Here is a 57,671-nt window from a genome sequence, read left to right on the forward strand (position 1 = left end):
CGAGATCCCGTTCCGCATCCTTCGCAAACAGAACACGATACGGCATCAGGTTTAGGGCGTCTTCAGGCGCGCGCGAAGGCGGGCGAAGGTCTCTTGCGCAGGGCGGACCTTTCCTTCCTCGACCTGCTTGTTGGTCAGCGCCAGCACCTTGAGGAGCGCCAGCGTCTCCTGAGTTTCTTCATATTGTGTGATGTCCTGAAGCACGGCTTTCGCCTCGCCATGCAAGTTTATCACCACAGGCTGCCGGTTGTCGGCGAGCTGGCGAATGACCTCCGGTGCATGAGTCTTGAGATAACTGATGGGCTTGACCTGTTTCGACAGTATCATCGATCCGATCTCCTTTTGACCAGAATATGGACCGTTATTGGTCCGACCGGAAGCAAATATTGCGAGGTTGCAAAAGAGGGAAAGGGGGGCGTTTGCGGGGTGGCGGTTGTCGGAGGGCCGGAGAGAGGGCTTCCACAATCACTTGCATCGCGGGCTTCAGCTTGACGGCGACGTTATTCATTCTTCCTTCACCAGCCCGGTTGGCCGCGAGAGCGCTCAACCGGGCTCTTTTGTTTCAGGAGACACCAGCATGAACACAATGATTTCCAACCCCTTTCAAACTCAACGATCGGGAACCGCCGGTTTAAAGGTCGACATTTCCCGCGGTGAACGTATCGGGCGGGTGTCGTCGGAGTGGTTCTCACCTCCTGACGACGAGCGTTACCTGTCGCTCACTGATCTTCATTGTGCAGTCAGCGACAGAACCGACTGCGCGCGCGTTCGCACCGTAGAGACGGCTGATATTCGCGTCGAGGCGACCCGTGATAATGCCCAAAGCCTGTCGCTCATCGTTCCCGGCGGGCGTGAAGCATTGGCCCCGACACACTGGAGCTACGGCCAACTTTGCAGCCTGGTCGGTGCACCAGTAAGCTACATGCGCCAATTGCCGGCGCCGCTCGCCGCGAGCAGTTCACGTCAATGGGGCCAAAGGCTGGACGTGTCAAAGTATTTCAATCACTGCGCGAGAATAACGGGTGAGTTCGCTGTAACCGAATTAGAAATCTCCGCAGGATCGACACCTTTGCGAATTGCCCATTCTACGAGATTCGGTGGACGGTATTTGCTGTCGTCTCGCCATCTTGCAAAAACTGAAACATCAATTGTCTCGTTGACCCTTGCATGAGTTCCACTTGCTCCGACAAATGGTTCTGGTGCGATCGGTCGATAATCTCTCTTGCTTACCCATGAATACGCGCCGCTGAGGAACTCCATGTAGGAGTCTGAGATCGCACCCAGATGTTCGTTTCCATCCAACTCAAGCTCGTTGCGAAAAGCTAGTCCCAGATTTGCCGCCTTCTCCATCATCCACCGCAGGGGCACCTGCGCCAGAGTGTCGTTGAAGCAACCGCCGCCGACGTTTGCATGAGCACCCACAAACCAGCGTTGCTCGACGCTTTCCATCGGCCTCATCGGAATTGTCGTCGGGGCGCCGGTCCTCGTTCGGATTGTCCAGGGAGTCGGCGCAAATTTTGCGCGGTGTTCATCAATCGCCAGAGCATGAAACCCGTGCTTGACCGGTTTACGGAGGCCGGTGTGATGAAATTTCAGCGTCGAAGCGCTGATACCAGCTAAACTAAAAACCGGCACACCGAGCGCACCAACCGTGTCCCAGACCCCGACCATTTCGATCGCGACGGGTCTTGAATACTTGAGCATCCAGCGCTCTTCGAGCGTCAAGCCCTGCATATCAAAGGTAGGAAGTTTGTAAATTGTACGGTCGTCGTCGTTGCGGTACCGCTGATATAGCTGGTCGACTCCCAGTGCTCCGCCCGGCTTCAGAAGTCCGCAAATTGAAATAAAGCCTGCGAGGCTTCGCGCAGTATGGGCTCCGCGACTGAACCCGAAGATAAATATCTGATCGCCATCCTCGTAATTCTCGACGAGCCAGTTGTAGGCTTCCTGCACTTTTTCAGTCAGGCCTTTGCCCCAGCCACCGCCGATTACGCCATTTACGCCACTGTCGTAGTAACGAAGTTGCTGGCGCCCTTCAGAGTCCTTATCCGCGCAAAGAGAGCGGAGGCGCCACACATTTGTATTCGTGCCGACTGCGTTCCAAGTGCCATCGAGAAACAGAGCGAGCTTCTTATTGGATGCCGACGGTAGACCAGATAAAGCCATGGATGCCCCCGTGAAATTATATTTTGGAGACTAAGCTGAGTCGGCAAAACGCCATACACGTCCCAACGAGCGCGGAAAGTTTATCCCCTATAAGTGAGATTCCCGGCTGTTGCTCTTGACTGGATATGAACCCGCGGTCCCAGTGACTGGCATCAGGCCATTGATTATATGTGATATTTCTCGTGCCACATGAGAATCTGGCTAGCGCAGCAGATGGCAATCGCCATTCGTCAATTCCGGGACGCTATCAAGCGCACTCCGCGCTGACCAGCTTCCAATCACGATGCAGGCCTTCCCTTCAATTGATCCCGTTATTTTTACGGGTTGAAGTGTCATAGTACGCTGGCAAGGGCGAGATCGATTTCATACCGGACAGCCGGATTTGCGGATCCCACGTTGGTTGTGGATAGTCATCCGTTGATACACGTTTCAATTGTGCAAATCGAATTCCTTCAAGTATCAATACAGTATGAACATCGATGACACGCTCAAAACGAAGATTGCAAGTGAACTCCAACGCCTGGAGGAAGATTGCGCGCATTCCGGCAAGGCTCACTTCAACGCGAGCGACCGATGGAACCGATTCAATTACTTGTTCGGTATCCCATCAATTGTGATCAGCGCCCTGATCGGAACGGCGTTTGTGAAGGATTACGCTATATGGGCAAGCGTCGGCTCCGCGGCCGTGACAGTGCTTACGGCGCTTGTCACCTTCCTCAAGCCCGCGGAAAAGGCAACCCTGCACAAAAGCAGTGGTGACCAGTACCTTACCCTCAAGAATGACTCTCGTGTCTTCCGGGAAATCACCCTCACTCGAAACGTCGAGGAAGGCGCCGCGCTTGAAGGTCTCGAAGGTTTGACTAAGCGACGAAATGAACTGAACCAAGCCAGCCCCCTGTTTGCAAACCGCGACTTCAAGAAGGCAAAAAAGGGGTTTGACGATGGGCAGGCCACGCACGCCGTAGACCAGGCCCCCCGATGAGTGTGAACTCCTATCTGGCCGGCCGGGCGTCATCTGCGGTCCTTTCCGAGGATGAGCGGAAGTCAATCAACACCTCAATCGCCACCCTCGGCACCCGACTGGAGAGCTGGTTCCAAGTTGACGGCGACAAGCTGCAGTCACACTTCCGGTTTGGGTCTCAGACGCGTGGCACGATACTTCCGCGACGCGACGATCCTTACTCCGATGTCGACTACATGGTGGTGTTCGAAAAGGGTGCGCGAAAGCCCCAGAGCTATCTCGATCGTCTGAAGAAATTCGTTGAAGGAAAGTACAGCACGTCGGAAGTCTATCAATCCAGCCCGACTATAGTGCTGGAGCTGAACCATATCAGGTTCGAGCTAGTTCCGGCGCTGCACTCCTTCAGCAGCACCTACCAGATACCCAATGGGCCGAACGACTGGCAGTATACCAGTCCAAACGACTTCAATGCGACGCTCGAAGAGAAGAACAAGAACAACAGCTACCTCATCAAGCCGACTATCCGTTTGGCCAAGATATGGAATGCCGCAAACGGATACGTCTTCAATTCTTATCTTTTCGAGAAATGGATCTGCGACCGAAGCTTTTTCTTCGCCAGCAATCACCGTGACTATCTATTCACGGTGTTTGACAACCTCCAAGCAACCGAGACTGCCGCTTGGAAGAACGAGCGCATCAGCCGCGCAAAAAAACTGGTGGCTGACATCCGGGAGAACGAATCTCAAGGATATCCTTATCTTGCTGAGGCAGATGCCAAGAAGCTGATCCCGGAATGATGACCATCGGTCGGGACATAGGGCTTGTAGACGTTCGCAGTTACTACTTAAAATAAATGATGAGGAGACGCGCTATGCAGGAGACCGTTGGGAATGAAGGACTGAGTACGGCGCAGGTCCGATTTCTCACTGAGTTTGCAAGCAGTCTCGTATGGAACAAGCCCGACTTGGAAATCCTCAAGCCCGATCTCGAGTGCAACGAACTTGTAAAAATCCTCCAGGACATGATGCAGAAGTCGGATCGTCGCGGCAGACTAATTCTTCCTAACCTAGCAGCGCATGGCAACGAGACGGTCGCAATTTTTTCGGACTATGCGGGTGAATCTTCGGGAGACTTTCACACCTACTCGTTCTTAACCTGCGGATATAACACGTGCGGATCTTTCATCCGCAAGATGAAGGAAATCCGAGCAGGATGGCATCTCGGGGATAAGGAGATCGCGTTCAAGGATTTCAGTATGGGCCAGATGCAAAGAGCGCTACCTGACTATCTCAGTGCCGCAGACATGCTCGTTCATGGTTTCTTACTTACCATTGTCATCGACAAGAAGCTCCTGACAGTATTTGGTGCAAACGAGAAGAAGACGCGAGCAGACCTGTCCAAAACCCTTCATGCAGCAGGCCTAGGCACCTGGAAACCAGAGAGCGCCGAAAAACTGCTCCGCGTGGTCCACACCGTCTCATTTCTCGTAGCGTTACTTGCTCGCTCAGGCCAGAAAGTTTTCTGGATGTCCGACAACGACACGATATGCGCGAACGAGGCACTCCATCGGCATGCGCTTGATCTTTTCCAGCGCGCTGTTGAGCACTATGCGCCGGGGCGTCATTTACCAGTTTTCGGTGGAGGTGCTCCGTTCAAGGATAGTTCGCTCGGGATAACAGATCTCCTCAGCCTTGCTGACATTACCGCTAGCTCTGTGGAACACTATCTGACGCGGAAAAATGCGAGCGACACGGTAGATTTTGAGGTAAAGGCCGGATCGCATTCAGTGCTACAGTGGCTCGCGCATGATGGGCTGTCCTTGTCAAAAATGACGCTCATTGTGCGACCTGGCGCCGAAGGCGGGATTGAAACGGCCAATCTTGAGTTCAAGCTGACCGATGAACCAGAAAATGTCACAGCGATTCCAGTTGTCATCTAAAACAGCACCAAAAAACACGATGCGCCGATGGTTGCCCAGATTTGACAATCTCAGTGAAAATTCTGGCACTTTAACTTCAGCGTGTCGATAAGATATCCAAAATATAGATGACCCACGGCGGCTGGACCGGCTTCTTGTATGCGCGCCGGTCGAGCCAATCGCAATGCTTGATCTGGTCGCTGGGGCTGTCGACCCAACGTCCTAATCCGGTCGCAGCCGAACTATTATTGTCGGTAGCTAGACGGTCGAGTTGAAACACATGTGGAGTTATCATGCTCCGCAAGCACAGCGGTATCGAACATTGTGACCGCGCGGGCAAATAACGCCAACTTGATGGATAGGGCCTCGTGGGCGCCCTTCGGCTGGTCAAAGCAATCCATGTCAGCGAACCGCCTTGCAGTGTCGCGGTAATCGCGCATCCACTGATCGCTTATGACCGGCCCTGTTCGCGTCATTGTTTTTATGCCCCCGTCAGTCTTCGCCCGCCGCGAACTGCGGATCATCTTCGTCCTCATCCAGATCTGTCTGGTACAGATAGGTAGGCTCCTCCTGCTCGTCATCCTCTATAGGCGACACATACCGCTCGCCCGTCAGCAACTCTCGCAGCAACAAGAGCTTGCCGAACAGCTCGTCGAACGTCACGATGCGAACATCCTTGTATTGGCTGCGCATCATTTCGAACGAACTGATCTGGCTGGTATCGGTCGGCATTTTACCGACGACGATTACGCAATCGATCGCGTAAGCCTGCAGCTCCGAAAGCTGGGGCGAGAACTGCTTGTGTAAAGGAAGGGTGAGCGTCAATTTGTGACGCTGGTCGAGAACCTGCACTACTGCGCCCATCAGCGCATTGGAAGGTTTCCAGACCCCGCCGCGGTAAGTCGAGCCACACACCGGCGTTTGCGGCGTCTTGATCTCGACAAGGGCCGCGTTGTGGCTTGAGCTATTCTTCGAGAGGAAGTCCGCAATCTTCGTGCCATTGCCCGCAATCGTACCGCCACCCACAGACGCAGCCGACTGCACCATGACGATCGGATAGCCGAATACCATCGACAAAATGAAAGGATTCAGCTCCAGCATCTTTTGCCAGTGACCTTCATTGTGGTTCCTGGCCATGCTTTTCTGGAACGAGCGTATTAGTCGGTCTAGGCTGACCAGTTCCAGATCCTTTTGAAGCTGTACGAATTCCTTGGGGTCACGATCTGCTATGGCCGTGGCGTTGCCCACAACCGTCTTGAGCAAAGCTGCGCGATCCTTACCCTTGAGCACTGTGCTTGAGGCCTCTCCGCCGCCGACAAGCTTGTAGATTGTGCCCGGCCTGTAGGGCGGCTCCCTCAGGGCGTAGTCTTCGGGGTACACTTTATGGAGCACATTGTTGTACGCAAGGATCGTGCGCTCGATGAGACTTTCCTGCTGATGCTTGCGTGTCGTTCGGTTGAACGCCATGCGCAGGTTGAAAAAATCCAGATCACTAAAATAGAAGGTGGAATGTTCATGCCTCGTGGGGTCTTTCCCGCCGATAGCGATACGAGTCACGTCTCGATTTTTTCCACCGCATAAATGATCGGCCTTAGCTCTTTGGTGAACCCGAGGCCATAAGCCGCGTCTTGGACAAAGCCACCAGGCAGATGCGTTTTCAAGAATACCACAGCGCTACTGTGGTCGGTTGGAGGATCGAAATCTTCTGTAGGCAGGTCGAACCAGATTGATTTGATATTCTCGTATTTCTGCCCGTAAATCTCGTCAGAAAAGTGGGTAATAAGAGGGAAAATGCCAGCGACATTTTTGTCCAGATCAAGGGTAAACAGCAGATTCGGCTCGTTGATGTCCACCAGGTCATAGTACGCGTTTACACAACGCACCAATCGATCATTGAGCTGAACATCGACATTGATCGTGTCCCCCAAATTGCGAACGATCAGTCGAAGCTCTCCATCCCACTCGTCCGCCATACACGCTCCCTAATAGCAAGTGTTTCCCTTTGCCTCGAAACGCAGGCTCGATGGTCGCAACTACGAGCGCGTCGGAAACTTGCTCGAACCGGCCTTTTTCGCCGCTAATCATATATTAGCTAAGGTCTTCATTTCGCGCGTGTACTCAGGACCAACAGTCAGTTCGCTTTTATAGAGGGTTGGATCGAGCATCGACGTTGTGAAAATAATCTGATGCGGAAACTTCGCCTGCTTCGATTCTTCGATCAGAATTTTCTGGAAATTATGGCTTCGGATCGGCTCCATCCCCTTGTCCTCTATATTGTCCATGAGGAGGAATTTCGGGTGCCAGAACTCACTATCGTAGCTGGCGCTCAGCAAAAGCGACAAGATGGACGTGTTCTTTAGGATGACGTTGCTGCTTTCAGCGAAGTTCATTTTCCCATCGACGAGCATGGCGTCGTCCCCGAAATTGATCGAGAACGAGGTTGGATTTTCAAAAGCCTCCTGCCGCTTCAAATCCTTCCTTAGAATGCGTTTGCCAATGGTGCTCACTAAGTTCATGGCCTTAGAAGTCCGTGCAGTCGAAGATGCCTCCAGTCGCTTGATCGTCGCCTCGAGCGAGGTGATCTCGTTATTAAGCTTTGCCCTTTCGGCCGAAAGCTCATCAATCCGCTGGAGGGTTGCACGCAGCTCCTCCATGTATTCCGCTTCGCGTTCAAGACTACCAAGCGCTTTGAAACGTTCGGCAAGATAACTCTCACGCGGCGAATTGCTGTTGTCGTATCGAGACGAGTAGTCTGTCATCGTAGAGGAATATCCGCGACGAAGCGCCCTCACCTCACTTTGAAGTTTCTCGACCTCTGCAGCCTTCATCGCCAAAAGCTGCCTCGACTCCCTGATCTGTAGTTCGTTATCGACCTTCAGCTCGAAATACCTTGAACGCACTTTTTCTTCATCAATTACTTCGTCACAGACAATGCAGTGATGGGCGTCCTTGTCCGAAAGTGGCTTCAGGCACGATGGACAATATTGAAAGTCGATGTTCCCCAGCTTCACAGATAGATCCTCAGCAGCGCTGAGCGCAAAAAGCTGCTGTTCGAGGTGTTCGATAAACTGATGGAGCTCAGCTTCTTCATCGACTAGGTCGCTGATGCGCTGCTCAGAAAGCTGGAGGTCGCCCGCCAACTTCTGCAGGCGCCGGCGCATCGTTTGGCGTTCAGAGGCAAACTGTTTAGCCTGATCGTCGCCGACGACCTCATCCACATTGCGGATCTCTTCCGAGATCCGGCTTTTATGGACTTCAAGTTCTTTTAACCGGGTGTCGAGAATTGCGACCGATGTTAATCCTTCCGAGCTTGGGAGGGACATCACCGCTGCCTTGTAAAGCCGATCCTTGTCTGAGTAGTCAGCCTTTACACCACGTAGCTTGATCAAACTCTCATAAAGATCATACCCATTGACGCCTATGAGGAGTTGCCCGACTGTCTCGCGTATATCACCAGTATCGAAGCTTTCAAACCGAAAGAGCTTTCCGGGCGGCGTCTGCTGATCGGCGTAAAGCAACCGCAGTATCTGGTGCATTGTAATATTCGAGTTCGCGACGTTAGGCGCTTCCGGGATACCCACCGCCCTGAACATGATTTGCGTGAATGAAAGATCGAGTCCACCAGATGGGCGCCGGATAGGGACTCGCTGCCACTCGTCGATCCCTTTGTCGAGCGAATCCTCCATCGATCCGTAAAATACAAGAATAGGTTCCTGCTTACCGGCGACCGCCCGATGGAGCGTGAGCGTAGATTGCTCAGTTTCAACTTCGATTCGGACGGCAGAGCAATTCTGAGCAACGTCCTTCCATCGGTCAAACTCACCGCCTAACCCATAAAATATGAAGTCGGCGATCGTCGATTTCCCCGAACCGTTCTCGCCGCGGATGATGTTCACGCCACGATGAAATCGCTCATCGTAAGCGATATTCTTTCCTTTGTTGATACGAACCCGCTTGAGCGCAAAGAAGGAAACCACGCTAAGTACCAACCCTTCTCAGTCCCGTCATCTGACGCAGACCACCTTTTCCTCTGCCGATTGCGACGTAATCGGTGACGAGGAAATTCAAAATTTTGCCTTCACCGGGCAAAACAAGTCGAGTACCTAGCGCGGAGGCGAGATGCCTCCCTTCGCTGCTTAGGCGATACTGATCCTTATCTACAAGCTCAAGCTCAACTAGCCCCCTGCCAATCAAGTTGTGCAGCGCTTGAGCCTGGATGCCGCCCATCTTTGTGTACAGAATCGGCGGAGAAGGATGCTGTATGAAGGTTTGGTCGGGCTTCGGAATAGCCAACGCATTGAAGACACGCCGCACGTCGCCGGTCATGTGAGTGAGGTGTAAAAGGCTTGGATTGACGAAATAAAAGTCGGATACGAAAAGCCTGTCCCGGTTTGGTGCCTCCGACTTCCAATGCGATAGAAGTGCCAGATAACGGCGAGCCGTGTCGATCAAATCTAGCTGTGCGTACCACATTCGATACGTCATGGCTTATCCCAGCGGATATGGCAGCGTTCAGTCAAAAAATAGAGGGCGTTCATGACCGTCTTCGCGGTTGCATTGTCGTCAGCGTATTTTTCGCTAAGGGGTTCAATAATTTGAACTTGGATAGCAGTAGCGATAGTAGCTTCGTCGGCACCTTTGCAAATCAGCGGGTAAAAAATCAAACTTTGAAAGCGTTGTTCAATATCGGCAAGCAGCTTTTTATAGGTGGTAGATATCGACGTCTTCAGCCCCGTTCGCACGAAGGGGCGTGCAAACTTGCTTTGGGAGTCGTTTGCAAAACCGTATTCATGCTCACGTCCCGCATCAATCATCTTAGTCATAAGGTCGCGTCTGTCAGTTGCCGACTGTTCATCAAGCGCATCGTCGTCAAACGCAATAGCTTTTGGTACATCGCTAGGATAGGCAGGCGGAACTAGCTTGCGCAATCGATGCCTGATGCTGGTATAGATCAGATCGTCGCGACTACTGGGTTTGCAAATATTGATGTGGTCGGCGTCAATTGGGATAGGCATCGCCCCGTTGACACCCGGATCAGCGCTTCGCTCGTCGACCACGAGGAATGATTTCTTGGTGAGATGCTTCTCGTGATAAACGGACACCGCCATGGATGTCCGGTGGCAATGAGCACGAAAGCTCTCGTTCAGCTCGGCAAGCTCCGCGTTATCCTTCAGGAGCTTTTCCACGTGCACAGATGTAAATCCCGGGACGAAGAACTTGAGCAAGCCAGCCAGGCTGGAGCCACTATGGGGTGTGGCTATGAAAATTACGCTGGCGCACCGTGCACCAATCCTTTGCCAGTCTTCATCTGTCGATTCACGCGCAGTTCTGATAACCTGCTTGACTAGGAGTCCACCGAGACTGTGGCAGATGAAGATAATCGGCCGGCCACCAAACTCGTAGCTCGCGAGCGTCTCCAGAACGTGCTTCGCTCGGTCGTATAGGTTCATCTCTTTTTTTGCCCATTGAGCAAAGACACTAGCCGGAAAACCGATGGTGTAGAGATTCAGGTGAGGAAGATCAGCCGATAGCCAGTGTGGCCAGTAGCCACCTTCCGGCTCACTCGATCCATTAAAATTCCAAGTTTCGACTGGATCTCCTGAAAGGCCATGTACGAATATAACGTCGGCAGTTCCGCTGTTCGCCGCAATGGTCGCGAAAAAGTTGGTGGAAGCTGGCACGGCATTTCTCAAATAATCAAATCACTTCTACAACCGTAGATTATGATTGAAGTATTTCAAGTGTATTGCCAGGAAAAATCAGCATTTTTGACCGCTTTTTTCATTGGTAGTATGCACGTAAGTCTGGGTTTTAGTTGTAAACACGCGGTTCTCAGAGTATGCCCCATGCCCGAAACCTCCCCCTGCCGGTCATCTCGCGCAGGCCAAGCTCGGAGACGATGCGCCGTGCGGCCTGCGGCGTGACGTCGAGAGTTTTGGCAATCATGCCGGCGGAGACCAACGGCTTTGCCATCACCAGCTCGATCAGCTCTGGCAGTTTCGACGAGGTGCGGCGCCCCAAAAGCTTGCGCTCCATCATCTGGCGGGCCAGGGCCAGCCGGTCATGTTCTTTTAAGCCGATTTCGGCTGTCGCGACAAAGCCCTCAGCGATTGCCAGCAACCGAACTTCACGACTGCGATGGCGGCGACGATCGACGGGAGTGGTTTTCAGGCCGGTATTGATCGCGGCGAGATGGTGTTGGGTGGTGATGCCGGCCTGGCGCAAAAGAGAGGCCGACAGCAACCGCCCCAACCACGGCGCGTGCTGCAACACATCGAGACTGTTCCAGGCATCGAGCACGACAATCGCCTGCAGCAGCGGCGGAAAATCTCTGGCCTGCCGCAAAACGGTGCGCCAGTCATCGAGCCGCGCGTCTTCATCCCAGTCGAGATCATAGATCAGCGGATCCCGCTCCTGCAACGTTTTGGCTGGGCCGGGCCGCATCGCATCCTCGAGTGCGGCTTCGGAGCGAGCGAGCAGCGCATCGATCTCGGCAAATTCGTCCGGCGACTGATCTGCGTCACCGTCTTCAAAAGTCCCCTGCCCTACCAGGACCGGATTATAATCCGCGATCTCATGTGCCGTCACGGGTCCTGTCTCTCCAGAAGTTGCTGCAGGCCACGCCTGCCCAGGCTCGGTCGATGCCTGCCGCAAACTGCGAATACCGTCTGGCGACAGCGCCCAGTCTGGCGATCGCGCGACAATACGCCGGCGGGTTTTCAACACGTCGCGGGCGATGGTCAGTTCATGGGTTGGGGCGCGGACGTCACGGGTGGCGTCGTGCAGCACCAGGTCCTCGAGATGCACCAGTTCTCCATCGATCCATAAGGATGCGCAGGCATCGCTAAAATTCTGGCGCTCACACCAGCCAGCGCCGACGGATGAGCGGGCAATGCGCTCGTCGAGACGACAAAACGCTGCCGTGGCATCGCTGAGCGGTTTCAGCAGGGTGTGGATGGGCAATTTGGCAAGATCGTAAACCATTGAAATCATGGTAAATGATTTGTTAAACGAACACTATAAGTATTTTAGTGTTCGCCAGAGGATATGGTTAACAGTTGGTTTATCTACCATCGATAAGTAATGCTTATCAGTGTTTAGCCATCTCCCGCGATCTTATTGCCACCTTTGTATGTGAAGCCTATGTTTCGCGCACGAATTAAGAGGAACGCGATGTCCGAACCACAGCTTTCCATCCGCAGCGGCAAAGCGAAAGATCTTGCCCATGCGCTGGCGCGCCGCACCGGACAGCCAATAAACCGTCTGGTCGAACTTGCGCTTGAACGCTACGATCAGGAACTTCGGAGGAAATCGGCGCTGACGCCGACGGATGCCTTATGGGAGCTGATGGCTGAAGGTCGGCGCTCGGTTCCCGCCGGTACCAGCTCCGGTCATGATGACCTCTATGACGAAAACGGCTTACCAATATGATTGCCATTCATACGTCGGTGAAATTGGAAACGGCGCTGAACGAGCCTGAGGCGGAACTGTTTCAGACTCTCATAAGCCAAGAAGAAATTCTTATTGTTTGGCCGACCCTTCTGGAGACGCGCATGGTGCTTCGGGCAAGAAGTTTTCGAATGCGGGAGCGATTTCCAAGCTGTTCGTTGATCTTCCGAACGTGACTGCGGTCGACTTTGGTGAACGGCATTATAAAGCGGCCGAGAAGGCTTTCTCGAAGCTTCGCGCTTTGATGACAAAGCCACGGTCTGCTCGTCCGATTATTGCGTGTGATGATCCAGTTGAAGCCTACGTTCAGGCGTGCATCGCATCTCCATTTTTCAGCTATGTTTCTCCGGAAATTTATAGTCTGTGCGACACTAGGAAAACCGCGACAGACGATTAGGCCTCTCATTCGGTTGATGAGACATCAGCACTCGGCCTGTGCTTACCACTGGCATGGTCATCTTTTCACTAAAGACGTTCTGGCAGCGATGCTTGCCTAGCTCGTGGCAATCAACTTCGATCTTCCCCGCCCCTTCTGGGCGGTTGCCACTATCTACGTCGTGGCCAACCCTCTTTCCGGTACTCGCAGCTTCAAGCCAGAGCCAGGCTACGAAGCTTCGGATGACAATTCCAGGCGTTGGTGCCATCACTGCCGTCTCGTACATTGCAGCGATCAAATATCCTGATGACGTCGCCACCTCGCACCCAGTGGGTGCCTGCCTCGGGCTTACGACGCGGCCCTACCAGTCCGGCAAAATCGATTACGATGGCCATATTTCGCGACGCGGTGACGGTCGGCTGCGGGGATTACTCTATGAGGTGGCAACCGTCCACTTAACAAGAACCACTGTAAGGACCGAATGCAGTCTTAAGATCTGGGGGCTGAAGCTGCGTGAGCGGCGGGGCTTCAAAACGTACCGCGGTTGCTGTTGCGCGAAAACTTGCGGTCATTATGCATAGCATGCTCAATCCCAGGCAAGCGATCAATCCATTGGCTGGCGCTGCTGCATAGGCAAATTGCCGGGTTACCTGCATCAGCGTCTCAATCTGACTGAGATGTTGACCGTCCCCGCTGTGGACGTGGGTCATTCCGTCGGTTCGGTCGCAGTTCCTTGAGACTGCGTCTTGAAGATAGGTAGACCCGCCCTGTGAAAACCCAAGATGCGGCGATTGCTTGTCGACCGCGGAGACAACCGTGCTCCCAGCAACGGACGAGTTTGCAGGAATAGTGAGATGTATAACGAAGAAGTGAAAAAGATGTCGCCCTCCCGACACGGCAACGAAGTACGTCTAATCCACTTGAGGCGACGCAGGCGATTAGCCGACGGAATGAAACTGCTATGCTTGGGTTCGCGTGAGGCTTCCCTTAACCAATCAATTGCAGCAGCATTGCTTTTTGGCTGCCCACTAAACATCGGCTAAGACCCCTGGCGTTTCGGACATCCTTGGAAGCAGAAACTGAGCGGACACACCTACTTTTCGTCTGCTTGCTGCATATTCTCGATCGCGGAGTCAGTCACCACAACAGCTGTCCTATTCAACAGGCCCGCGTCCTCAAGGGCTTCGATATCCGGTAAATCACGCAGTGTCTCAAACCCGAAAGCCGACAGAAAATATTTCGTCGTCACATACGTATATGGAGCGCCGGGCATGGGACTGCGCGGCCCGGTATCGAGTAAGCCGGCTCCTCGAATACTGGCAATCGTATCGCGCGAAATTTCCTTGCCGAAAATTTTGGAAAGCTCTCCACGCGTGATTGGCTGGAAATACCCAATTGCAATCAGCACCATGGCCTCATGATGGGAGATAGCGGGTGCCAGCGCACGTGTCGGTGTTTTCGATGCCTTGATTGCATGCGCATAGGCCGGTTTGGTGCGGTACTGCCAGCCTCCAGCCACGGAAACGATGTCATAGGGCCTCGGTTTCATTTCTGCACGCAGATCAGCAATCAGTTTATCAATGTCGCAGCCATTCCCCACAACGCGAGCCAGCGTTTCACGGCGAACCGGTTCTGATGCGGCAAAAATGATTGCCTCGACGCGCATCATCCACTCTCGCCACCGGAACTCGACCGGCAAATGTTCCAGTTCGGTATCCAGCGGGATTTCAATCTTGCTGCTTGACCGCCTGTCGCGACGTTCTTTTTTGGCGGAGCCGTCAATCTCCATCGTCAAATCCCGTAAACCCGGAAGGTAGAGCGGCCAGAAAGCTCTCTCACGCCGCCCATGCTCTCCAACCGTTCGAAAAATCTGCTGCTTGCCCAGCGGGACAGGTCCGTGCCCGGCGCTGAGGCTGATAGGGCATCTTCGCTCAAAAGCTGTCTGATGATCCGCTCTCCGCCCTTTGTACGAATGGTGGCAGAACTGGCTATCGTTCGGTCTGCGCGGCGGCCAATCTCATTTGCCATCAGCAACACATCTTCCGTCCCGTGAACAAGCGCCATGGAGACCGCACGATTGAATCCCTGCTCTCCCGGGGCCAAACGTCCTTTGCCAGCGGAGGTCCGAAATGCACCGCTGTAGCGTTGGGCAAGAAGAAACGGAACTGGCAAATCCCAGCCAAGACGTTTCGCCAAAACCCAATCGCCCAGCCACCACGCTAAAACCTCGACATCGGGGCGAACGGCATGAATTCTTGTCACCAATTCCGCCACAGCTATCGGTGCGGCCTGCGGTTTTTGCATGATCTCGTCGATAAGGACAGGAAGGTCAGCAAGTGTGCTGTCCCAACGTAACGCAAAAAGATCCGTCAGGGATTGCAGGGTCTTGCTGCTGATAAAATCCACCCGCGTCTTCAGCATTCTGGTCGCCAGCAGGACGTTTCCGGCTGGCCCGGCATTGTCACCGGGTCGCACCATCAATACCGCGTCGCGCAAGGCGGCTTCTTCGGTCTCACGGCCTAACATCTGGTTGGCCGAAATGGCACAGCGCAATGCAAGGCGGCTTCGCCAGCACCCTGTCCACGGGTGATCTTTTTTGATAAACCCATCCAGCGAGTTCAAAGCCGAACCCGCAAGAAAGGCCGCATCCGCTTCCGTCACGGCATTTTTCTTGTCGGAAGCCCAGGCCGGAATGATTGTGGGTGAATAGGCTACAGTCACACCCATGCGTGATGCTCTTTTCATCCGCAAAGGCTAACAGACAAGTGCACTTATTGCCATATGCGCGATAGTTTACGCACAGCATGTCTCAGATGGCATTTTTACCATTTTTGCCGGCAACGGCAAATCCTGTCGGCTGAGATTTCAGCTGAGCTGTTGCATGCGCCGCCACGCGGCGGGCGTCTGACCAGAGACTTGCCGGAATGCTTTTGTCAGATGCGCCTGATCTGAAAAACCAAGTTGGGCTGCCACACCAGCCACGCTCAAGTCGCTCTCCAGCAGCATTTTTTGCGCCAGATCAATCCGTTTTCCAAGCTGCCATTGCAGCGGCGTCTTGCCCGTTGTCTGTTTGAAAACATTGGCAAACCAGCTTTCCGAAAGCCCGACAATATTGGCCATTTCCGCCACTGTCATTCGGCAGTCGTTGCGGGCGTTTACACCGTTGATCAGCTTGTTCATTTGCGCCTGTGTCAGCCGCCCGTTGGACGGTTCACAGACATCATCTGGAATATCGAGAAGGCCGGCAACAATGCTGCCAACAAGGCTTTCAGCATAGATCGCATGACGTGAAGGCGACGAGAGTTCATCAATCACCAGACCGGCCAACAGCTCAATCGAGCGAATGTCCTGAATCTCGACCGGGCTGCGCAGAGCTGTAAGTGCCGCTGATGTGCCGATTGATGGCGACAGGAACCGCAACAGCCGATCCTTGTGCAAGTGCAGATCAAGATGAGAAAACCGGTGCGTGCCGGTGAAGTTCGTCCACAATGGCACCCCGGCGGGCACGTAGATGGCGCGCATCATCGGACGATATTGCTGGACGTCGGCGCGGTCGCGGTTGGACATGTGGATATGAGACGACACGTCATTCAGAAAAATGACGATACGTGGATCAGGAGACAGGTAATAGGCACTGGCGCCATTTTGCCCTTCAGCATCCCAAAACACACTCATGATACCATCGAGGCCACGCCATTTGACCGGCGCCGTAACCTTGATGCCGTCTGTATGGCAAATCATCGAGTGCATGTATGTCATATCAATTACATTCAACGTTTTTCATAAAACCGGCACAGACGTTAATTCGACCTCCAGGGCGTTTTCCAATACGGAGAACCGCCTCTCTAAGCTGCCATGCCATTACGGATTATCATGATAAAAATATTCATGTTTGAGTGCAATGGCAACTGTTTTATCATTCAGCTGCCGACGGGGCCGCACGCATTGTCACTCAGTCCACCCATCTCAGAATATTTATTCACAAAAGGCTTTTAATTCTAGAAGCAAGCTAATACGCGGTTGATAAGCGCGCTTGTGCGCGGTTAATGCTTGACTTATTGCCTAAATGTGAAAATATATTGATAAGTGAATATATATTCAATATGAGGATTTCATGCAGCCGAATGATCTCGAACATATCGCCCGACAAATTCGCCTTCGCGATCTTCAGGCCGTTTTCGAAGCCGGAGCTGGTCATATTGGCGGAGAAATGTCGGCCATCGACGTTTTGACGGCCCTCTATTTCCGGGTTCTGCGTATTTGGCCGGATCAGCCCAAACACCCTGAGCGCGACCGTTTTGTACTTTCCAAGGGCCATGTTGCCTTGGCGCTTTATGTCACGCTGGCCAAACGAGGTTTCATTCCGGAAGCGGAAATCAGCACGTTTCTCAAGCCACATTCGCGCCTGAACGGTCACCCGAATTGCAACAAGGTTCCGGGCGTAGAAACTAACACGGGGCCATTGGGCCATGGCCTACCGGTCGCCGTCGGCATGGCCAAGGCAGCCAAGATAACAGGCGCGAAGTATCACACCTATGTCCTGACAGGTGATGGCGAGATGCAGGAAGGTTCAAACTGGGAAGCTATCGCTTCGGCAGCACAGTTCGGCCTTGATAACCTGACCCTGATCATCGATCATAACCGCTTCCAGCAGGGTGCCGCTCTCAAGGACACCAACAATCTGGCGCCCTTTGCGTCCAAACTCCAGGCATTTGGCTGGACCGTTTCCGAAATCAACGGAAATGTCATGAACGAGATTGTACCAGCGCTGGAAAAACGCGGTAACCAACCGCATTGCATCGTCGCCCATACCAACAAGGGCCACGGCATCTCCTTCATGCAGGATACCGTCGACTGGCATCACAAGGTGCCAAATGCAGAACAGTTTAAAATCGCCTTGGCTGAGCTTTCGGAGACGCTGTGATGAACGCTGTAACACCTTCTCCAAAACTGCATGATTGCCGCGACGCCTTTGTCGCCGTGCTCGAGCGCCTAGGCGCAGAAAACTCCAGGATCGTTGCCGTCTGTAACGACTCTGTCGGCTCCTCAAAACTTGGCGGCTTCAAAGCCAAATGGCCGGAACGCCTCGTCAACGTCGGCATTGCCGAACAGAACATGGTTGGCGTTGGTGCTGGCCTCGCCAATGGTGGCCTTTTGCCATTCGTTTGTGGCGCGGCCTGCTTCCTGACCGGCCGTTCGCTTGAACAGATCAAGGCTGATATTGCCTATTCCAATGCCAATGTGAAGCTGATCGGTATTTCCTCCGGCATGGCCTACGGCGAACTCGGCCCGACACATCATTCGATTGAAGATTTTGCCTGGACGCGCGTTCTTCCGAACCTTCCGGTCATCGCACCATGCGATTCCATCGAAACTGCTGCTGCGGTCGAGTGGGCTGCCAATTTCGATGGTCCAGTTTTCCTGCGTCTGTCGCGTGTCGGCGTACCGGATTTGCTACCCGCCAATCACACATTCGAGCTGGGCAAGGCGAATCTGTTGCGGGATGGCGATGCAATCACTTTGATCGCCAACGGCACGCTCACCCACCGTATGGTAAAAGCCGCCGAGCTTCTGGACGCGAAGGGAATTGAAGCCCGGGTGTTGAACATGGCAACCGTTCGCCCCCTCGATGTCGATGCCATTGTTAAGGCGGCTCATGATACAGGTGCCATCCTGACGGCCGAAGAACATTCTGTGTATGGCGGTCTTGGCTCTGCCATTGCCGAATGCGTAGTGACTGAGGCACCTGTGCCTATGAAGATCCTTGGCGTTCCCGGTGTTTTTGCACCGACCGGCTCCGCAGAATTCCTGCTGGATGAATTCGGAATGTCACCCGCCGCCATCGCAGACGCAGCCGTTGCGCTGATTACACGGAAGCCTTCACAGGCGTGAGTTGCCGTCCCTAAATTCAATGCCGGGCAGATCTTGGTCGAAGCCAACTGCCCGGTCCTTGATGCCCCTCGACCGGAGCTGCCATGACGACGACTGCCATTCTCGCCATTGACCAGGGCACAACAAATTCGAAGGCCGTGCTTGTTTCCACGGCAGGCGAAATCCTGTCGCGTGGCTCATCACCTGTCGGCATCGAGCACCCCCAGCCCGGTTGGGTTGAGCAAAGTCCCGTCAGATTATGGGTATCCGTGCAGGAAGCAATCGACCGCTGTATTCAGGCGATTCCCGATGTCGAGATCATCGGCATTGCAATTTCCAACCAGCGCGAATCCGTCACCATCTGGGATGCGCAAACAGGCGAACCTCTGGGTCCGGTGGTCAGTTGGCAGTGCCGCCGCACCGCTGCGACCTGCAGCGCGTTGATTGCCGCCGGACATGCGCCGCGCGTGCAGACACTGACGGGCTTGCCGATTGACCCGATGTTCCCTGGCCCGAAAATGAAATGGCTTCTGGATCGGGCACCAGCAGGACATAACGTAAAACTGGGAACCATCGATGCCTGGCTGATCCATTGCTTTACCGGCGGCGCGGTCCACGCATGTGATGCAGCCAATGCCGCCCGCAGCCAGCTCTATGATCTCAACGGCCAAGTCTGGAGCGACGAACTGTGCACCCTGTTTGGTGTTCCCAAGTCCGCACTACCGGAAGTTCGCGATAGCGCCGCGCATTTTGGCGTCACCAGCAATGTGCCGGGTCTTAAGGACGGCATTCCGATTGCCGCCGCCATTGGCGACAGCCATGCCGCATTGTTCGGCCATGGCGCGTTTAATCCCGGCGATGGCAAGGCAACCTTCGGCACAGGGTCGTCGATCATGACCACCCTTCCCGGCTTCATTGCGCCTCAACAAGGTATCACCACGACCATTGCGTGGTCGATTGCTGGCAAACCGACCTATGCTTTTGAGGGCAATATTCTGGTTTCGGCCGCTTCTCTTCCATGGATGGTCGACATGCTAGGCCTTCCCGATGTGCAGGCACTGACCGAACTTGCCGCGACGGCCGCCCCCGGCGGACCCGGTTTCGTTCCAGCCTTTGTCGGGCTTGGCGCGCCCTACTGGCATTCCGATGCACGCGCATTGTTTTCTGGCATGACCTTCAACACGACGCGGGCGCAGATGGCGCGTTCAGTCACCGATTCCATCGCCTTTCAGGTGCATGACGTATTCAAAGCCATGGCCTCGCAGTCGCAGACACCAATGGGTCGTCTCTACGTTGATGGCGGTCCAAGCCAGAACATTTTCCTGATGCAATGCGTGGCCGATGTTCTGGACCGGTCGATCATTCAATGTGATGCGCCAGAGGCGTCAGCACTGGGTGCCGCTTATCTTGCCGGCCTTTCACTGGGTGTGTGGTCGGATCTGGCAGCCATCAGTGCGCTGCCACGCAACAGCAATACAATCACCCCACGGAGCTCCGATGTTATGGATCGCCTGCATGTCTGGCAGGACGCAATCTATCGCTCGACCGTGTCCGTCCCTTCATCTATGAGTGAATAAAAATTCACTGCCGGAGGTTTGCATGGCACGGCTCAATGAGCTGCGACTGATCGCCCGAATTGCCCAGATGTACCATATCGAAGGCAAAAGGCAGTCCGAAATTGCTGAAATCATGCATATGTCTCAGGCAACCGTGTCGCGCATGCTGAAGCGTGCCGAGCAGGAAGATATCGTTCGCACGACGGTAATTCCACCAGCTGGTACCTTCGCAGAGCTCGAAGACGCCCTTCGTGATCGCTACGGCCTGACCGAAGCCATTGTTATCGACTGTTCGGAAGATCGTGACAGCGCCATTACCGCGCGCATTGGCGAAGCAGCCGCACATTTTCTGGAGGTCACCCTTCAGCCGGATGAAATCATCGGTGTCTCAAGCTGGAGCCAGACCATTCTGCGGATGGTGGACAACATTCATCCGCTAAAAAACGCAAAGGCCAAATACATTGTGCAGGTACTTGGTGGCATGGGCGATGCGTCAGTGCAAACCCATGCGACACAGTTGACCGCGCGTCTTGCCCGGCTGACCGGTGGCGAACCGCGCCTTCTCCTCGTACAAGGCATCACCTCATCGCGAGAAGCAAAGCTCGTCATGCTGGCCGACCCGGTTGTGCGTGAAACCATGGACCTTTTCAGCCGCCTTAGCCTCGCCATTGTCGGCATTGGCGCCGTCGAACCGTCAGAACTTCTGGCCCGGTCCGGCAATATCTTCTCGCCGCAGGAGATGGCCATGCTGCACGATGCTGGCGCAGTTGGCGAGATTTCCTACCGCTTCTACGACAAGGACGGCAAACCGGTGGAAACACCACTCAATGATCGGGTTATCGGCCTTTCACTCGAAGAGCTGCGTAAGACCAATCGCGTCATGGCACTGGCCGGTGGAGAGTCCAAGACCGAAGCCATTGCCGGCGCGTTGAAACTTGGCGTCATAGACGTGCTGGTCACCGACAAGTTTACCGCCGCTCGTCTGACAAATTGAGATTTTTCAGAGCGGTTGCAACGGTTTATAGCGCCAGCGCCACCAGCCTGCCGGTGGCCGGATGCGTGATGACATCCATTGAAACGCCGTAGATTTTTTGCAGGGCTTGCGATGTCATGATCTCATCCGGGCTGCCGCGGGCAATCAGCTTGCCGGAATGAAGTGCGATAATGTCGTCGCAGAAGCGGGCGGCCATGTTGACGTCGTGCAGCACCACGACAACACCGAGACCCTTTTCATGCGAGAGACGCTGAACAAGTGACAGCACCTCAATCTGGTGCGCCACATCGAGCGCTGAAATTGGCTCATCCAGCAGCAGGCAATGTGCGTCCTGGGCAACCAGCATCGCCAGCCACACCCGTTGGCGTTCACCACCAGACAGCGTATCGACAAGCCGGTCAAGGAATGGGCCGATATCTGTCAGCTCAATTGCCTCATCGACCTTTTTTTGATCAACATTGCTGAACCGACCAAGCGCCCCGTGCCATGGGTAACGACCAAGAGCCACCAGTTCCCGCACCAGCATGCCCGATGCTGGCGGTGTATTTTGCGGCAGGTAAGCAAGCCCTCGGGCAAACTCGCGATTACCCCACTCCGACAGTGGCTTTCCACAGAAGGAAACATCGCCGCCGGTCGGGTTTTGCAGACGGGCAAGGATTTTCAGCAGCGTCGATTTGCCGGAGCCATTGTGACCGATCAGACCAACGGTTCGTTTCGCGGGCAGCGACAAGGTCAAGGGATGCAACAACGTTCTGCCCTGTAAAGACAGCGATACATCCTTTAATGAAAACAAGGGAGAAGCCTCATCGTTTTGCGATGTAACAACACTGTTCATGCCCCTGCTCCTCTCGTTACCGCATACATAATCGCAATCACATTTGTCATGCGCGCCTGCCTATCAACCAGATGAGATAGGGCGCGCCCGCCATGGCAGCAAACAATCCCAACGGCAGTTCGTAAGGGAATGTCACAGTTCTCGCACCGATATCTGCAATCAACATCAGCATTGCTCCCAGCAAGAATGTCGCCAGCATATGATCGCGAGATCTTGTGAATCCTGCCCTGAAGGCAATATGCGGCGCCATCAGCCCCACAAAACTAAGCGGACCAACCAGCAACGCAGCAGCGCCAGTTCCCAGCCCGGCAGCCAATATCATCAGAGTTCGTGCTGCCCGGACAGGCACTCCCACCGTTTGCGGCACGGAAGCTCCGAGCGGCATAATCGTCAACCAACGGGAAAGCGTCAGGCACAGAAACAGGATAATAACGCCGAGTGAGCCCAAAACCATGGCGGTAACCGGAGTCGCAGTCGATGCAGTACCCCCCAGCCAGGACAGGATCTGCCATGATCTCTGATCACCAACGGCAAGCAGTGCCGCCAGGATTGCAGAACTGAAGGAACTGACCGCAACACCGGCCAGCAGAATGCGTTGCGGAGAAAGATGCTGCCGGCTGGAGAATATCAGCACAACAATCATCACGGCGATTGCACCGAGGCCTGCCCCGGCAAACAATTGCAACATGCCAGCTGCCGGGAAAATAGTAATCGCGGCGGCAAAACCGATGCCTGCTCCGCCACTCACACCAATCACTTCCGGGCTTGCCATCGGGTTGCCGGTCAGTCGCTGCAGAATTGCGCCTGCGAGAGCAAGGAGACCGCCGGCACCAGCCGACGCCAGCAAACGGGGCCAACGAAGCGGCAGAAGATCTTTGAAGTCCTGCATATTCAAAATCAGCCAGCCATCAGCGGTTTTGGCAACAGCCAGTGCAACAAAGACAATGACCGGGATAAAAGCAGACAACAGCAGAAGACTGCACAGCGATCGACGGTTCTGCTGTTCCACGACGCCTGGCTGATGGGCATCATCGGAGCGGACCTGCGGCAAAAGCCACAACAGCAGCGGGCCGCCGATCAGCGCGGTCACAGCACCTGTCGGGAAATTTTCACTGGTTGTTGATGCCAGCAACTGGACAAAACCGTCGCAAAGCCAAAGCAATAGGCCCCCTGCGACCGGAGCGGCAAAGAGGATATGGGCTGGTTTACGAACACCAAGCCCCCGCACAAGTGCCGGGGCAGCAAGTCCGATAAAACTCACAAGTCCGACAGCAGCTGAAACACCGGCGGATAGCGCAACAGCCAATGCCCCGATGGCAAAACGAATCCCGAAAAGCGAGACCCCGAGAGACCGCGCACCGGCATCACCAATCGCCAGAACCACCAGAGGTCGGATCAGAAGCAAGGTCAGGAACAGCCCCCCGATCAACTGAAGCAGCAATGACAGGGATACCGACCAGTCCTGTTGGCTCAGCGAACCACCATTCCAGGTGACGAGTGACATCAGATATTCGCCCTGCGACAGGGTCAGTGCCGCAGAAATCGCAGACGCCGTCACGCCGACCAAAAGACCTGAGACAACCATGGACACAGGCTCGAAGGCGCGTCGCCATCCAAGCAGGAAAACAACAGATGCAGCCATGAACGAGCCGGACAGGGCGACCAGACCACGGTAGCCATCCAGCACTTCCGGGAAAAACAACGTGCCAGCGACGAGGGCAAGCTGCGCGCCCGCAGACACACCAAGTGTAGAAGGGTCGGCAATCGGGTTTTGCAAAAGCCGTTGCAGAAGTGCGCCGGAAAGCCCGAGTATGGCGCCCGCCAGTACCGCAACGGATGAGCGTGGCAATATCGCATATGCCAGAATGATCTGGTCGGTCGTCATTCGTGCCGCATCAAACGGAATGGCGGGCCAGCTCTGTAATGGCAATCTTTGTAGCGCTGTATAGGTGGCGAGAGCCAGAGCCAGAAGCAGCGTTGCTGCGGCGAGGCTCCAAATTGTCCTGACGGTCACAGCGCATCCTCATTGGTTAGCAGTGCCTCCGTCAACAACCTGGCAAAACGCATGCCGGCTGTCACACCTCCATAGGGATTGACGTTGTCCAGCATCACCAATCGCTTGCTCTTGACCGGCTCAAGCGCGCTCCAGATCAGGCTTCTGCGTAAACCGCTGCGCGCCTCCACGGGAACATTGGACACAACGACAATCCGCGCATCCGGATTTTCCGCAAGGGTTTCCAGCGGCACCGGCGCTGCGAAGGTAAAACGCGAGCCCTCACGCCATGCATTCGGCAGACCAAGCCGCATCAGGATGTCGCCAAACATGCTGTCGCTGCCGAAGGCGCGGAAGTGCCTGCTATCACCGATATTGATGATGTAGGTCGGACGATTGGCGTAGGGTGAAAGACGCTCACGCATCGTTTCCAGCAAATGCCCGGTCTGCTGCAGTACCTCTTGCGCCTGTGTGGACCTGCCAAGTCGCTCGCCCAGCGCAGTGACCGCCGCAAGTGCTTTGCCGAAGGGCGGCTCACCCTTGACGTAAAACGGCAGCGACATGGTTGGTGCAATGGCCGCAAGCTGCTGCTGATAGCGGGTATAAAACGGCGAAATCAGAATAAGCTCAGGCCGCAAGAGATAAAGAAGTTCAAAATTTGGCGAACCTCTTAAACCAAGATCTGCGACAGTCTCCGGCACCAGCGGCTCGACACTATCCTTTCTGAACTGGATAAGTTCAGTCGCGGCAACGGGCGCAACACCAAGCGCCATGGCGGTTTCCAGCATCGCCCAATCAATGGCCGCTACGCGCTGCGGGAAGGCCTCCGCCTGCGCCAACCGCCCAAATAGCGGCACGGCGAGGAGGCCAAGAACCTGTCGCCGACCCAGGCCTGATACGTTGAGTTTTGTGTGCACCGTCATTCCGGATCGTTATCAATTGCCCGTATTTACCAGCGATAGGTCAGCTTGCCCATCACCGTGCGGCCATTTCCGTAATAGCAGCCGAATGTACCGCAGCTGGCGAGATATTCCTTGTCTGCAATGTTCTGCACATTCAGCGATGCGCGGTAGTTGTTTTTGTCATAATGCACACCTGCATCAAACAATGTGACGGCATTCATATCAAACGTGTTGGCGGAGTTGCCATAACGCTGGCCGACATATCGCACGCCAGCCCCCATGCCAAACCCTTCCAGCGGTGTATCTTCAGCAAAAGTATAATCCAGCCAGAGCCCAGCGGAATGCCTCGGCGCATTCTCGTACCGCCTGCCGTTGTTCGTGCCACTGACGATTTCCGTGTCCATGTAAGTATAGGCGGCACGAAGGTTTAGACCATCCGCAAGGCTGGTTACCCCCTCCAGCTCGATACCTTTTACACGTACGTCAAACTGGCCGTAAACAAGAGGTGTTGATGAGATCTGGTAAGAGACGTTCTTTTGAAGCAGATCGTAAACAGCGGCAGAGAAGAATCCGTCCCATCCCTCTGGCTGGTATTTTATGCCAGCTTCCCATTGCTCGCCCATGGTTGGTTCAAGCAATTTCCCATTGGCTGGAACCGGCGTGGGCTCGAACGATGTGGCGTAGCTGATGTAGGGTGCGATACCATTATCGAACACATAGCCAAGACCAACACGACCCGTCGGCTTCTCATCATCCTTGCTGCGTGATCTTGGAGCCGTGCCAGGCGCAGAAACCGCGCCACCTTCCGTGCTAGCCCAGTCATAGCGCAAGCCAACCGTCGCACGCCAGTTATCGTAGGACATCTCGTCCTGAGCGTAAATGCCGAGTTGCGTTAGGGTCGATTTCACATCTGCATATGTCGAGCGCGAAATGAGTGAGATTGGCCCGCCGTAGACGGGATTGACAGGATCAAGTGAGATCGCCCGCCAGAACTCGGTCTTCACCTTGTTATCAAAATTGCGATAATCAAGACCGAACACCAGCTTATGGTCGATACCGCCAGTAGCAAACTCGGCCTGAAGGTTGTTGTCGACATTAAACGTATTCAGACGTTCGTCCTGAAAGGTGGCATTACGAGCGATGAGGCTGCCAGCCATACCATTGCCTGCGGAACTCATCCCAAGCGATTGATAATTCCAATCGAGGTTCGAATAACGAAAGTTCTGTCTGAACGTCCAGGTTTCATCAAACCGATGTTCAAATTCATAACCGATATTGGTCTGTTTACGGTTCGAAAAATCAAATGACGGATCACCGACATAAAAGCCACGCGGCAGCATCGTACCTGTTGCGTTCAAGGTCAGGGCCGGCGGCAGTCCAGATGGTGAGCTTGGATTGTCGCGCTGGAAGCTGGTGAGGACTGTCAATGACGTGTCTTCATCCGGTTTCCAGGTGAAAGCAGGTGCGACGAAATAACGGTCATTGTCTAGAAAGCCGCTTTCGTCATGCGCATTTCGTCCCACTCCGGTCAGGCGATAGGCGAAATTTTCGCTATCGGCAATCGGACCACCGAGATCGACCATCGTCTGATAATAATCGTCACTGCCGATCTGGACGCCAAACTCACCAAAAGCATCAAATGTCGGACGTTTGCTGATCTGGTTGATCAGGCCTCCGGGGTTGGCCTGACCATATAGAATAGAAGCTGGACCGCGCAGCACCTCTACTCTTTCCAGACCATATAGCTCGATCGGAGCGGCACCGGCGGTGCGCATGATGCGAAGCCCGTTCAGAAACTGGACCTGACGACCATCAAACCCGCGAATTGTCGGAGAATCGAACCGCGCGTCAGAACCATAAGGGGCCGCAACGACGCCCGGTGTATATTGCAACGCCTCACTAAGCGTCTTGGCATCCTGCGCATCAATCTGGTCGCGGGTGATAACCGACACGGATTGTGGTGTCTCAAGGATAGGCGTGCCGGTTTTGGTGGCGGTTGAACTGCTTTTGGCAACGTAACCCTTTACAGGTCCCTTAGGGTTTTCCTGCCCGTCACCTTGTACGGTGATTGTTCCGAGCTGTACCGCGCTGCCGGAATCCTGCGCGCTGACCAGTTGCGGCCATACCATGACCATCGCAACAGTCAAAACATGACCAGTCGTCAAAAGTGACCTGCGCCTCTGATTGATACCCACGTTGCAAACCCTCAAATGACAGCCAATCACATGTCCTATGTCGAGGCGACATATTTTCTGGACTTTTTTTGTCATCTTATTACTCACAGGGCTCAAAATGTTCCAATAAGCAGAGACAAGTATTTTCATAATCGAAAATTATGATAATCACAGAATTGCATAGTTTAAAATTCTTCTAATTTTCACTTCGAAAGCGACGGCCATGGCTGGACCCAAACTTGCCAAAGCGGACAGTTTTGAACTTCGTCATCTTAGATATTTCACCGCATTGGTGGACGAGAGAAACTTCGAGCGTGCGGCAGCCAGGCTTGGCATTGCGCAGCCCGGTCTTAGCCAGCAAATTATGAACCTTGAGGCAATTGTCGGCATGCCCCTGCTGGACAGGACGAAACGCTCCGTCAACCTGACCCTGCCGGGGCAACTGCTTTATGCTGACGCCAAGAAGCTACTGGCCGACGCGGATGCAACACTTGCAGCACTCAAACGCCTTGACCGTGGCGAGACAGGGCGCATCTCGATCGGTTATGTTGCGTCGGCCGCTTATGCCGGCTCTATGCTGCAGTCCATCACCAGTTTTCGCTCATCTTACCCGGATGTTGAACTGCAACTGACGGAAATGGAAATGCGCATGCAACTTGCGAGCATCGCAGATGGCACGCTTGATTTCGGTTACATCAGGCCGCCGGCTCCGATACCGGAAGGCATAACCACCAACATCATTCTGAAGGAGCCGCTTGTGGTCGTGCTGCCTGAAAAACATCCACTTGCCCACGCCAAACAGCTTCAACTATCCGCCCTTTCGCATGAGACCTTCATCACACCGCGCCAGCCACCGGATGTCGGTTTTCATCACAACACGATCAGCGCCTGCAACGAGGCCGGGTTCCAGCCAATCATCAGCCCACTTGGGCGCGATTTTACCACCATTTCCAGCATGGTGGCTGTTGGACTTGGAATTGCGCTGGTACCGAAGTCGCTGAATTGTCTGATGTTGCCGACGATCCGATACGTGCCGATCATTGACAACAACATCACTTCGGATCTTGCCATTGCTCACCGCAAAACCGAAGCATCGCCTGCGGTGCGCGCCTTCATCACGTACAATCGCCTCTAGCTTTTCACCCATCCGAATGCTTTTCTGGGTGCGTAGATGACAGGTCTTAGGCCTCAAGGTATGACAGGCATGCGCATCCTTCCGGAAAGCAACATTCAGGGCTGAGCAGCTTCGGATAGCAAAGCGGTCACATTGGCAGCGGAAAGACGTGGCATGTATGGCAAACTTTGTTCAGATTTTTGAGATGGGCCAGCAGAAACACAGCGTAGTATTCTGAGGGAAAAAAAGCGCATCCCCCGTTATCGACAAACTGCAAACGGTGGCAGCGAAGGCGATATCAAAACCTGGTACGTCCGCAATGCAACGCACTGCCCCAACCCTTATAAATTAACGTCTCAGTCAGGCTGCCAGAATGAAGATCAAGCTGGAACAGTGCTGCGCTTAGGCACATAACCCCGACTGCCATCCATCAACACGCGGGTATAGGGATGGCTCACTGTTCCATCGATCAGCTGTTGTTTTTCGGCGACCTCGACAAACACGCCGTTCTGCATAACCGCAACCCGGTCACACAGATGCGCGACGACAGCCAGATCATGGCTGACAAGAATGTAAGTGAGTTTCTCACGCTCCCGAAGGTCTTTCAACAGGTTGAGGATTTCCGCCTGAATTGACACATCCAGTGCGGACGTCGGTTCGTCGAGCAAGAGTATACGAGGTTCCAAGATAAGGGCGCGTGCAATCGCCACGCGTTGGCGTTGCCCACCGGACAGTTGATGTGGAAAACGATAACGGAAGTTTTGCGGCAATCCAACATCCGCAAGGACCTTTTCAATCCGCTCCTCGCGGCGGTCTTTGCCATGAATTTCCAGTGGCTCCAGCAATGTACGGCCGATCGTGTGGCGTGGGTGGATGGATCCGAATGGGTCCTGAAACACCATCTGCTGTGTGGCGAGTTGCGATTTTGTGCGTTTCTGTCCGATCACCTCACTATTGATGGTGATCGCCCCTGTCCATTGCCGGTTACGCCCGGCAAGGGCACCAAGCACAGTCGATTTTCCACATCCACTTTCGCCAACCAGACCAAATGTTTCGCCGACGGCAATCTCAAAAGACACGTCATTAACCACGCGCAGCAGCGTATCACCAGCGCCATAGGAGACCTGCAGATGTTCGACCTTAATCATACTCATGAACGGTTCTCCAACCAGGCCGGGTCGCGCCGCAACACATCCAGCCTGTCACGTGGATGCTCTAGGCTCGGCAGTGCATTCAACAGACCGCGCGTGTAAGGGTGGCGCGCATTATCGAGATCAGCTGCAGCAATGGTTTCGACAATCTGCCCAGCATACATGATGATGACACGGTCGCAGAAACTACGCACCAAATTGAGATCATGCGAGATGAACAGCAGGCCAATGTTGCGCTCCATGACCAGTTCATCAAGGATTGACAACACCTGCTGACGCACCGTGACATCCAGTGCAGAGGTTGGCTCGTCGGCGATGATCAACGATGGCGAGGCAATCAGCATCATGGAGATCATGATGCGCTGGCCCATACCGCCGGAAACCTCATGCGGATAAAGATCGAAAACACGCTGTGGATCGCGGATATTCACCCGCTCTAGCATCGCTAGCGTACGCGACCTTGCTTCCTTTTTCGAGACATGTTCGTGCAGAATAACCGTCTCGGAAATCTGCTCACCGACCGTCATCACCGGGTTGAGTGAATATTTCGGGTCCTGCAGGATCATGGCAATACGACGGCCGCGTATCGACAGCATCTGTTGCTCGCTTGCCTTGAGGAGATCAACATCCTCAAACTGCATGCGTTTGGCTTTGACAAGCGCGTGCGGGGGCTGAAGGCGCATGATAGCACGACCTGCGGTGCTTTTACCGGAACCGGATTCACCGATGATGCCGACCTTCTCACGCCCGACATTGAAGGATACGTCACGCACTGCGGTTACCACGCCGGAGAGTGTTGGAAACTCCACCGACATATTTTCCACGCTCAAAATTGTGTCTTTTGAATCAGCCATTTCTTGGGTCCAGAATATCGCGCAGGCCATCACCCAACAGGTTGAAGGCGAGACTGACTATGAGAATGGCAATGCCGGGAATGGTCGTGAGCCACCAGGCATCCAGCAGATATTGGCGCCCCGAGGCCGCCATAGCACCCCACTCGGGCATAGGCGGCTGCGCACCAAGACCAAGGAAACCGAGACCGGCAGCCGTCAGGATGATGCTGGACATATTCAGCGTCAGACGCACGACCACGGATGGTGCACAAAGCGGCACGATATGACGTAGAAGAATGCGCATCATTCCCGCCCCCTGCAACTCTGCAGCTACGACGAAATCGGCATTTCGAAATGTCAACGTTTCGGCGCGCGCAAGGCGGGCGATTGGCGGCCACACCGTCAATGCAATGGCAATCACCGCATTTTCGATGCCAGGTCCAAGGCTCGCCGAAAAGGCCAGCGCCAGAACCAGGCTCGGAAAGGAAAGGAAAATATCAGTAATGCGCATCAGCACCACATCCACCCATCCCCCGAGATAACCGGACATCGCACCAATCATGAAGCCAATGGGCGCAACGATCAGTGTCACCAGAATACTGATGTAGAGGGTTGTACGCGCGCCATAGACAAGGCGGGTATAAACGTCGCGACCAAATTCATCCGTGCCAAACCAGTGCTGCCAAGATAGTGGCTGCAAGGCGCGCGATAGATCCTGATCATAGGGGCTGTAGCTGGTGATAGCGGGCGCAACAATAGCCACGACAATCAATCCAAGAACCACCAGAAAGCCGGTAAAGGCCAGCGGATTGGCCAGCAGCCCAAGCCAGGCAACATAAGCTTTATGTAGCCTGGCCTGGCGGGAAGACGTGAAGTCTTCGCTTATCAACCAATTATGCAGGGTGGTGAAAGATCCGTTTTTCATCATGATAAATCACCGCGTCCGTGGATCGATGAAGCGATAGACAATATCCGACAGGAGATTGATCGCGATGGAAATGAGGCCAATCAGCAGCACACTGCCAAGCACTGCATTCATGTCCGCGAAAAACAGTGCTGATGTCAGATATTGACCAAGACCCGGCCATGCAAAAACCGTTTCGATCAGCACGGTGCCATCAAGCAGTCCGCAATAAGCCAAAGCCACTACCGTCAACAACTGGACGCGGATATTACGAAATGCATGCCGCCAGACAACAGCGCGTTGTCCCAGCCCCTTGGCGCGGGCGGTGAGAATGTACTCCTGGCGCAACTGCTCCAGCATGAAGCTGCGGCTCATACGGCTAAGATACGCCATCGCTGCGTAACCAAGGATAAGAGCGGGGGCGATAACATGGTGCAGCGCGCTCAGAAACACTTCCCACTCGCCAGCCAGTACGGAGTCCAGCAGCAAAGAACCGGTCGGCCCTTCGACAAGCCCTTCATTGTAGATATCGATGCGCCCACCGCCGGGGATGAGGCCAAATTTCGCGTAAAACACCAAAATGACGATGGTACCGAGCCAGAAAATGGGCGTCGAATACCCCATAAGTCCGACAACGCGCCCTAGGTGGTCGACCCATGTTCCCTTGCGCACTGCAGAAACCACGCCGAGTGGGACGCCAAGTCCTGCACCAATGATGGTGGCGAGCGTCGCCAGTTCAATCGTTGCCGGGAAGACACGGGCCAGGTCGCTTGAAACCGTATTTTTCGTAATGTGAGATTGGCCAAAGTCCAGTTGCACCACATTTACCAGATAGGTCCCGAACTGCTCGTAAAGAGGACGATCCAGCCCCATTTCCTTGTAAACGCGCTCATATGTGGCCTGATCGGCCTGGTCGCCGATGGCCGCGATAACCGGATCGGCAGGGACAAGACGCCCGATAACGAAGGTTATCACCAAAAGCCCAAACAGGGTTGTCAGGATCACCGCAAATGATGTGGCGATTTTTCGGATTGAGGACAGCAGCTTTTTACTGCTGCCCGATACCCTTGTGGCGGTTGCCTGGGAGGAGTTCAATTCGGAAATCCTTGCTGGAGCATAATCCGCACACAGCACCAATGGCGCCAGTGAGACTATCGTCACTTAAAAGAGGTACAGAGAGCCAATCTGATCCGATCAGACAGGCTCTCCCGAAAAGAGTTATTCACCCTTTGTCACGGTATCCCAACGGGTCAGCCAGGTGGAATGACCGATATAACCTTTCACTTCCTTGCGGACCGCCTTGGCATCCGTTCTCTGGAATGACGTGACTAAAGCCGGCGAGGAATCCAGATAGGCCTTATTGATCTTGGCATAGAGATCGGCACGCTTTGCCTTGTCGGTTTCATGCGCTGCCGCCAACACCATGTCCTGAATATCCTTCGGAACATCCCAGGCAGAACGCCAAGCCAGAAGTCCGGTCAGCTTTGCTTCATCGGCGTTGTTGGCATTGGTAGCATAGGAGGCAAGAACAGCATGCGGATCCGGCAGACGTTCTCCTGAGCGGGCAGAGAATATCTCAAAAGCCCGGTCCCGGAACTTGCCAATGTGGTCACCACCCTGCAAATCCAGCTTGATACCGGCCTTTGCAGCATTGGCCTGAAGTGACTGAGCCACCTCATATTCCGGCGTGACAGGGGTTGCATAGTAGGTCTTTGAGAAACCGTTCGGATACCCTGCTTCGGCAAGCAATTGCTTGGCTTTTTCAATATCCAGCTTGTATGGATTTTCGGTGATTGCCCCCGGCAGACCGGCAGGAATGATGCTCTGCTGCTTGATGCCGTAATATTTCATCACTGTGGAAGACAGCCCGTCATAATCGATGAGGTAGCGGAATGCCTCGCGAACCTTAGGATTTGAAAGAATTTCGTCCTTCTGATTCAGTGCCACATAATAGAAACCGAAACCCGGCGTTTTCTGGATTTCGACATTGCCGCCTGCCTCAAGGGCTGCCAGATCTGTCGAGGAAAGACGTGTCGCAACATCCATATCGCCCGCATCGATTTGCAAACGTTGCGCAGACGATTCCGGCAGGTGACGCAAAAGCACGCGGCGCATTGCAGGAGCGCCCTGCCAATAATCGGGGAACGCCTCGGCAATCAGCGTTTCGTTGGAACGCCATGAGCGCAAGGAGTAAGGGCCGGAACCCGCATCCGCCGTCTGCAGATAGGCGCGCCCCATGTCGCCATCCTTTTCCTTGTCGGCAAGGAATGCGCTGTCGAGAATAGAGGTGGAAAAGCTTGCCAAAGACAACAACAGCAAATCTGCGTTCCACACATCTGCGGTCTTGATCTCTACAGTCTGATCGTCAGTTGCCCTGATCAGACTATCAACATTGTCAGCTGAAAAACCCCATTGGCGTAAATCTGTCGACGGCGCCAGCCCCAACTTCACGAGACGGCGAAGCGACCATTCTACATCTTTAGCGGTAAGTGGATTGCCGGAATGGAACTTCACCCCAGAGCGAATTTTGAACGTAAAAGTCTTGCCGTCATCGGAAACAGTCCAGCTTTCAGCAAGACCCGGCTGCGGCTCGTTAATCTTGTCGGCTGGCAAAACAATCAGCCGCTCATAGAGGTTGGCGACAACTTCAGCCGCTTCAAGCTGGTTCAATTCATGCGGATCCAGACCACGCATCGACGACATGTTGGTCGCGATGACAAGTTGATCTTTGGGCGTCGCCGCTGACGCGGCAAAAGGCAATGCTGCTGACATGGCAACAGCACCGGCAAGCGTCAGGAAATGGCGTCTTAACATGCTCTTCTCCTCCACAACGAGGCTCCTCAACCTCTGAAAACCACAATTTTCATATCGACATCGATCTGAAATCTGGTATATCAGATCTCACAAGTTCGATAACACGTCAACAGGATTTTGCATCAATGGCTGATCTACCGGATCTTTCATCGACACAGGGGCGCATTGAGAAACTGGACCCACAACTCCAGATTACCGTCCGTGATCACGTGCATCGCATCCTGCGCGGCGCGATCATTGCCGGTCGTTTCGCCCCTGACGAAAAAGTCAACGAACGGCAACTAGCGGAGCAGTTTGGCGTCAGCACCACCCCCATCAAGGAGGCGTTGCGACAGCTGGAAGCAGAGGGGCTTGTTCAGGCATTGCCACGACGCGGCGTGATCATCCGCTTCAACATGGGTTGGGCAGAGGAAATGATCCTTGCACGCGCGGCTCTCGAATCGATGATTGGCCATCTCGCAGCTAGGCGCATGTCAAAAGAGGCGACCACAGCGTTAAGGGCCACTGTCGGCCTTATGGAAGTCGCCACATCAAGTGGCGATGTTGATGAGCTTATTGCGCTCAACGAAACATTCCATGACCAGATCCATCAGGCATCTCGCTGTCAATATTTGGCAAAGCTGATTGAGCGTCAGCAGTTTTATGACGCCAGCATTCGCCGCATCATTCACTCGGATACCGCAGAGCGCGAAAAGGCGTTGCGTGAGCACGCAGCCATTGCCGATGCCATCATAGCAGGGGATGCGGAACGAGCAGAAAAGCAGATGCGCGACCATGTGGTGCGCTCTGGCGAGACATATCTCGCAATCGTTTTTGGAAAAAGGGAGGACATCAAGGGTGAGTGAGAAGCTCGAAATCGTAAGAAAGGCACTGACTGGCATTTCTGGAGTGCCGGTTACCCCCTACCACGCTAACGGCAGCGTTCATGTCGAGAAGCTCGACACGCTGATCAAGGGGCTGGCGGCAGCCCGCGTGCACAACCTGATGGCTGCAGGCAATACCGGTGAGTTCTTCACGCTGACCATGGACGAAATTCGCCTCGTCCACCGCACAACGATCCGTGCCGCAGATGGCAAGGCACTGGTCAGTGCGGCTGTTGGCCGTTCGCTGGCCGATGCCAAAGCACTTGCGAAAGACGCAATTGCTGAAGGTGCAGATGCGATCATGGGCCATCACCCGATGGACCCGTTTGCAGGCCCCTCCTATCAGGCGCGGTATTTCCTCGAGCTGGCAGATTCGTCTACTGTGCCGGTCATCGCTTATGTGCGCAGTGACGGTTTTTCGGTGGCAGATTTCCGTGAGCTGGCACTGCATTCCAACATTGCAGGCATCAAGTTTGCCTCGTCAAACCTCATGCTGCTGGCAGACATCATCCGCTCCACACAGGATGCACCAGCCATTTGGGTTTGCGGCCTTGCCGAGGGTTGGGCTCCGGCCTTTTACGCGCTTGGCGCGCGCGGTTTCACATCAGGTCTCGTCAACGTTTTCCCGCAACGTTCGCATGCTATCCACACGGCTTTGGAAGCGGGTGATTATGCTACAGCACGCCAGTTGATCGACGGCATCGCAGGTTTCGAGGCGCTTCGCACCAAATACAATAACGGCGCCAATGTCACGGTCGTCAAAGAAGCGCTCGGCATGCTCGGCAATGATGTTGGTCCGGTCCGTCTTCCCGGCGTGGTTTCGCTCAACGAAAGCGAACGCGCCTTGCTGCGCAACGTGGTTGACCGGGTCAGCAACGAGCAGCAGGCCGCCTGAGGAGAGTTAACGTGCATATTACCGGCATAAAAACATATATGCAGCGCGTCGATGATCGCCCGCGCCTGCTTCTAAAAATAGAAACCAGCGAGGGAATTTCCGGCTGGGGCGAATGCTACAATCATGGTCCCGACTGGGCCTTGCCGCCACTCTTGGACTATCTGTTCCATCAGATTGAGGGCGAGGATCCTCGCCGCGTGGAATATCTGGTGCTGAAGCTTAACCAGCAATGCCGCTTTCCGCCTGGTGCGCTGGGCCTCGCTGCAATTTCAGCCATTGATCACGCATTGTGGGACATTGCTGGCAAAGCCGCCGGTCTACCGGTTTATATGCTGCTGGGCGGTAATGTGCGTGATCGCGTGCGGGTCTATTGCGGCGTCTACACAGCGCCGGATGCAGAACATGCCCGTGACCAAACCATGAAACTGCAAGAGGATTACGGTTACACTGCCTTCAAGCTCAGCCCCTTCCGCCGCGACTTGCATACCGGCCGCTGGGGTGAACTGGTGAAGGAAACGGGTGACTGGTTCGGCAAGATCAGAGACATCACACCATCGCATTTCGAATTTGCTTTTGATGCTCATGCCAAGATTTTTGAGCCCTATCAGGCGGTCCAATTGGCGGCGGCCATCGCGCCTTACGACCCGCTGTTTTACGAAGAGCCGATCCGCCCGGAGCACATACCGGCCTGGAGTGAACTGAAATCCAAAGTCACAGTGCCGCTGGCCACTGGTGAATCACTCTACTCACGTTTCGAGTTCCTGTCGCTTCTGTCCGCAAGTGGAGCCGACATCATTCAGCCCGACATTTGCGTTGTGGGCGGTGTCAGTGAAATGCGGCGCATCGCGGCAATCGCCGAGGCACATTACGTCACCATCGCACCGCACAACCCGATGGGTCCATTGGCGACAGCAGTGAATATTCACTTCTGCGCGGCCCAGCCCAATTTCAAAATTCTGGAGTTCAAACCCCATATTCATGCGCCATGGGCACTGGATCCCTACATGCCGGTCGACGGCCACATGGAGCTACGCCCTGACCGCCCGGGCTGGGGTATTGAAATCGATGAAAAGGCACTGGTGAACGAAGATTACATTCACTGGGAGCGCAAGATTACGCGCAAACCGGACGGCGCAACCGCATATCCATAAAAATGTTAAAAGATGCGGGGGGCCGATGTCGGCCTCCCGCGTTGTTTTTTTTCAGAAAACCTTGGTGACCGAGACGGCAAAGGTGCGGCCTCCGCACTTGGGTGTCCGGCGCTTTTCCTGAAAAGCGAGCACGGTTTAAACGCCGGGCTCAATCCGCAGCTCTGTTTTCGCATCGAACACATGAATGTTGTCCCGGTCGAAAGTCAGGCGGATGGATGTATCCGACGTAAGCGGAGACCTGCCGTTCAAAACAACGACGATTTCCGGTGATGTGGCGGACGTTACATAGGTCATTGCCCCTGTCGACTCGACGGCAGCGACCGGAATATCAAATCCTGGCGCATCGGGCGCTGCCAATACCAGATGTTCCGGCCGAACCCCAACCAGCAGTTCCGTATTTGCTGGCAAGACCTTTCCGAGTTCAATGATCTGTTCACCACCAAGATTGAGGCTTAGCGATTTTCCATCCGCCGATGACCGCGCAGGAATGAAGTTCATCGCGGGTGAACCGATAAAACCGGCAACAAAGCGGTTGGCCGGTCGGTCATAGAGATCAAGCGGCCTGCCCTGTTGTTCGATCACGCCACTGCGCATCACCACGACATGGTCTGCCATGGTCATCGCCTCGACCTGATCATGCGTCACATAGACCGATGTTGCGCCCAGCCTGTCGTGCAGCGCCCGGATTTCCTTGCGCATGTGGACACGCAAAGCGGCATCGAGGTTGGACAGAGGTTCATCAAACAGGAAGGCCTTGGGGTCACGAATGATCGCACGGCTCATTGCCACACGCTGACGTTGGCCGCCCGACAATTCCCTCGGGTAACGATGAAGCAGATCAGAAAGTCCGGTGATGGCCGCGACCTCTTCGGCGGCCTTCTTTGCTTCTGTCTTTTTCACGCCCTTTATTTTCAGGCTGTAGGTAAGATTTTGCTCCACTGTCATATGCGGATAAAGCGCATAGGACTGAAACACCATGGCAAGGTCACGTTTTCTGGGCGGAACGTCATTCATCCGCTCACCCGCTATCACCAAATCTCCGGCAGAGATTGTCTCAAGCCCCGCCAGCGAACGCAGCAAAGTTGACTTGCCACATCCGGACGGACCGACCAGTGCTACAAACGCACCCTTGCGGATAGAAAGATCGATGTTCTTCAGCGCATGATAGGCGCCATAATATTTGTTCACGCCCGACAGTTCGATTTGCTGGGTCATTTCAGAGCTCCTGAGGTCAGGCCGGAGACGATACGTCGCTGCAACAGCACGAAGATCGCAAGGATCGGCGTTACATACATTGTGGCGTAGGCCATGATGTTGTTCCATTCGCTGGTGTTTGGCCCCATGAATGAATTGAGGCCAACACTTGCCGGCTGCAAAGTGACATCCTGGATCATCGACTTGGAATAGACGAACTCTCCGAAGGCCTGCATGAAGATAAGGATTGCGCTGACCAGAATGCCGTTGCGGGCAAGCGGTAAAACGATGTGAAAAAAGGCACCAAAACGGGAGTTGCCATCCACAAGTGCCGCCTCTTCCAGCTCCAACGGCACAGCCATGAAGGTTGCACGGACAAGCACGACAAAAAACGGCATGCTTTTCGCGGCAATTGCCAGAATGACGGCAAAACGTGGATAATCGAGCAGGCCGATTTGCGTGAAGCCGACGAAGATCGGTGTCACCATCAACGAGGCCGGCAGAACCTGCAACATCAAGATCAGGAAAAGACCGGCATCAATCCAGACGTTTCGGTAACGCGCCAGTACATAAGCACAGCCGGTTCCAAGCACGGTAATCAGGGCCACAGACCCGAACGCGATTAACGTCGAATTCCACAGGTACCGCCCCATATTGCGGCTTTCCCACACATAGGTAAACGTGCCCCACTGTGCAGTCGAAGGCCAGAAACTTGGCGGATTGGCAAACATTTCCGAGCCGGCTTTGATCGCTGTTATATACATCCAGTAAAGCGGAAACAGATAAATTGCCGCCATGACGAGAGCGATAGCCAGCATCAAACGATTACGAGATGTTTCATTCATCCGCGCACCTCATGCCGTGTCGAGCGGACGTAAACTGCCGCCGCAAACATCACGAACACCGTCATGATCACCGAGATCGTCGCACCTCTGCCAAAGTCATATTGGCGGAATGACAGATCCCAGGCCCAATACTGCGCAACATTGGAGGAATTGTTGGGTCCACCGTCGGTTATGGCCGCAAACAGGTCGAATTGCTGCAGGGTAAAAATCAGACCCAGAGAAATAATAGCCCCGATCGTCGAACGCATCATCGGCAAGGTGATTGTCCAGAACCGGTGCCAGGCATTGGCGCCGTCCATCTCGGCTGCCTCATAGAGATCACCGGGAATGGCGGACAGACCAACCGAAAGCAAGATCATGTTGAAGGACGTGCCTAGCCAGATATTGGCAATAACGACGGCCCAGAGGGAGAAATCGGGATCGGAGCGCCAGAAGATATTGTCGCTGATCAAACCACTTTCCCGCAGGAAAAAATTCAACACGCCGAAATCACCAGACAATATCCAGTTCCAGATCGCGCCGACGACCAACCCTGGCATGACCCATGACACAAGGAACAATCCACGCAGCCATGTGGAGCCGGGAAAACTCGTCCAGAAAAACAAGGCCAGACCAAAACCAATCACGAACTGACCCGCGATGGAGCCAACCACGAAGATCAACGTATTGGTCAGGATTGGCAGCGTTTCCGGCTGTTTGAATAGAGCAACATAGTTGTCGAAACCCACAAATGGCCTGATAAAGCTGCCGAGGCTGAACATGTCCACCTCCTGAAAGCTCATCAGAATATTGTAGATCAGCGGCAGGCCGGCCAACGCAAACAGGAATGCGAAGGGCACGCCAACCAGCATCAGGTCGAAACCGCGACCGTCGCTTATACTGGAGAGTATTCGTCTCATCAGAACCTCTTGTGATCGCTTCAGACTACCCGGCACCGCAGTGCCGGGTAGTGACGTCGGGGAGGAAACGATATATTCGGTCACGTCAGATGGAAGGCTGGTCAGCCTTCGATCGACTTGATCTTCTCAGCGGCCTGATCAAGCGCCGCCTTCGGCTCCATTTGCCCGGTCAACGCGGCCTGAATGGCATCCTGAATTGCCTTGGAAATCTTGGGCCATTCAGGTGAAGGGCCACGCGGCTGGGCATATTTCAGCTGCTCGACGAATGTCGCCAAGGCAGCATCCTTGACCGCATTGCCGGTGGGTGGGACCGGCAGATCAGCACGAGCGGGCAGCTGGCCAAAATCCTTGTACATGGTGGCATCCTTCGACGCGAAGAACTCCAGGGCTTTGAAAGCCTCTTCCGGATGCTTGCTTTTTGAGAAGATCGCCCAGTTATAGTCACCCATAGCCGAAGAGCGTTCAGCGCCTTCCTGCGGAACTGGCAACAAGGCCGTGCCCCATTCAAACTTGGCATCGCTCAGCATGCGATCGATTTCCCAAGGCCCGGAAATCGCCATGGCGGCATTGCCGGCATTAAATGTTGCGGTGGAATCCCACTGACTTCGGGTCAGTGTATCAGGCGACGTCAGCTTTTCATCCAGCAACTGTTTCCAGATGGTCAGGGCACGCACGGCACCTTCGCCGTTGATGGCCTTGTAGGATGATCCCCCCATCTGCGCCCATGGCAAAAACTGGAAGGTTCCTTCTTCGTTAGCCTTTGCAGAAAACGTAATGCCATACACATTCTTCGAAGGATCATTCAGCTTGCGCGCCGTTTCCACCAGTTCATCCCATGTCTGGGGCGCCTTTTCCGGATCGAGCCCTGCCGCCTTGAAGAGGTCCTTGTTGTAATACAACGCGATCGTATTGGTGGCCTTCGGCACACCGTAATATTTGTCATCCCAGGTGACCGATTTCAGAGGTCCGGGGAAATAGTTCTCCGGTTTTATCTCCGATGATCCCTTGATCATGTCTGTCAAATCAAGAAAGGCACCGCGCGACGCAAACATCGCATGGTTGGGGTTATCGATGGCGATGATGTCAGGTGCCTTTCCTGTCGAGTAGGCGCGCATAGCTTCACTTACGACGTCGTCAAACTGGATCTGGCGATATTCGATCTTGATGCCATTATTCTGTGCGTTGAATTCCTTGATCAGATTGGGCGCGGGCTGAATATCGCGGTCCAGGGACCACAGGGTCAGCGTTACGTCGTCAGCTTTTGCGGCGAAGCCAACAAGCGAAGTACATGTCATGGCCAGTGCAATAGCAATCGAATGCTTTCGGATACCCATAGTTCTCCTCCTTCGGGTTATCTTCACGTCACCTTGCCGATTGCCCGCCTCCTCAGACAACCGGCCACTCCTGTCAGGTCGGATCGACGACGAAATCGCCTCCTCGTGCCTGTTTCAAATGGTTAAGTGCATGGACCTGACCGGTCATCTCAAGTGCATCGCGATAGACAGGGTCATGCCAGCCTTCAATGTCGATGGAACCTGACCAGCCGGCGAGACGCAGTTCAGAGATAATATCGGTCCAGTTGCTGTCGCCAAAACCGGGTGTGCGCATGAAAACGAATGGGTGTTTTCCAAAAATCCCGTGCTCACGAATGACATCCCAGCGAATGGTGGCATCCTTGCCATGAACATGGAAAATCTTGTGCGCCCATTTGCGGATCTGCGGCAATGGATCGATCAGATAAACCATCTGGTGGCAGGGCTCCCACTCCAGACCGATATTATCGTCAGGCGTTTCGTTGAAAATCAGCTCCCAGGCGTCGGGATTATGGGCGATATTCCAGTCACCGGTTGCCCAGTTGCCGTCCATGGCACAATTTTCGAAGGCGATTTTTATGCCCTTGTCGGCGGCACGTTTGGCAAGTTCGCTCCACACTTCCCGGTAACGCGGTAGGCTCTCGGGCAATGGCTTGTTTCTGATGCGGCCCGTAAAACCAGCCACGCAGGTCGCACCAAAATGATGGGCGTTGTCGATGCAGTCTTTCCAGCCTTGCAGGGTCTGCAAATCCAGTTCGGTTTCCTCGAGCGGATTACCGAACATGCCGATCGTTGACATGGTGATATCCCTGTCGCCGATGGCATCGACGCAACGTTTTCCAAGCTCGGCAATATCCTGACCATTGGTCGTCTGCCAGAAAAACGGCTCAAAACTCTCAAAACCCATATCCGCGATCTGCGAAATGCGCTGTGCCGCCTGACCTTTTGTGGCACTGACCATTGTACCAACGCGGATGGAATTCCTGTTCTGCTCGCTCATTGCTGATTCTTCCTATGCTGCAAGATCGACGGATCGGCCAGACCGGGCGCTTTCGATTGCGCCGAACACCATGGCCAAGCTCTTGATGTTGTCCTGCCCGGCCGTTTCAGGGGTACGACCTGTCCGGATTGCCGACAGAAAATCAGCAATGACACTGGCATGCCCATGGGTTTCCTCTTCATTGGCAGGCGGCGGCACCTCAATGGACGTGAAACCGCGCAGCAAGCCATCCTGCACGCCCGCAATAGAAGCACTAAAGGCCTCCTCGCCATCCCAGGTCAGCATTCCCTTCGTGCCGACAAGACGCCAAGTGCTTTCCCAGCTTGTCCGTTCGCCTTCCGCGCACCAAGAGCCGCGATAGGTAAAGACCACATCATCCGACAGCTGGAACACCGCATTGGCGGAAGCACCATGGGCGTACCACGAGCCCCGGGGGTTTGTTTCAAGGCAATAGACGGAAAGCGGCAGTTTGCCCGAAACATAACGGGCAGCATCGAAGGTATGGATCGCCATGTCCAAAAGCAGCACATTGTCCATTTTTTCACGGAATCCGCCGAAATGCGGACCAATGAAAAAGTCGCAATGAATGGCGGTGATGTCGCCGATCGCACCACTCTCAACAAAGCGACGCATACGCCGCACACCCGATATGAAACGGCGGTTCTGCACGACGGAATGGATTTTGCCGGCGGCCTTCGCAGCTTCAATCAGATCAGCTGCCTCGCTCATCGAGCTCGACATCGGCTTTTCACTCAGCACGTGACAACCATATGCCAGGGCGGTGCGGACGACCGAATGGCGCGCGGCTGGAATGACGATATCAAACACGATCTCCGCTCTGGTCTTCTCCAGCACCTCACGCAGGTCTGTTCCTGTAATAACAGGGCCTAAATTGAACTCGTCTGCGAGTGCTCGAGCGACATTCAGGTCAAGGTCAACAAGACCGACCACCGACAGCGCATCCCGCAAGTCTGGTGTGGATTTCACCGCACGAAGCCAGCCCTTGGCCATAGCCCCGCAGCCACACAATACGACGTTGTATGTCAAGATTAACCTCCCTGAGACGTTAGGATTCTTGCCCTCCAGCAAAAACCGTAAACGTTTACGGTAACTATGGACATGTCTGATTTTTTGTCAATACTGTTTGCTGAAACGGTGATGAAAGACGGGTTACAGCATGAAGGGCATTCGCCAACTGGCCGAGCATCTCGACATATCGATCGGCACCGTATCGCGTGCGTTGAACGGCAAGACAGATGTAAATCCTAGGACACGCCAACGTGTTCTCGAGGCCGCAGAAAAGCTGGGTTATGTCGCCAATCAGTCTGGCCGCTCTCTTCGCAAGGGTTCAACCGGCGTCATCGGTTTCATGATGCAGACGGGGCCGGAAATCACTGGCCAGGGCGACACGTTTTTCATGAGCGTCTTTGACGGCGTGCAGACGGTGCTGGCTCGCCACAATCTCGATCTTGTCGCCCTGCTCTGCTCCTCATCCGAAGATCCTGACGCCTACCTACAACGCACCGTGGCACGCGGTTTTGCCGATGCCATCATTCTTTCGGCAACCCGCCGCAACGACGCCCGTTTCGAACTGCTCGACCGGCAAAACATCCCGTTCATCTCGCTCGGTCGCAGCCTGACCGACGTTGGTCAACCGTGGATCGATCTGGATTTTGAAGGCATGGCCGAAACCGCCATGGAGCGTCTCATCAATGCTGGACACACGGATATCGGTGTCGTCTGGCCGCATGGCGATCTCAATCTGGGTTACATTTTCATCGAACGATGCCGGGAAGTTCTGGCGCGGCATAATCTAACGCTGCGCGATGAATACATCTTTCGCGCCCGCCCCAATGAGGCTGGCGGTTATGCCGTGGCGCAGGAAATAGCTGCCCGGCCGACCCGTCCGACCGCCATTACTCTTGTCAACGAAACGCTGGTGACTGGCCTATACAAAGGTCTTGAAGAGGCTGGCATCAAACCGGGAAAAGATATCGCCATCATCGGCCGCCACAGTCCACACACCCAGTTTCTGTCTCCGGCATTAACGGGCTTTAGCCTTTCGCTACACGACCTCGGCATCTGCCTTGCCGAGGGTCTGCTGTCCGTTATGCCTGCCTACAAGGATATCTATCCCGCCACCTACCGCCGCGTCTGGCCAATGGCCCTGACTGAGGGGGAAAGCGGCTAGACTGTTGGTTAAGATATAAATGTAAAAAGCCCGACCTTAGGGCCGGGCTTTGATATGCAGTAAGCAAAATCGAAACGTCACTGGAACGCCATTACATGGCGCCGAACAGTGCTTTCTGGGCGATTTTCAAGGCACCAATCGCGTCATGACGGCTCTGTGCCTCTCTCAATGCATCAACATCAAGCGCGGCAAGCCCCTTGTCGGCAGCCTTAAGGAAATCAATAGCGTGATTGGCAGTCGCGACACTGTCTTCACGGAACGGGAACTGATCAAGCTGCCAGACGCCTTCCCACTTGTTTTTGCGAAGCACATAGAAAAACTCAAACAGTTCAATTGGATGAAGACTGCCCGCCACCAAATCGTCATCCCATGAACGATAGTTGTCGTTGACGTCCATGCCGAACAAACGACCATAATCGATAGCAAGCTGTGCGCTGTCGGCCGCAGACTCACCACCCATGATGGCGTGGCCAAAATCGAGCAAAATGCCAACATTTGGCAAGCCAATTTTCTCAATACCGAGCAGTGTACGTGCCACAGAACCAAAGCTCATGCGAACACGCGGTTCACGTGGTTTGTATTCGATCACGAATTTCAGATCGGGGTTTTCGCTGGCAAGTTGGCCGACCCCATCAAGCGAGTGCTTCCACAATGTGCCGTAATCAACCTGGAACGGATAGTCCCAGCCATCCTGACCCGGCCAAAGCTTGACGTAATCAGCGCCGAAATAACGAACCTGATCACAGGCTTCTGTCACCAGTTCATGGGCGCGTCTGCGAACGCCAGCGTCCGGGTTAGTGAATGAGCCCTTGACGAATTCGCGGGTATAGATTTCTGGCGTAATACCGATGACACCCAGCTTGTTACGATCCAGTGCCTCTTTAACCTGCGCATTGGAGAAATCACCGCCGAAGAATGGATAGTTGATATCGACAACCGAAAGATCCGCAACCTGGCCTGCCAGGTCGATTGCCTCGATAACACTACGCGGTGTGCCATAACCATCCGTGGCATAACGATCGAGATAGGTGGCGAAGTGCCAGATACCGGCGCCAAAACGTTGTGTTGTCATAGGTTTCCTCCATGTATGTGAATATTTGAGCGCCCGCCTTTTACAGACGGCAACGTAAAATCAGATGTGATGACGAAACCGTGTCAAAGCAGATCGAAACGAAATGAAACCGTGATCGTACAACGGCCGACCAAAATACGGCCAACCCCTGACAACGATACAGGTATCTGCTTGCAAACGAACCGGTACCATCCACCCCTCCCAGACGTGGCTACCGCATCAAAGCACTAAATGGCTTTTGAATGCTTTCGATTTATCTCATTTGATTGAACAAGTCGCATGAAACACCAACGCGTTCAAGTGAATTATTATACGACAAGACCATAACGAAAGAGAGCGCCCCGCCTTACATCCTATCAGTGTACGTTGCATCATCATCTCTACCAAAAAACCGCAAATCTCAAAAACATATTGACATCAAACGAAAGTAATCGATAGTTTAAACCTCGAAAAAACCGCTGGAGGGTGGTTTTGACAACGGGAGGTCTCCATGAAACTGACGAAACGTCTTTTGATGTCCGTCGTCGCGCTCGGCATTGCCGGTGCGATGTCCGGCGTGGCTTTAGCTGCCGATACTATCGCAATCATTACACCAAGCCATGACAACCCATTCTTCAAGGCTGAAGCGGATGGCGCTGCGGCCAAGGCGAAAGAACTGGGCTATGCCACTATGGTTCTGGTCCACAATGATGACGCCAACAAGCAGAACGAGCTGTTCGACAGCGCTATCGCAGCTGGCGTAAAAGCCATCATTCTTGACAATGCCGGTGCAGACGCCTCGGTTGCAGCAGTCCAGAAGGCCAAGGACAAGGGCATACCTTCTTTCCTGATTGACCGCGAAATCACCACAGCCGGCGTTGCCGTATCGCAGATTGTTTCCAACAACTATCAGGGTGCACAGCTCGGCGCGGAAGAGTTCGTCAAGCTGATGGGTGAAAAGGGTAATTATGCCGAACTTCTCGGCAAGGAATCCGACACCAATGCCGGCATTCGTTCGCAGGGATATCACGACGTGATCGACCAATATTCGGACATGAAGCTGGTTGCCAAACAGACGGCAAATTGGTCGCAGACCGAAGCTTACACCGTTATGGAATCGATCCTGCAGGCGCATCCTGACATCAAGGGCGTGATCTCCGGCAACGACACCATGGCCATGGGCGCTTATGCAGCACTTGAAGCCGCTGGCCGCAAGGACGTTATCGTCGTTGGTTTCGATGGTTCGAACGACGTTCGTGACTCCATCAAGAAGGGTGGCATCAAGGCAACCGTTCTTCAGCCCGCTTACCAGCAAGCACAGCTGGCTGTTGAACAGGCTGACAAGTTCATCAAGACCGGCTCCACAGGCCTTGAAGAAAAGCAGTTGATGGATTGCATTCTCATCAACGCTGACAATGCCGAAAAGCTCGAGACATTTGCGCTGACGCAGTAAAACCTGCCTCGCCATCCGGGGTGCCTGAGCACCCCGGATGTTTGCCCGCTTTTAAAAGTTCGGATCGCCATGAAAATCACAACCCTTGTTGCGGTGAGCCTGCTTGCCGTGTCCGTTTCAGGCTGCAAACTGGTCAAGACCAACAAAGACGACGCGACCGGCGCCGCGGCAGACCCGATTGCAGAACTGGTCGAAACGACATTTGATGCCAAGCTGGTACCAGCGTTGTCACAGAAGGCCGTGGATCTCACGCAACTTCGCGACGCCATCAAGTCTGGTCTCGACAAGGCTGGCGAGAGCCATGGCGTAAGAGTTGGCGGCGCTGGCGGCGGGTGGAACTTCGCGGTCAAGGGAACAGCAAACGTTATCAACGAAAACCGCGCATCCAAAGCAGCCGTCGCAGATATCGACATTGATGGTGATGGAAAGGCCGACGCGACCCTGCAACTGGGACCGGTCGTCAAGGGGTCGGCCTTGCGCGACACGACTGCACTTTATGATTTCTCCACATTCCGTGACCAGATCGAATATGCCCGACTTGGCCGCGCCCTGAACGACAAGGCCGTTTCCAAACTGCCCACAGTCGACACGCCGCTGAAGGGTAAAAAGATCAATTTCCTCGGCGCTGTGGTCATTCGCTCGGCAACGGAACAGCCACTGATCATGCCAGTCTCCATCGAGGTGGCACAATGAGTGCGGTTGCAACAGTCGAACCGCATCCTATCGGCCTGTCCATCCGCAATGGATCAAAAATCTATCCTGGCACACAGGCACTCAAGAATGTCGATTTTGACCTGCGCATGGGCGCGGTCAACGTTCTCGTCGGCGAAAACGGTGCTGGAAAATCAACGCTTATGAAAATCATAGCAGGCGTTGAACAGTTAAATGGCGGCTCCATCGAACTGGATGGCAAGTCAGTTGTTTTTACCGACAAGACGGATGCAGCCAAACATGGTGTCGGCATTGTTTTTCAAGAACTCAACCTGTTCCCCAACCTGACGGTCGCGGAAAACATCTTTGTCGGTCACGAAAAGACCAAGGCTGGCATTCACATCGACAGGGCTGCACAGACCAGCGCCGCCAGAACGCTGATGAAGCGACTTGAGCAGAATATCGATCCCGACACGCCGCTCGGTAACCTGCGGATCGGTCAGCAGCAGATCGTTGAAATTGCCAAGGCACTGGCGGAGAACGCCCGCATTCTTATTCTCGATGAGCCAACATCAGCCCTTTCTGCGGCCGAAGTCGAGGTGCTGTTCAGAGTCATCAACGACCTGAAAAAACAGGGCGTCGGCATTGTTTACATCTCCCACCGGTTGGAAGAGCTTATTCGCATAGGCGACTATATAACCGTTCTGCGTGATGGCGTTATCACCGGATCGCGCTCGATGAAGGGCGTGGACATCCCCTGGATCGTTGCCAACATGATCGGCAGCGCATCGAAAGAGTTTCCCAAAACCGTTGAGCACGAGTTGGGCGACGAAGTGTTTCGTGTTGAAAACATCTGCCTGCCGAGCCCGGCTGGCGGTTACGCCGTTGATCACATGTCGCTGACGGTCAGAGAAGGTGAAATCGTCGGGCTTTACGGCCTGATGGGCGCCGGCCGTTCGGAACTGCTTGAGTGCATCATGGCACAACATCCGAATTCGTCCGGCCAGATGTTCATTTCGGGCAAACCACTCAAGGAACAAAGTGTCTCCGGTCGCATCCGCCGCGGTCTTGCTCTGATACCTGAGGATCGCAAACGCGACGGCCTCGTGCAGATCATGACAATCCGGGAAAATCTGACGATGTCGTCTCTTTACGACTTCACGCGCGGGTTTCACCTGAGCCTCAAGGCAGAGGCCGCCAAGGCTGCCGAATTTGTCAAACGCATGGCGATCAAGATCGCCAGCATGGAACACCCGGTTTCCAGCCTGTCCGGCGGCAACCAGCAAAAGGTCGTCATCGGCAAGGCACTGATGACGAAACCGAAAATCCTTCTGATGGATGAGCCTTCTCGCGGCATCGACATCGGCGCCAAGGCGGAAATTTTCCGCACCATGCGGCGCCTGGCCGGTGATGGCTTGGGCATTCTTTTTGTCACATCCGATCTGGAAGAGGTTCTGGCCCTTTCCGATCGCATTCTCGTCATGGCGAATGGTCGGCTGACTGGACAATTTCCGGCTGGCGCCAACGCAGCGGATGTCGTTTCGGCGGCAACTCCCAATCTTAAAAAGGTTGAAACACTATGAGCAGCATCGACACCTCGGGCAACGTCAAAACCGTCACTGGAGTGTCAACGTCCAGAACCTCTGCATTGCTGCTACTTTTGCACATGCGGACATTCGTGGCTCTCATTCTGGTGTTCACCTTCTTTGCCATCGCCGCTCCCAACTTCCTGAGCATGGGCAATATGGTGATCATTTCCAAGCACGTTGCGCTGAATGCATTGCTTGCTATCGGAATGACCTTTGTCATCATCGCTGGTGGCATTGACCTGTCAGTCGGCTCAATTGTCGGCCTCTGCGCCATGGTCGCCGGATATCTGGTGCTTTACGGCATTGATCTCGGCTTCCTCGGCATTGGGTACAGCCTGCAGTTTAATACGATCGAAATCTGCCTTATCGTGCTAGTCGTGGGTGTCTTTATCGGCTCAATAAACGGGTTCCTGATAACCAAATTGAATGTGGCGCCGTTCATCGCCACGCTCGGCACGCTTTATGTCGCGCGTGGTGCAGCCCTTCTGTTCTCCGAGGGCCGGACATTCCCAAACCTTTCCGGCAACCCGGAATATGGGTCTGATACCTTCCGTATCATTGGCTCCGGCACGTTTCTCAGCTTTCCTGTCTCGGTGTGGATCATGGTCGTTGTGGCACTGGGCGCGGCCTATCTGGCCAGCCGGACCCCGCTTGGCAGGCATATCTATGCCGTTGGCGGCAATGAGCGCGGCGCGGCCCTGTCTGGCGTGAACGTCGATCGTATCAAGCTGTTCGTGTACATGTTCTCCGGCCTGTGTGCGGCATTTGTTGGCCTCATCATTTCCTCGCAACTGCAGGCAAGCCACCCGGCAACCGGTGAGACATTCGAACTCAATGCCATCGCGGCAGCTGTTCTTGGCGGCACATCCATGTCGGGCGGTCGCGGTCGTATCGCAGGCACCATCGTTGGCGCATTCGTCATCGGCATCCTCGCAGACGGGCTTATCATGATGGGCGTTTCGTCCTTCTGGCAAACCGTCATCAAGGGTCTGGTCATCATTGCGGCCGTGGTCGTTGATCAGGTTCAGCAAAAACTGCAGGCCCGCGTGGTGTTGCAGCAGAACGCCAATTGAGGATTTGATGCTGCCAGATCGATACTGTAAGTATCCGATAAAAAGGAATCGAATAATTTCGATTGGTTGCGATTCAGGAGCTTAGGTAAGTCCAAATGGAAGCGAAAGACGAGCAAGATGCTTCGGAGTCGATGATCGGGCTACTATCCGAGCCAAGACGTCGTCGCATTCTTGAATGGCTTCAGGAAGAAGGCTCCGCCCGCGTCAGAGAACTGGCGGCCGCCTTCCATGTATCAGAAGCAACCATCCGTCAGGACCTTGAAAGGCTCGAAAACGAAGGTTTCATCACGCGCGAGCATGGTGGCGCCTATCTTAATACGGTCGCACCACAAACCGGCACCATGACCCTGTACCATCAGGAAAACATGGACAAAAAGCGCCGTATTGGCGCCCTTGCCGCAAGCCTCGTCAAGGATGGCGAAACGCTGATCCTTGATGCTGGTACAACGACAACGGAAATTGCAACACGCCTGACCAACCGCCGTGATCTGACATTGATCACCAACGCGCTCAACATCGCAATCATATTGGGTGCTGTGCCATCATTTGCAGTGCACATGCCGGGCGGACAGTTTAAATCCCCGACGCTTTCGCTTTCGGGTGACAAGTCGGTCGAATATTTCCGCAACATTTTTGCGGGCAAGCTGTTTCTTGCCACCGCTGGTGTCGCACTGGACGCGGGGCTGACCTATCCAAGCTTTGCCGACCTTCAGCTGAAGGAAGCGATGATCAAGGCGGCAGCCCATGTTTACCTCGTGGCGGATTCGACCAAGATCAACAAATCGTCGTTCACGCGCCTTGGTTCTCTCGACGTGATCCATTCCTTCGTAACAGATGATGGCATTTCAGATCGCGACGCCCGCGAGTTTGAGAAACGCGGCATCGAAGTCCTGATCGCGAAATAAGCCGTAAATCTACCCTTTCGCTCAACACCTATCTGCGCAGAGAGTGGCTGACCTCTGCCCATAGGGATCGAAATGACGTCGTATCTTCGACTCCCATAAGCCGTTGCCACGCATCACCATCCGCATTCAAACCAGCCCATGCCAGACAATCTGCAAATTTCATTTGCCGTTGAGCGCTGCCGAGCGGCTTCTGAATTGAGCCATCAGCATGCAATCTCTCGATTTTGAGATGCCGTCCGTCATTCAGGTGAATGTCGACCTGATGCGGCAGCCGCTCCGTGCCAACTTCTTCGGCAGCGGTGTAAGCCGACATGGATATCAGCGGCATCAACTGGCGAATGTCCGCACGACAGATGGCAGACGGTGTAAAATCACCGAGAGACAGCCTGCGGTGAACAAGTGCGGTCGCCAGGCAATATTGCATTGAAAAACGTGCCTGCATTTCATCGCGCGGATCGGGGTAGGCCAGATTATCCATAGCGGAAATGCCGACCTTGGTGTTGATGGACCTGATATCTTCCGCCCGAAATCCGTATTGATCCTGCAACTCACGCGCCGCGTCGATAGCGCGGTGTGTTGAAGCACAGCACGGGTGCTGTTTGGTCACCAGCCCACGTGTTTCGATGATGTGGTCGTGACCGAATGAAAGCGCATCCCAGCCGGTTGCGGCACCGCCACCGAACAGATCTCTAAAGCCCTGTGATCTCTCGAGAATATCAAGCCGTCCTGCAACACCGGCCTTGGCAAGCAATGCCGCCTCAACCGCGTTGCGTGCCGCCAGCCCCGCATGGAGCGGTTTGGCGGGTGTTCCGAACTGACCCTTTGGCCCGCAGGCAGAACTCGTCGCGATACTCATCGCCTGCGCAATCTGGTCCCTGCCCAGTCCCAACAAAACTGCGACACCAGCCGCCGCACCAATTGCACCAACAGTCGATGTACCGTGCCAGCCCCTGTTGTAATGCGAGGGGATAACACCGAAACCAACCGCCGCCTGCGCCTCCAAGCCAGCCAGATAGGCATGGACAAATTGCCTACCAGTTATCCCATAGTCGGCGGTTGCGAGGGAAAGCAGGGCTGACACCAGAACCGCAGATGCATGTGCACGGGCAGGATGGAAATTATCATCATAATCAAGGCAGTGCGCGGCGGTACCATTGATCAGGGCGGCGATTGAAGCCGATGCTTTTGACCCGTCAACCAATGCCGAGCCACCATGTTCACTGATATCATTGGCAAAGGCGCGCATCACGGCGCGTGGTGTCTCATCGTTGGCACCCGCCAACATACAGCCAATCGTATCGACAATAGCTTCTGTGGCTCGTTGCAACGCCAATGGCGAAAAGCTTTTACGGGTAGCAAGCTGTGCTGCGATTTTTTCAATTACGGTCGTCATTGACGAATGCCTTTTCACCGGATTTCTTAGTGCCTTGAAAATGTGCGTTTTGGCCAAGGCGCACAATCTTATGCAGTTTACGGGTCGCTCTATTCAATTTCGGGAGAAGACATGGCGGAGGATAGCGACGTCACGATCAGCATCCGGCACATCCATGCCTACGATGCGATTGCCGCAACAGGCTCCACCATTGCAGCCGCCAATGAGCTTGGCGTTTCCCAATCAAATGTCAGCAGATTGCTGCAGCAGCTTGAGCTTTATCTTGGCGTCCGGCTTTTTGAGCGTGACAAGAACAGGCTTTCTCCCACGCGAGAAGGCTTACAAATCGGGCCCCAAATCCGGGCGATTTCCGATCGCCTGACGTCTCTGAAGGTCATGGCACAGGAACTGGAACATGGACGTTCGCAGGAAATCCCCTTGCGACTGGCTTTTCCCGCCAGTCTGTCCGTGACATTAGTGCCCCGCCTGATCAAACGCTTCCTTAGAGAGAACGGACCCGCACGTATAGAGGTGAAGTCAGGCAATTACCTGAGCATTGAACGTATGATCGCCGATGATGAAGCCGACATCGGCTTTACGCGCTTGCCTGAATCCACCCTCGGCCTGAAACATGAGCGCCTGCTTCCGTCGCGAAATATTTGCGTCTTGCATCGTGATCATCCGCTTTCTGGCCGTGACGGGCTGACAGTCACGGACCTCAAGGGCAACGACCTGATCCTGCTCAACAACGCACGACCTGTGCGCCATGAGTTGGAGGCGCTCCTCTACAATCACGGCCTCAGACAGCGCCCCGCCATTGAGGCGCATTCGGTTGGTTGTGCCTGTGCACTTGCGGCGGAAGGACTGGGAATTGCTGTTGTGGGTGAACTCATCGCCAGGGAATACACCGAACTGCCCTTGGCATTCGTACCTCTGGAACCCGCTTTGACACTCAATTATGCACTCATCAGCAGTGAGCGCGCACCGCTTTCCAAAGTTGCGGTTGCCTTTCTACGCTGTCTGGAAGATTGGATATAATTCTTGGGTTTAATCGTGAAGGAACACCTCCGATGATCAATTTCCGGCAGCTGGAGGTGTTGAAAACCCTGCTTGCAACAGGCTCGACAATTGCCACAGCCAAAAGCATGAACCTCAGCCAATCGGGCGTCAGCAGACTTTTGCAACAGCTTGAATCGGACCTGTCTCTGACGCTTTTTGCACGCGACAAGGGCCGGCTTATCCCCACGCCCGAAGCCTTGATCCTTGCAAAGGATGCGGAAAATGTGCTGCTTGGCATTGAGCGATTTTCCGAACTGGCAGACGACTTGCGCACCGGCGTTTCAGGTCCTGATCTGGTGCGTATGGGCCTGCCCAGCAGCATGTGGGAAAATTTTGCCCCCGCCGTTCTCGCTGAATATGGGCGCAACTTTCCCAATGTGCGCATCGAAACTTTTTTTGAAACAACCACATCGATCACCCGCATGATCGAGCAGCGGGTGATCGATTTCGGCTTCCTGAGATATGAGGGGGAAATCCCCACAAGCATCACAATGGAGCCCGTTGCACGTGGCGTCAGTGTCTGCGTCATGCACAAGGACCACCCGTTGGCGGCCAAGAAAGAGATCGGGCCGAAGGATTTGCGTGGTGAACCGCTGATCATGTTGGGACGGCAACGCCCCCAGCGTGTGATGCTCGACAATACGTTCCAACGCGCTGGCGTGCGCCAGAATGTCAGGATCGAAACTCACAGCAATAGCTCGGCTTGTGCCTATGCCGCACACAATCTTGGCGTCGGTATAGTCAGCAGTTTTTATGCGAATCTCTACCCTCACCTGCCGATTGTTCAGCGCCAGTTTGTGCCTGTTGCAACACAGGAGTTTGGCCTGGCAAAACCAGCTGGAGTCCCACCATCACTTGCCACACAGGCATTGATGGACACACTCAAACAGCAGATAGATATTTCGCAAAAATAAGCGTTTACAAACATTTATGCAGATTTTCACCCCGTCTGCATCAATGCGACAATATGCATAAACCTATGACAAAAATGCATAATATTGCGCAATTTTTCCATATCGCTCATAGTCCGTAAAAATTGGAACAATGGATAGCCGCCTAAAAAACGGCATGTCCAGTTCAGGGGAACATATGCTTCGATTTATCTTAAATCGCCTATTCATGGCGTTGCCGACCGTGCTGATCGTATCGATCACCGTGTTTGCATTGATCCGTTTTATTCCCGGCGATCCGGCAGCATTGATGCTGGGCGACATGGCTCAGCCAGAGCAGATCGCCGAAATGCGTACCGAGTTAGGCTTGGACAAGTCCATGCCGGAACAGTTCCTCATCTGGGGGCAGAATGTTCTTGCTGGTGACTTCGGAAAGTCCATCGTCAACGACGAACCAGTCTTGGAACTTGTTGTTTCACGCTTCATCATCAGTGCGGAAATCGTGCTGATTGCGGTCGCGCTTGCCAGCCTGATTGCAGTTCCGGCCGGCGTGATCGCTGCCTGGAAACAAAACAGCATTACCGACCTTGCGTTGGTTGGAACGGCAACGGTGCTGCTTTCCATCCCGACATTCTGGCTCGGTCTGCTGCTGCTGTTATTTTTCGGCCTCAAGCTCGGCTGGCTGCCTGTGCTCGGTTATGTCTCGATGTCTGAAAACTTCACGGCTGGCCTGCTTTACATCGTCTTGCCCATCATGACTCTTGTCATCCATGAGGCCGGTGTCCTGATCCGCATGGCGCGCGCATCGACTTTGGAAGTTTTGCGGCTTGATTACATCACCCACGCCAGAGCCAAGGGACTGTCCGAAAGCGCCGTTTTATGGAAACACGCCTTCAAGAACGCATTCGGCCCTACCTGGACGATGATCGGCCTGATCCTCGGCAATTTGCTCGGCGGTATCGCGGTCATCGAAACTGTATTCACCATTCCCGGCCTTGGCCGTCTGATGGTCGACAGCATTTTCCAACGTGATTACCCGGTTATTCAAGGCTGCCTTTTGTTTGTCGCCCTCTCCTACGTCGTGGTCAATCTTATCGTTGACCTGCTTTATCCTCTTTTCGATCCCCGCGTGGTGGCCGAATGAAAAAGCTTACATTCAATGCCGCCATTGGCGGCACGCTGATCACCGTCCTGCTGCTCGCAGCTCTGACAGGTCTGTTCTGGACACCTTACGATCCCATGAAACTGAGCTTCACCGCCCGTTTGGCGGCACCCAGTGCAGACCATTGGCTTGGTACCGACGAATTTGGCCGTGATGTGCTGAGCCGCATCATTGTCGGCGCACGCGCCAGCGTCTGGATCGGCTTTCTGACGGTCAGTTTCGCCGTGTTTTTTGGTTCGCTCATTGGCCTGATCAGCGGTTATGCCCGCGGCTGGGTGGATGGCGTCATCATGGCCGTCAACAATGCACTGCTGGCCTTTCCCGGCATTCTGCTTGCACTCGGTCTTCTCGCCGTGTTTGGTGCCAACCAATACGGCATCATCTTTGCGCTAGGCATTGCCTACACACCCTCCATGGCCCGCGTTGTCCGCGGTGCTGTGCTTTCGCTTCGCGAGCGTGAATTTATCGAGGCGTCGCGCGTAATGGGCAACAGTGAACTCTTCACGATGTTCCGCCACATCCTGCCCAACTGCGTTGCGCCGATCACCGTATTGGCAACTTCAATGTTCGGCTGGGCCATTCTGTCGGAAAGCGCTCTCAGCTTCCTTGGTCTCGGGGTACCACCACCTGCACCAACCTGGGGCAATATGCTGGCCGCTGGCCGCCCCTTCATTGAGCAAGCCGTGTGGCTCGGTCTTTTCCCTGGCCTTTGCATTGCACTCACCCTTCTTGGAATCAACCTCCTGGGCGATGCGCTGCGCGACAAACTCGACCCACGTATGAGGGGCCTGAAATGACAGAACAAAATCTCATCAGCGTTCGCGACCTGTCACTTCAGGTCTCCCACACCGGCATCGAAGTGGTGAAGAATGTCAGTTTCGACATCAAAGCCGGCGAAATCTTCGGCATCGTTGGCGAAAGCGGCTCCGGCAAGACACTTGCCACCCGCGCCCTGATTTCGCTTCTGCCGCCTGTCATCAAGGCAACCGGTGGCACGATCATGTATAAGGGTCGTGATACCCTGACGATGACCAGCCGCGACTTGCGCGCCATGCGCGGTGCGGAAATCGGCGTGGTGTTTCAGGAACCGATGACATCGCTCAATCCGTCGATGACCATTGGTAAACAGCTTGAGGAAGGTCTTGTCCTTCACACGACGCTGTCACCGGAAGAACGCCGCAAACGTATTCTCGACATGTTGCAACGTGTCGGCATTCGTGACCCTGAAGGTGCGCTGACATCCTGGCCCCACGAATTTTCAGGCGGCATGCGCCAGCGTATCATGCTGGCATCGGTCATGCTTCTGAAGCCTGCCCTGTTGATTGCCGATGAGCCGACCACTGCGCTGGATGCGGTGATCCAGCGTGACGTCATGGAATTGATGGTGGAATTGACTCGCGCCGAAGGCACGGCCGTTCTGCTCATCAGCCACGATTTACCGATGGTCGCCCGTTATACCAGCCGTCTCGTGGTGATGGAAAAAGGTGTCATCGTCGAGCAAGGCACGACGGAAGATATTCTGCAGAAGCCGCAACATCCCTACACAAAAAAGCTGCTGTCCTCCCTGCCGTTTCGCAGTGAAGCACGCGTACTGGCGGCTGACGCCAAGCCGATGGTCAGCGCCCGCGACATCATCGTCGATTATCCCGGGCGCAAGGGTTTCCTGAAAAAGGCAGCACCGAAACGCGCACTGCATGGTGTCAGCGTTGACATTCATGAGGGTGAGGTTGTGGCTCTGGTCGGTGGCTCAGGCTCCGGCAAGACAACGCTTGGCCGCACCATCGCCGGACTGGTGAAAGAAAGCAGTGGCCAGATCCTGTTTGGTGGTCGCAGCCGCGATGCTGACTGGAACGACTACCGCCTGAACTGCCAGATGGTTTTTCAGGACCCTTACTCGTCTCTCGATCCACGCATGACCATTCTCGCACTGGTCGAAGAAGCACTGCGTCTGGTGCCTGATATCGACAAGGCAGGAAAAAAGAAGCGTGCTTATGAGACGCTGGAAGAAGTCGGCCTGAACAGCAGCTATGCCAGCCGTTATCCGCACGAACTGTCCGGCGGCCAGCGGCAACGCGTTGCCATCGCCCGCGCAATCGCACGCCGT

At 54.5% G+C, this 57,671-nt stretch carries 52 protein-coding genes and 3 pseudogenes (2 of these 55 only partly in view); 26 read left to right on the plus strand and 29 right to left on the minus strand.

All coding sequences use genetic code 11. The features are described 5' to 3' along the window. Both IB237_RS15625 and IB237_RS15630 read right to left on the minus strand, forming a co-directional pair. Nucleotides 1-46: pseudogene (locus IB237_RS15625) on the minus strand (type II toxin-antitoxin system RelE/ParE family toxin) (it extends 275 nt beyond the left edge of the window). 5 nt (nucleotides 47-51) lie between these two features. Beyond that, nucleotides 52-327, minus strand: a complete 276-nt coding sequence (locus IB237_RS15630; RefSeq protein ID WP_192489611.1) for a type II toxin-antitoxin system Phd/YefM family antitoxin — start codon at nucleotides 325-327, stop codon at nucleotides 52-54. Between the two features lie 250 nt (nucleotides 328-577). Here IB237_RS15630 and IB237_RS15635 point away from each other — a divergent pair. Next, nucleotides 578-1,099: pseudogene (locus tag IB237_RS15635) on the plus strand (DUF932 domain-containing protein); the annotation flags it as partial. On the opposite strand, the gene IB237_RS15640 reads toward IB237_RS15635, so the two are convergent. Further along, nucleotides 1,003-2,166: a DUF2235 domain-containing protein gene (locus tag IB237_RS15640; protein ID WP_192489612.1), complete on the minus strand. Its 1,164-nt coding sequence runs from the start codon at nucleotides 2,164-2,166 to the stop codon at nucleotides 1,003-1,005. The pseudogene IB237_RS15635 and the gene IB237_RS15640 overlap by 97 nt on opposite strands. 469 nt (nucleotides 2,167-2,635) lie before the next feature. On the opposite strand from IB237_RS15640, the gene IB237_RS15645 reads away from it, so the two are divergent. The 3 genes from IB237_RS15645 (at nucleotide 2,636) to IB237_RS15655 (ending at nucleotide 5,066) form a co-directional block, all read left to right on the plus strand. After that, nucleotides 2,636-3,148 (plus strand): SLATT domain-containing protein, encoded by a 513-nt coding sequence (locus IB237_RS15645; protein ID WP_192489613.1) that lies wholly within the window; start codon nucleotides 2,636-2,638, stop codon nucleotides 3,146-3,148. Then, nucleotides 3,145-3,924, plus strand: a complete 780-nt coding sequence (locus IB237_RS15650; RefSeq protein ID WP_192489614.1) for a nucleotidyltransferase — start codon at nucleotides 3,145-3,147, stop codon at nucleotides 3,922-3,924. The genes IB237_RS15645 and IB237_RS15650 overlap by 4 nt, the downstream gene beginning before the upstream one ends. A 74-nt stretch (nucleotides 3,925-3,998) precedes the next feature. Further along, a complete protein-coding gene (locus IB237_RS15655; RefSeq protein WP_210323979.1) occupies nucleotides 3,999-5,066 on the plus strand; it encodes a hypothetical protein in 1,068 nt (355 codons plus the stop codon). A 471-nt stretch (nucleotides 5,067-5,537) separates the two neighbouring features. Here IB237_RS15655 and IB237_RS26555 read toward each other — a convergent pair whose 3' ends face one another. The 6 genes from IB237_RS26555 to IB237_RS15685 all read right to left on the minus strand — a co-directional run bounded on the left by IB237_RS26555 (nucleotide 5,538) and on the right by IB237_RS15685 (nucleotide 12,038). Beyond that, nucleotides 5,538-6,602: a Shedu immune nuclease family protein gene (locus IB237_RS26555; RefSeq protein WP_192489616.1), complete on the minus strand. Its 1,065-nt coding sequence runs from the start codon at nucleotides 6,600-6,602 to the stop codon at nucleotides 5,538-5,540. After that, complete coding sequence (locus IB237_RS15665; RefSeq protein WP_192489617.1) at nucleotides 6,599-7,018, minus strand: hypothetical protein; 420 nt, start codon at nucleotides 7,016-7,018, stop codon at nucleotides 6,599-6,601. The genes IB237_RS26555 and IB237_RS15665 overlap by 4 nt, the downstream gene beginning before the upstream one ends. A 108-nt stretch (nucleotides 7,019-7,126) precedes the next feature. Continuing rightward, a complete protein-coding gene (locus tag IB237_RS15670; protein WP_192489618.1) occupies nucleotides 7,127-9,022 on the minus strand; it encodes an ATP-binding protein in 1,896 nt (631 codons plus the stop codon). Nucleotide 9,023: 1 nt separating this feature from the next. Then, on the minus strand, nucleotides 9,024-9,530 hold the full coding sequence (locus IB237_RS15675; protein WP_192489619.1) for an ABC-three component system middle component 5: 507 nt from the start codon (nucleotides 9,528-9,530) through the stop codon (nucleotides 9,024-9,026). Beyond that, on the minus strand, nucleotides 9,527-10,726 hold the full coding sequence (locus IB237_RS15680; RefSeq protein ID WP_192489620.1) for an ABC-three component system protein: 1,200 nt from the start codon (nucleotides 10,724-10,726) through the stop codon (nucleotides 9,527-9,529). The genes IB237_RS15675 and IB237_RS15680 overlap by 4 nt, the downstream gene beginning before the upstream one ends. A 151-nt stretch (nucleotides 10,727-10,877) precedes the next feature. Further along, nucleotides 10,878-12,038, minus strand: coding sequence for an RHE_PE00001 family protein (locus tag IB237_RS15685; RefSeq protein ID WP_192489621.1), 1,161 nt, complete (start codon nucleotides 12,036-12,038; stop codon nucleotides 10,878-10,880). Nucleotides 12,039-12,218: 180 nt separating this feature from the next. Between IB237_RS15685 and IB237_RS15690 the strand changes: the two genes are divergently transcribed. The 3 genes and pseudogenes from IB237_RS15690 to IB237_RS15700 form a co-directional block, all read left to right on the plus strand. Then, complete coding sequence (locus IB237_RS15690; protein ID WP_192489622.1) at nucleotides 12,219-12,476, plus strand: type II toxin-antitoxin system VapB family antitoxin; 258 nt, start codon at nucleotides 12,219-12,221, stop codon at nucleotides 12,474-12,476. A gap of 97 nt (nucleotides 12,477-12,573) precedes the next feature. Continuing rightward, nucleotides 12,574-12,891 carry a hypothetical protein gene (locus IB237_RS15695; protein ID WP_192489623.1) on the plus strand — a complete coding sequence of 106 codons (318 nt, stop codon included), beginning with the start codon at nucleotides 12,574-12,576 and terminating at the stop codon, nucleotides 12,889-12,891. A 179-nt stretch (nucleotides 12,892-13,070) separates the two neighbouring features. Next, nucleotides 13,071-13,503 (plus strand): annotated as a pseudogene (locus IB237_RS15700) (transposase); the annotation flags it as partial. Between the two features lie 460 nt (nucleotides 13,504-13,963). Here the strand turns inward: IB237_RS15700 and IB237_RS15705 are convergent. From IB237_RS15705 to IB237_RS15715, 3 genes are all read right to left on the minus strand, one after another. Continuing rightward, on the minus strand, nucleotides 13,964-14,659 hold the full coding sequence (locus IB237_RS15705; protein WP_192489624.1) for an SMC-Scp complex subunit ScpB: 696 nt from the start codon (nucleotides 14,657-14,659) through the stop codon (nucleotides 13,964-13,966). A gap of 2 nt (nucleotides 14,660-14,661) precedes the next feature. Continuing rightward, nucleotides 14,662-15,597, minus strand: a complete 936-nt coding sequence (locus tag IB237_RS15710; protein ID WP_246787984.1) for a DUF1403 family protein — start codon at nucleotides 15,595-15,597, stop codon at nucleotides 14,662-14,664. 138 nt (nucleotides 15,598-15,735) lie between these two features. Further along, nucleotides 15,736-16,629, minus strand: a complete 894-nt coding sequence (locus IB237_RS15715) for an AraC family transcriptional regulator (protein WP_192489626.1) — start codon at nucleotides 16,627-16,629, stop codon at nucleotides 15,736-15,738. A gap of 355 nt (nucleotides 16,630-16,984) precedes the next feature. On the opposite strand from IB237_RS15715, the gene IB237_RS15720 reads away from it, so the two are divergent. The 4 genes from IB237_RS15720 (at nucleotide 16,985) to IB237_RS15735 (ending at nucleotide 21,291) form a co-directional block, all read left to right on the plus strand. Next, nucleotides 16,985-17,794 carry a transketolase gene (locus tag IB237_RS15720; RefSeq protein ID WP_192489627.1) on the plus strand — a complete coding sequence of 270 codons (810 nt, stop codon included), beginning with the start codon at nucleotides 16,985-16,987 and terminating at the stop codon, nucleotides 17,792-17,794. Next, nucleotides 17,794-18,762: a transketolase family protein gene (locus tag IB237_RS15725; protein ID WP_192489628.1), complete on the plus strand. Its 969-nt coding sequence runs from the start codon at nucleotides 17,794-17,796 to the stop codon at nucleotides 18,760-18,762. The genes IB237_RS15720 and IB237_RS15725 overlap by 1 nt, the downstream gene beginning before the upstream one ends. Nucleotides 18,763-18,845: 83 nt before the next feature. Then, on the plus strand, nucleotides 18,846-20,318 hold the full coding sequence (locus IB237_RS15730; RefSeq protein ID WP_192489629.1) for an FGGY family carbohydrate kinase: 1,473 nt from the start codon (nucleotides 18,846-18,848) through the stop codon (nucleotides 20,316-20,318). 22 nt (nucleotides 20,319-20,340) lie between these two features. After that, complete coding sequence (locus IB237_RS15735; protein ID WP_192489630.1) at nucleotides 20,341-21,291, plus strand: sugar-binding transcriptional regulator; 951 nt, start codon at nucleotides 20,341-20,343, stop codon at nucleotides 21,289-21,291. Between the two features lie 25 nt (nucleotides 21,292-21,316). Here the strand turns inward: IB237_RS15735 and IB237_RS15740 are convergent, their stop codons facing one another. Genes IB237_RS15740 through IB237_RS15755 form a run of 4 tightly spaced genes read right to left on the minus strand, consistent with a single transcriptional unit; the run spans nucleotide 21,317 to nucleotide 27,156 of the window. Beyond that, nucleotides 21,317-22,126 (minus strand): ATP-binding cassette domain-containing protein, encoded by an 810-nt coding sequence (locus IB237_RS15740; RefSeq protein WP_192489631.1) that lies wholly within the window; start codon nucleotides 22,124-22,126, stop codon nucleotides 21,317-21,319. A 46-nt stretch (nucleotides 22,127-22,172) separates the two neighbouring features. Next, nucleotides 22,173-24,140, minus strand: coding sequence for a Fe(3+)-hydroxamate ABC transporter permease FhuB (gene fhuB / locus IB237_RS15745; protein ID WP_192489632.1), 1,968 nt, complete (start codon nucleotides 24,138-24,140; stop codon nucleotides 22,173-22,175). Beyond that, on the minus strand, nucleotides 24,137-25,042 hold the full coding sequence (locus IB237_RS15750) for an iron-siderophore ABC transporter substrate-binding protein (protein WP_192489633.1): 906 nt from the start codon (nucleotides 25,040-25,042) through the stop codon (nucleotides 24,137-24,139). The genes fhuB and IB237_RS15750 overlap by 4 nt, the downstream gene beginning before the upstream one ends. Nucleotides 25,043-25,068: 26 nt before the next feature. Then, complete coding sequence (locus IB237_RS15755) at nucleotides 25,069-27,156, minus strand: TonB-dependent siderophore receptor (protein WP_192489914.1); 2,088 nt, start codon at nucleotides 27,154-27,156, stop codon at nucleotides 25,069-25,071. Nucleotides 27,157-27,418: 262 nt separating this feature from the next. Between IB237_RS15755 and IB237_RS15760 the strand changes: the two genes are divergently transcribed. Continuing rightward, complete coding sequence (locus IB237_RS15760; RefSeq protein ID WP_192489634.1) at nucleotides 27,419-28,330, plus strand: LysR family transcriptional regulator; 912 nt, start codon at nucleotides 27,419-27,421, stop codon at nucleotides 28,328-28,330. Between the two features lie 359 nt (nucleotides 28,331-28,689). On the opposite strand, the gene IB237_RS15765 is transcribed toward IB237_RS15760, so the two are convergent. The 5 genes from IB237_RS15765 to IB237_RS15785 form a co-directional block, all read right to left on the minus strand. Beyond that, nucleotides 28,690-29,463, minus strand: coding sequence for an ABC transporter ATP-binding protein (locus tag IB237_RS15765; protein WP_192489635.1), 774 nt, complete (start codon nucleotides 29,461-29,463; stop codon nucleotides 28,690-28,692). Then, on the minus strand, nucleotides 29,460-30,314 hold the full coding sequence (locus tag IB237_RS15770; RefSeq protein ID WP_192489636.1) for an ABC transporter ATP-binding protein: 855 nt from the start codon (nucleotides 30,312-30,314) through the stop codon (nucleotides 29,460-29,462). Before IB237_RS15770 ends, IB237_RS15765 begins: the two co-directional genes overlap by 4 nt. Then, the gene (locus IB237_RS15775; protein WP_371815344.1) at nucleotides 30,307-31,218 is read right to left on the minus strand and encodes an ABC transporter permease; all 912 of its coding nucleotides are present in this window, start codon (nucleotides 31,216-31,218) and stop codon (nucleotides 30,307-30,309) included. The genes IB237_RS15770 and IB237_RS15775 overlap by 8 nt, the downstream gene beginning before the upstream one ends. A gap of 9 nt (nucleotides 31,219-31,227) precedes the next feature. Then, on the minus strand, nucleotides 31,228-32,292 hold the full coding sequence (locus IB237_RS15780; protein ID WP_371815336.1) for an ABC transporter permease: 1,065 nt from the start codon (nucleotides 32,290-32,292) through the stop codon (nucleotides 31,228-31,230). A gap of 123 nt (nucleotides 32,293-32,415) precedes the next feature. Further along, nucleotides 32,416-34,011 (minus strand): ABC transporter substrate-binding protein, encoded by a 1,596-nt coding sequence (locus IB237_RS15785; RefSeq protein WP_192489638.1) that lies wholly within the window; start codon nucleotides 34,009-34,011, stop codon nucleotides 32,416-32,418. A 125-nt stretch (nucleotides 34,012-34,136) separates the two neighbouring features. Here IB237_RS15785 and IB237_RS15790 point away from each other — a divergent pair, with 125 nt between their 5' ends. The 3 genes from IB237_RS15790 to IB237_RS15800 are packed head-to-tail and all read left to right on the plus strand — an operon-like array spanning nucleotide 34,137 to nucleotide 36,920. Beyond that, nucleotides 34,137-34,856, plus strand: a complete 720-nt coding sequence (locus tag IB237_RS15790) for a GntR family transcriptional regulator (protein WP_192489639.1) — start codon at nucleotides 34,137-34,139, stop codon at nucleotides 34,854-34,856. Next, nucleotides 34,849-35,769, plus strand: coding sequence for a dihydrodipicolinate synthase family protein (locus IB237_RS15795; RefSeq protein WP_312949516.1), 921 nt, complete (start codon nucleotides 34,849-34,851; stop codon nucleotides 35,767-35,769). The genes IB237_RS15790 and IB237_RS15795 overlap by 8 nt, the downstream gene beginning before the upstream one ends. Before the next feature lie 11 nt (nucleotides 35,770-35,780). After that, nucleotides 35,781-36,920: a mandelate racemase/muconate lactonizing enzyme family protein gene (locus tag IB237_RS15800; RefSeq protein WP_192489641.1), complete on the plus strand. Its 1,140-nt coding sequence runs from the start codon at nucleotides 35,781-35,783 to the stop codon at nucleotides 36,918-36,920. A 135-nt stretch (nucleotides 36,921-37,055) separates the two neighbouring features. Here the strand turns inward: IB237_RS15800 and IB237_RS15805 are convergent, their stop codons facing one another. The 6 genes from IB237_RS15805 to IB237_RS15830 all read right to left on the minus strand — a co-directional run bounded on the left by IB237_RS15805 (nucleotide 37,056) and on the right by IB237_RS15830 (nucleotide 43,218). Beyond that, nucleotides 37,056-38,135 (minus strand): ABC transporter ATP-binding protein, encoded by a 1,080-nt coding sequence (locus IB237_RS15805; protein WP_192489642.1) that lies wholly within the window; start codon nucleotides 38,133-38,135, stop codon nucleotides 37,056-37,058. Continuing rightward, nucleotides 38,132-38,959 carry a carbohydrate ABC transporter permease gene (locus tag IB237_RS15810; protein WP_192489643.1) on the minus strand — a complete coding sequence of 276 codons (828 nt, stop codon included), beginning with the start codon at nucleotides 38,957-38,959 and terminating at the stop codon, nucleotides 38,132-38,134. The genes IB237_RS15805 and IB237_RS15810 overlap by 4 nt, the downstream gene beginning before the upstream one ends. After that, the gene (locus IB237_RS15815; RefSeq protein WP_192489644.1) at nucleotides 38,956-39,858 is read right to left on the minus strand and encodes a carbohydrate ABC transporter permease; all 903 of its coding nucleotides are present in this window, start codon (nucleotides 39,856-39,858) and stop codon (nucleotides 38,956-38,958) included. Before IB237_RS15815 ends, IB237_RS15810 begins: the two co-directional genes overlap by 4 nt. 101 nt (nucleotides 39,859-39,959) lie before the next feature. Continuing rightward, complete coding sequence (locus IB237_RS15820) at nucleotides 39,960-41,192, minus strand: sugar ABC transporter substrate-binding protein (protein ID WP_192489645.1); 1,233 nt, start codon at nucleotides 41,190-41,192, stop codon at nucleotides 39,960-39,962. 73 nt (nucleotides 41,193-41,265) lie between these two features. Continuing rightward, nucleotides 41,266-42,171, minus strand: a complete 906-nt coding sequence (locus IB237_RS15825; protein WP_192489646.1) for a sugar phosphate isomerase/epimerase — start codon at nucleotides 42,169-42,171, stop codon at nucleotides 41,266-41,268. Nucleotides 42,172-42,183: 12 nt separating this feature from the next. Next, nucleotides 42,184-43,218: a Gfo/Idh/MocA family protein gene (locus tag IB237_RS15830; RefSeq protein ID WP_192489647.1), complete on the minus strand. Its 1,035-nt coding sequence runs from the start codon at nucleotides 43,216-43,218 to the stop codon at nucleotides 42,184-42,186. 130 nt (nucleotides 43,219-43,348) lie between these two features. On the opposite strand from IB237_RS15830, the gene IB237_RS15835 reads away from it, so the two are divergent. Next, the gene (locus IB237_RS15835; RefSeq protein WP_192489648.1) at nucleotides 43,349-44,362 is read left to right on the plus strand and encodes a LacI family DNA-binding transcriptional regulator; all 1,014 of its coding nucleotides are present in this window, start codon (nucleotides 43,349-43,351) and stop codon (nucleotides 44,360-44,362) included. Nucleotides 44,363-44,453: 91 nt separating this feature from the next. Here IB237_RS15835 and IB237_RS15840 read toward each other — a convergent pair whose 3' ends face one another. Beyond that, nucleotides 44,454-45,434 carry a sugar phosphate isomerase/epimerase gene (locus IB237_RS15840; RefSeq protein ID WP_192489649.1) on the minus strand — a complete coding sequence of 327 codons (981 nt, stop codon included), beginning with the start codon at nucleotides 45,432-45,434 and terminating at the stop codon, nucleotides 44,454-44,456. Between the two features lie 490 nt (nucleotides 45,435-45,924). Here IB237_RS15840 and IB237_RS15845 point away from each other — a divergent pair, with 490 nt between their 5' ends. The 5 genes from IB237_RS15845 (at nucleotide 45,925) to IB237_RS15865 (ending at nucleotide 51,084) form a co-directional block, all read left to right on the plus strand. Beyond that, nucleotides 45,925-46,866, plus strand: coding sequence for a D-ribose ABC transporter substrate-binding protein (locus IB237_RS15845; RefSeq protein WP_192489650.1), 942 nt, complete (start codon nucleotides 45,925-45,927; stop codon nucleotides 46,864-46,866). Nucleotides 46,867-46,935: 69 nt separating this feature from the next. Then, nucleotides 46,936-47,559 (plus strand): DUF2291 family protein, encoded by a 624-nt coding sequence (locus IB237_RS15850; RefSeq protein WP_192489651.1) that lies wholly within the window; start codon nucleotides 46,936-46,938, stop codon nucleotides 47,557-47,559. Beyond that, nucleotides 47,556-49,100, plus strand: coding sequence for a sugar ABC transporter ATP-binding protein (locus tag IB237_RS15855; RefSeq protein WP_192489652.1), 1,545 nt, complete (start codon nucleotides 47,556-47,558; stop codon nucleotides 49,098-49,100). The genes IB237_RS15850 and IB237_RS15855 overlap by 4 nt, the downstream gene beginning before the upstream one ends. Continuing rightward, complete coding sequence (locus IB237_RS15860) at nucleotides 49,097-50,179, plus strand: ABC transporter permease (RefSeq protein ID WP_192489653.1); 1,083 nt, start codon at nucleotides 49,097-49,099, stop codon at nucleotides 50,177-50,179. Before IB237_RS15855 ends, IB237_RS15860 begins: the two co-directional genes overlap by 4 nt. Nucleotides 50,180-50,274: 95 nt before the next feature. Beyond that, nucleotides 50,275-51,084 (plus strand): DeoR/GlpR family DNA-binding transcription regulator, encoded by an 810-nt coding sequence (locus IB237_RS15865; protein ID WP_192489654.1) that lies wholly within the window; start codon nucleotides 50,275-50,277, stop codon nucleotides 51,082-51,084. Between the two features lie 28 nt (nucleotides 51,085-51,112). Here IB237_RS15865 and IB237_RS15870 read toward each other — a convergent pair whose 3' ends face one another. Next, nucleotides 51,113-52,477, minus strand: coding sequence for an MmgE/PrpD family protein (locus tag IB237_RS15870; RefSeq protein ID WP_192489655.1), 1,365 nt, complete (start codon nucleotides 52,475-52,477; stop codon nucleotides 51,113-51,115). A 111-nt stretch (nucleotides 52,478-52,588) separates the two neighbouring features. Between IB237_RS15870 and IB237_RS15875 the strand changes: the two genes are divergently transcribed. From IB237_RS15875 to IB237_RS15895, 5 genes are all read left to right on the plus strand, one after another. Next, nucleotides 52,589-53,494 (plus strand): LysR family transcriptional regulator, encoded by a 906-nt coding sequence (locus tag IB237_RS15875; protein ID WP_192489656.1) that lies wholly within the window; start codon nucleotides 52,589-52,591, stop codon nucleotides 53,492-53,494. Between the two features lie 35 nt (nucleotides 53,495-53,529). Continuing rightward, nucleotides 53,530-54,429 (plus strand): LysR family transcriptional regulator, encoded by a 900-nt coding sequence (locus IB237_RS15880; protein ID WP_192489916.1) that lies wholly within the window; start codon nucleotides 53,530-53,532, stop codon nucleotides 54,427-54,429. 175 nt (nucleotides 54,430-54,604) lie between these two features. After that, nucleotides 54,605-55,549 (plus strand): ABC transporter permease, encoded by a 945-nt coding sequence (locus tag IB237_RS15885; protein WP_192489657.1) that lies wholly within the window; start codon nucleotides 54,605-54,607, stop codon nucleotides 55,547-55,549. Next, nucleotides 55,546-56,364 carry an ABC transporter permease gene (locus IB237_RS15890; RefSeq protein WP_192489658.1) on the plus strand — a complete coding sequence of 273 codons (819 nt, stop codon included), beginning with the start codon at nucleotides 55,546-55,548 and terminating at the stop codon, nucleotides 56,362-56,364. Before IB237_RS15885 ends, IB237_RS15890 begins: the two co-directional genes overlap by 4 nt. Continuing rightward, a protein-coding gene (locus tag IB237_RS15895; protein ID WP_192489659.1) for an ABC transporter ATP-binding protein crosses the window boundary here: on the plus strand, nucleotides 56,361-57,671 show its 5' portion. It continues 318 nt past the right edge of the window; 1,311 of the gene's 1,629 nt are visible here — the first part of the coding sequence; its start codon is at nucleotides 56,361-56,363; the stop codon falls past the right edge of the window. Before IB237_RS15890 ends, IB237_RS15895 begins: the two co-directional genes overlap by 4 nt.

This window comes from Agrobacterium sp. AGB01, from assembly GCF_014851585.1.
In the GTDB taxonomy this organism is placed as follows: Bacteria; Pseudomonadota; Alphaproteobacteria; order Rhizobiales; family Rhizobiaceae; genus Agrobacterium.

Coding starts and splice junctions, on each gene's coding strand:
- IB237_RS15815 (WP_192489644.1), bottom strand. CDS start 39,858: ATGAGACGAATACTCTCCAGTATAAGCGACGGTCGCGGTTTCGACCTG.
- IB237_RS15735 (WP_192489630.1), top strand. CDS start 20,341: ATGGCACGGCTCAATGAGCTGCGACTGATCGCCCGAATTGCCCAGATG.
- IB237_RS15690 (WP_192489622.1), top strand. CDS start 12,219: ATGTCCGAACCACAGCTTTCCATCCGCAGCGGCAAAGCGAAAGATCTT.
- IB237_RS15665 (WP_192489617.1), bottom strand. CDS start 7,018: ATGGCGGACGAGTGGGATGGAGAGCTTCGACTGATCGTTCGCAATTTG.
- IB237_RS15655 (WP_210323979.1), top strand. CDS start 3,999: ATGCAGGAGACCGTTGGGAATGAAGGACTGAGTACGGCGCAGGTCCGA.
- IB237_RS15805 (WP_192489642.1), bottom strand. CDS start 38,135: ATGACCCAGCAAATCGAACTGTCGGGCGTGAACAAATATTATGGCGCC.
- IB237_RS15785 (WP_192489638.1), bottom strand. CDS start 34,011: ATGTTAAGACGCCATTTCCTGACGCTTGCCGGTGCTGTTGCCATGTCA.
- IB237_RS15885 (WP_192489657.1), top strand. CDS start 54,605: ATGCTTCGATTTATCTTAAATCGCCTATTCATGGCGTTGCCGACCGTG.
- IB237_RS15760 (WP_192489634.1), top strand. CDS start 27,419: ATGGCTGGACCCAAACTTGCCAAAGCGGACAGTTTTGAACTTCGTCAT.
- IB237_RS15770 (WP_192489636.1), bottom strand. CDS start 30,314: ATGGCTGATTCAAAAGACACAATTTTGAGCGTGGAAAATATGTCGGTG.
- IB237_RS15870 (WP_192489655.1), bottom strand. CDS start 52,477: ATGACGACCGTAATTGAAAAAATCGCAGCACAGCTTGCTACCCGTAAA.
- IB237_RS15750 (WP_192489633.1), bottom strand. CDS start 25,042: ATGACGGTGCACACAAAACTCAACGTATCAGGCCTGGGTCGGCGACAG.
- IB237_RS15825 (WP_192489646.1), bottom strand. CDS start 42,171: ATGAGCGAGCAGAACAGGAATTCCATCCGCGTTGGTACAATGGTCAGT.
- IB237_RS15765 (WP_192489635.1), bottom strand. CDS start 29,463: ATGAGTATGATTAAGGTCGAACATCTGCAGGTCTCCTATGGCGCTGGT.
- IB237_RS15775 (WP_371815344.1), bottom strand. CDS start 31,218: ATGAAAAACGGATCTTTCACCACCCTGCATAATTGGTTGATAAGCGAA.
- IB237_RS15730 (WP_192489629.1), top strand. CDS start 18,846: ATGACGACGACTGCCATTCTCGCCATTGACCAGGGCACAACAAATTCG.
- IB237_RS15650 (WP_192489614.1), top strand. CDS start 3,145: ATGAGTGTGAACTCCTATCTGGCCGGCCGGGCGTCATCTGCGGTCCTT.
- IB237_RS15810 (WP_192489643.1), bottom strand. CDS start 38,959: ATGAATGAAACATCTCGTAATCGTTTGATGCTGGCTATCGCTCTCGTC.
- IB237_RS15715 (WP_192489626.1), bottom strand. CDS start 16,629: ATGACATACATGCACTCGATGATTTGCCATACAGACGGCATCAAGGTT.
- IB237_RS15640 (WP_192489612.1), bottom strand. CDS start 2,166: ATGGCTTTATCTGGTCTACCGTCGGCATCCAATAAGAAGCTCGCTCTG.
- IB237_RS15725 (WP_192489628.1), top strand. CDS start 17,794: ATGAACGCTGTAACACCTTCTCCAAAACTGCATGATTGCCGCGACGCC.
- IB237_RS15890 (WP_192489658.1), top strand. CDS start 55,546: ATGAAAAAGCTTACATTCAATGCCGCCATTGGCGGCACGCTGATCACC.
- IB237_RS15865 (WP_192489654.1), top strand. CDS start 50,275: ATGGAAGCGAAAGACGAGCAAGATGCTTCGGAGTCGATGATCGGGCTA.
- IB237_RS15705 (WP_192489624.1), bottom strand. CDS start 14,659: ATGGAGATTGACGGCTCCGCCAAAAAAGAACGTCGCGACAGGCGGTCA.
- IB237_RS15755 (WP_192489914.1), bottom strand. CDS start 27,156: ATGGTCATGGTATGGCCGCAACTGGTCAGCGCGCAGGATTCCGGCAGC.
- IB237_RS15720 (WP_192489627.1), top strand. CDS start 16,985: ATGCAGCCGAATGATCTCGAACATATCGCCCGACAAATTCGCCTTCGC.
- IB237_RS15685 (WP_192489621.1), bottom strand. CDS start 12,038: ATGATTTCAATGGTTTACGATCTTGCCAAATTGCCCATCCACACCCTG.
- IB237_RS15820 (WP_192489645.1), bottom strand. CDS start 41,192: ATGGGTATCCGAAAGCATTCGATTGCTATTGCACTGGCCATGACATGT.
- IB237_RS15875 (WP_192489656.1), top strand. CDS start 52,589: ATGGCGGAGGATAGCGACGTCACGATCAGCATCCGGCACATCCATGCC.
- IB237_RS15835 (WP_192489648.1), top strand. CDS start 43,349: ATGAAGGGCATTCGCCAACTGGCCGAGCATCTCGACATATCGATCGGC.
- IB237_RS15845 (WP_192489650.1), top strand. CDS start 45,925: ATGAAACTGACGAAACGTCTTTTGATGTCCGTCGTCGCGCTCGGCATT.
- IB237_RS15645 (WP_192489613.1), top strand. CDS start 2,636: ATGAACATCGATGACACGCTCAAAACGAAGATTGCAAGTGAACTCCAA.
- IB237_RS15630 (WP_192489611.1), bottom strand. CDS start 327: ATGATACTGTCGAAACAGGTCAAGCCCATCAGTTATCTCAAGACTCAT.
- IB237_RS15860 (WP_192489653.1), top strand. CDS start 49,097: ATGAGCAGCATCGACACCTCGGGCAACGTCAAAACCGTCACTGGAGTG.
- IB237_RS15790 (WP_192489639.1), top strand. CDS start 34,137: ATGGCTGATCTACCGGATCTTTCATCGACACAGGGGCGCATTGAGAAA.
- IB237_RS15850 (WP_192489651.1), top strand. CDS start 46,936: ATGAAAATCACAACCCTTGTTGCGGTGAGCCTGCTTGCCGTGTCCGTT.
- IB237_RS15855 (WP_192489652.1), top strand. CDS start 47,556: ATGAGTGCGGTTGCAACAGTCGAACCGCATCCTATCGGCCTGTCCATC.
- IB237_RS15710 (WP_246787984.1), bottom strand. CDS start 15,597: ATGGGTGTGACTGTAGCCTATTCACCCACAATCATTCCGGCCTGGGCT.
- IB237_RS15675 (WP_192489619.1), bottom strand. CDS start 9,530: ATGACGTATCGAATGTGGTACGCACAGCTAGATTTGATCGACACGGCT.
- IB237_RS15740 (WP_192489631.1), bottom strand. CDS start 22,126: ATGAACAGTGTTGTTACATCGCAAAACGATGAGGCTTCTCCCTTGTTT.
- IB237_RS15840 (WP_192489649.1), bottom strand. CDS start 45,434: ATGACAACACAACGTTTTGGCGCCGGTATCTGGCACTTCGCCACCTAT.